Source organism: Roseomonas sp. 18066, from assembly GCF_902706185.1.
In the GTDB taxonomy this organism is placed as follows: Bacteria; Pseudomonadota; Alphaproteobacteria; order Acetobacterales; family Acetobacteraceae; genus Pseudoroseomonas.
On the sequence record NZ_CACSJM010000002.1, the window covers coordinates 55,085 to 100,936 of the forward strand.

General features: G+C 70.9%; 43 protein-coding genes (1 of these 43 running past the window's edge). 12 read left to right on the forward strand and 31 right to left on the reverse strand.

Going from position 1 to position 45,852, the window contains the following annotated elements; genetic code table 11:
* Together GVN67_RS00745 and GVN67_RS00750 are read left to right on the forward strand one after the other, a co-directional pair.
* Positions 1 to 112: the 3' portion of a hypothetical protein gene (locus GVN67_RS00745; protein ID WP_159992343.1), read on the forward strand. The gene continues 545 nt to the left of window position 1, outside the view; only the last 112 of its 657 coding nucleotides appear in the window; its start codon lies off the left edge, out of view; its stop codon occupies positions 110 to 112.
* Between the two features lie 10 nt (positions 113 to 122).
* A complete protein-coding gene (locus tag GVN67_RS00750) occupies positions 123 to 1,709 on the forward strand; it encodes a Na/Pi symporter (protein ID WP_159992344.1) in 1,587 nt (528 codons plus the stop codon).
* Between the two features lie 309 nt (positions 1,710 to 2,018).
* Here GVN67_RS00750 and phoB read toward each other — a convergent pair whose 3' ends face one another.
* The 6 genes from phoB to pstS form a co-directional block, all read right to left on the reverse strand.
* Positions 2,019 to 2,735, reverse strand: coding sequence for a phosphate regulon transcriptional regulator PhoB (gene phoB, locus GVN67_RS00755; protein ID WP_159992345.1), 717 nt, complete (start codon positions 2,733 to 2,735; stop codon positions 2,019 to 2,021).
* A 23-nt stretch (positions 2,736 to 2,758) separates the two neighbouring features.
* A complete protein-coding gene (gene phoU / locus GVN67_RS00760; RefSeq protein ID WP_159992346.1) occupies positions 2,759 to 3,481 on the reverse strand; it encodes a phosphate signaling complex protein PhoU in 723 nt (240 codons plus the stop codon).
* Positions 3,482 to 3,492: 11 nt separating this feature from the next.
* Positions 3,493 to 4,284, reverse strand: coding sequence for a phosphate ABC transporter ATP-binding protein PstB (pstB, locus tag GVN67_RS00765; RefSeq protein ID WP_200845066.1), 792 nt, complete (start codon positions 4,282 to 4,284; stop codon positions 3,493 to 3,495).
* Positions 4,285 to 4,325: 41 nt separating this feature from the next.
* Positions 4,326 to 5,231, reverse strand: a complete 906-nt coding sequence (gene pstA / locus GVN67_RS00770) for a phosphate ABC transporter permease PstA (protein WP_159992348.1) — start codon at positions 5,229 to 5,231, stop codon at positions 4,326 to 4,328.
* 4 nt (positions 5,232 to 5,235) lie between these two features.
* Positions 5,236 to 6,231 carry a phosphate ABC transporter permease subunit PstC gene (gene pstC, locus GVN67_RS00775; RefSeq protein ID WP_200845061.1) on the reverse strand — a complete coding sequence of 332 codons (996 nt, stop codon included), beginning with the start codon at positions 6,229 to 6,231 and terminating at the stop codon, positions 5,236 to 5,238.
* Positions 6,232 to 6,422: 191 nt separating this feature from the next.
* The gene (gene pstS / locus GVN67_RS00780; protein ID WP_159992349.1) at positions 6,423 to 7,469 is read right to left on the reverse strand and encodes a phosphate ABC transporter substrate-binding protein PstS; all 1,047 of its coding nucleotides are present in this window, start codon (positions 7,467 to 7,469) and stop codon (positions 6,423 to 6,425) included.
* 278 nt (positions 7,470 to 7,747) lie between these two features.
* On the opposite strand from pstS, the gene GVN67_RS00785 reads away from it, so the two are divergent.
* Positions 7,748 to 8,161, forward strand: coding sequence for a PRC-barrel domain-containing protein (locus tag GVN67_RS00785; protein ID WP_159992350.1), 414 nt, complete (start codon positions 7,748 to 7,750; stop codon positions 8,159 to 8,161).
* A 99-nt stretch (positions 8,162 to 8,260) separates the two neighbouring features.
* On the opposite strand, the gene GVN67_RS00790 is transcribed toward GVN67_RS00785, so the two are convergent.
* On the reverse strand, positions 8,261 to 8,476 hold the full coding sequence (locus GVN67_RS00790) for a hypothetical protein (protein ID WP_159992351.1): 216 nt from the start codon (positions 8,474 to 8,476) through the stop codon (positions 8,261 to 8,263).
* Positions 8,477 to 8,641: 165 nt separating this feature from the next.
* On the opposite strand from GVN67_RS00790, the gene GVN67_RS00795 reads away from it, so the two are divergent.
* From GVN67_RS00795 to GVN67_RS00805, 3 genes are all read left to right on the forward strand, one after another.
* Positions 8,642 to 8,842, forward strand: a complete 201-nt coding sequence (locus GVN67_RS00795) for a hypothetical protein (protein WP_159992352.1) — start codon at positions 8,642 to 8,644, stop codon at positions 8,840 to 8,842.
* 94 nt (positions 8,843 to 8,936) lie between these two features.
* On the forward strand, positions 8,937 to 9,533 hold the full coding sequence (locus GVN67_RS00800; protein ID WP_159992353.1) for a class I SAM-dependent methyltransferase: 597 nt from the start codon (positions 8,937 to 8,939) through the stop codon (positions 9,531 to 9,533).
* A 67-nt stretch (positions 9,534 to 9,600) separates the two neighbouring features.
* The gene (locus tag GVN67_RS00805; RefSeq protein ID WP_159992354.1) at positions 9,601 to 10,173 is read left to right on the forward strand and encodes a lysozyme; all 573 of its coding nucleotides are present in this window, start codon (positions 9,601 to 9,603) and stop codon (positions 10,171 to 10,173) included.
* 3 nt (positions 10,174 to 10,176) lie between these two features.
* Here GVN67_RS00805 and GVN67_RS00810 read toward each other — a convergent pair whose 3' ends face one another.
* The 9 genes from GVN67_RS00810 to GVN67_RS00850 all read right to left on the reverse strand — a co-directional run bounded on the left by GVN67_RS00810 (position 10,177) and on the right by GVN67_RS00850 (position 21,144).
* Positions 10,177 to 11,211, reverse strand: a complete 1,035-nt coding sequence (locus GVN67_RS00810; protein ID WP_159992355.1) for a glycosyltransferase family 1 protein — start codon at positions 11,209 to 11,211, stop codon at positions 10,177 to 10,179.
* A gap of 4 nt (positions 11,212 to 11,215) precedes the next feature.
* The gene (locus GVN67_RS00815) at positions 11,216 to 12,037 is read right to left on the reverse strand and encodes a UDP-2,3-diacylglucosamine diphosphatase (protein WP_159992356.1); all 822 of its coding nucleotides are present in this window, start codon (positions 12,035 to 12,037) and stop codon (positions 11,216 to 11,218) included.
* Positions 12,038 to 12,354: 317 nt separating this feature from the next.
* Positions 12,355 to 13,374, reverse strand: coding sequence for a succinylglutamate desuccinylase/aspartoacylase family protein (locus GVN67_RS00820; RefSeq protein ID WP_159992357.1), 1,020 nt, complete (start codon positions 13,372 to 13,374; stop codon positions 12,355 to 12,357).
* A 32-nt stretch (positions 13,375 to 13,406) separates the two neighbouring features.
* On the reverse strand, positions 13,407 to 14,411 hold the full coding sequence (locus GVN67_RS00825) for an ABC transporter ATP-binding protein (protein WP_159992358.1): 1,005 nt from the start codon (positions 14,409 to 14,411) through the stop codon (positions 13,407 to 13,409).
* On the reverse strand, positions 14,408 to 15,400 hold the full coding sequence (locus GVN67_RS00830) for an ABC transporter ATP-binding protein (protein ID WP_159992359.1): 993 nt from the start codon (positions 15,398 to 15,400) through the stop codon (positions 14,408 to 14,410). Before GVN67_RS00830 ends, GVN67_RS00825 begins: the two co-directional genes overlap by 4 nt.
* Positions 15,397 to 16,299, reverse strand: a complete 903-nt coding sequence (locus GVN67_RS00835; protein ID WP_159992360.1) for an ABC transporter permease — start codon at positions 16,297 to 16,299, stop codon at positions 15,397 to 15,399. Before GVN67_RS00835 ends, GVN67_RS00830 begins: the two co-directional genes overlap by 4 nt.
* The gene (locus GVN67_RS00840) at positions 16,292 to 17,236 is read right to left on the reverse strand and encodes an ABC transporter permease (protein WP_159992361.1); all 945 of its coding nucleotides are present in this window, start codon (positions 17,234 to 17,236) and stop codon (positions 16,292 to 16,294) included. The genes GVN67_RS00835 and GVN67_RS00840 overlap by 8 nt, the downstream gene beginning before the upstream one ends.
* Before the next feature lie 25 nt (positions 17,237 to 17,261).
* A complete protein-coding gene (locus tag GVN67_RS00845; RefSeq protein WP_159992362.1) occupies positions 17,262 to 18,806 on the reverse strand; it encodes an ABC transporter substrate-binding protein in 1,545 nt (514 codons plus the stop codon).
* 145 nt (positions 18,807 to 18,951) lie between these two features.
* Complete coding sequence (locus tag GVN67_RS00850) at positions 18,952 to 21,144, reverse strand: N,N-dimethylformamidase beta subunit family domain-containing protein (protein ID WP_159992363.1); 2,193 nt, start codon at positions 21,142 to 21,144, stop codon at positions 18,952 to 18,954.
* A 214-nt stretch (positions 21,145 to 21,358) separates the two neighbouring features.
* Here GVN67_RS00850 and GVN67_RS00855 point away from each other — a divergent pair, with 214 nt between their 5' ends.
* Entirely contained in the window at positions 21,359 to 22,123 is a 765-nt protein-coding gene (locus GVN67_RS00855; protein ID WP_159992364.1) for a class II aldolase/adducin family protein, read from the forward strand.
* A gap of 4 nt (positions 22,124 to 22,127) precedes the next feature.
* Here the strand turns inward: GVN67_RS00855 and GVN67_RS00860 are convergent, their stop codons facing one another.
* Positions 22,128 to 22,676, reverse strand: a complete 549-nt coding sequence (locus GVN67_RS00860) for a DUF2585 domain-containing protein (protein ID WP_159992365.1) — start codon at positions 22,674 to 22,676, stop codon at positions 22,128 to 22,130.
* Positions 22,677 to 22,837: 161 nt separating this feature from the next.
* Here GVN67_RS00860 and GVN67_RS00865 point away from each other — a divergent pair, with 161 nt between their 5' ends.
* From GVN67_RS00865 to GVN67_RS00880, 4 genes are all read left to right on the forward strand, one after another.
* Positions 22,838 to 24,139 carry an O-antigen ligase gene (locus GVN67_RS00865; RefSeq protein ID WP_159992366.1) on the forward strand — a complete coding sequence of 434 codons (1,302 nt, stop codon included), beginning with the start codon at positions 22,838 to 22,840 and terminating at the stop codon, positions 24,137 to 24,139.
* A gap of 157 nt (positions 24,140 to 24,296) precedes the next feature.
* Positions 24,297 to 25,361: a glycosyl hydrolase family 8 gene (locus GVN67_RS00870; protein ID WP_159992367.1), complete on the forward strand. Its 1,065-nt coding sequence runs from the start codon at positions 24,297 to 24,299 to the stop codon at positions 25,359 to 25,361.
* 38 nt (positions 25,362 to 25,399) lie between these two features.
* Positions 25,400 to 28,273, forward strand: coding sequence for a response regulator (locus GVN67_RS00875; protein ID WP_159992368.1), 2,874 nt, complete (start codon positions 25,400 to 25,402; stop codon positions 28,271 to 28,273).
* 82 nt (positions 28,274 to 28,355) lie between these two features.
* Complete coding sequence (locus GVN67_RS00880) at positions 28,356 to 29,126, forward strand: HD-GYP domain-containing protein (RefSeq protein ID WP_159992369.1); 771 nt, start codon at positions 28,356 to 28,358, stop codon at positions 29,124 to 29,126.
* Between the two features lie 7 nt (positions 29,127 to 29,133).
* Here GVN67_RS00880 and GVN67_RS00885 read toward each other — a convergent pair whose 3' ends face one another.
* Positions 29,134 to 29,784 (reverse strand): hypothetical protein, encoded by a 651-nt coding sequence (locus GVN67_RS00885; protein WP_159992370.1) that lies wholly within the window; start codon positions 29,782 to 29,784, stop codon positions 29,134 to 29,136.
* Between the two features lie 143 nt (positions 29,785 to 29,927).
* Here GVN67_RS00885 and GVN67_RS00890 point away from each other — a divergent pair, with 143 nt between their 5' ends.
* Positions 29,928 to 30,683 carry an SDR family oxidoreductase gene (locus GVN67_RS00890; RefSeq protein ID WP_159992371.1) on the forward strand — a complete coding sequence of 252 codons (756 nt, stop codon included), beginning with the start codon at positions 29,928 to 29,930 and terminating at the stop codon, positions 30,681 to 30,683.
* Between the two features lie 64 nt (positions 30,684 to 30,747).
* Here GVN67_RS00890 and GVN67_RS00895 read toward each other — a convergent pair whose 3' ends face one another.
* The 13 genes from GVN67_RS00895 to GVN67_RS00955 form a co-directional block, all read right to left on the reverse strand.
* Positions 30,748 to 31,743 carry a tripartite tricarboxylate transporter substrate binding protein gene (locus GVN67_RS00895; protein WP_235034887.1) on the reverse strand — a complete coding sequence of 332 codons (996 nt, stop codon included), beginning with the start codon at positions 31,741 to 31,743 and terminating at the stop codon, positions 30,748 to 30,750.
* 104 nt (positions 31,744 to 31,847) lie between these two features.
* Positions 31,848 to 32,579: a hypothetical protein gene (locus GVN67_RS00900; protein WP_159992373.1), complete on the reverse strand. Its 732-nt coding sequence runs from the start codon at positions 32,577 to 32,579 to the stop codon at positions 31,848 to 31,850.
* A gap of 153 nt (positions 32,580 to 32,732) precedes the next feature.
* Positions 32,733 to 33,668 carry a cold-shock protein gene (locus GVN67_RS30290; RefSeq protein ID WP_159992374.1) on the reverse strand — a complete coding sequence of 312 codons (936 nt, stop codon included), beginning with the start codon at positions 33,666 to 33,668 and terminating at the stop codon, positions 32,733 to 32,735.
* An 83-nt stretch (positions 33,669 to 33,751) separates the two neighbouring features.
* A complete protein-coding gene (locus tag GVN67_RS00910) occupies positions 33,752 to 35,017 on the reverse strand; it encodes an FAD-binding oxidoreductase (RefSeq protein WP_159992375.1) in 1,266 nt (421 codons plus the stop codon).
* 131 nt (positions 35,018 to 35,148) lie between these two features.
* Entirely contained in the window at positions 35,149 to 35,943 is a 795-nt protein-coding gene (locus GVN67_RS00915; RefSeq protein WP_159992376.1) for a xanthine dehydrogenase family protein subunit M, read from the reverse strand.
* 13 nt (positions 35,944 to 35,956) lie between these two features.
* Positions 35,957 to 36,460 carry a (2Fe-2S)-binding protein gene (locus tag GVN67_RS00920; RefSeq protein WP_159992377.1) on the reverse strand — a complete coding sequence of 168 codons (504 nt, stop codon included), beginning with the start codon at positions 36,458 to 36,460 and terminating at the stop codon, positions 35,957 to 35,959.
* Between the two features lie 216 nt (positions 36,461 to 36,676).
* A complete protein-coding gene (locus GVN67_RS00925; protein ID WP_159992378.1) occupies positions 36,677 to 37,732 on the reverse strand; it encodes an ABC transporter ATP-binding protein in 1,056 nt (351 codons plus the stop codon).
* A complete protein-coding gene (locus tag GVN67_RS00930) occupies positions 37,729 to 38,721 on the reverse strand; it encodes an ABC transporter ATP-binding protein (RefSeq protein WP_159992379.1) in 993 nt (330 codons plus the stop codon). The genes GVN67_RS00925 and GVN67_RS00930 overlap by 4 nt, the downstream gene beginning before the upstream one ends.
* 7 nt (positions 38,722 to 38,728) lie before the next feature.
* The gene (locus GVN67_RS00935) at positions 38,729 to 39,655 is read right to left on the reverse strand and encodes an ABC transporter permease (RefSeq protein WP_159992380.1); all 927 of its coding nucleotides are present in this window, start codon (positions 39,653 to 39,655) and stop codon (positions 38,729 to 38,731) included.
* Positions 39,652 to 40,593 carry an ABC transporter permease gene (locus GVN67_RS00940; RefSeq protein WP_159992381.1) on the reverse strand — a complete coding sequence of 314 codons (942 nt, stop codon included), beginning with the start codon at positions 40,591 to 40,593 and terminating at the stop codon, positions 39,652 to 39,654. Before GVN67_RS00940 ends, GVN67_RS00935 begins: the two co-directional genes overlap by 4 nt.
* A gap of 9 nt (positions 40,594 to 40,602) precedes the next feature.
* Positions 40,603 to 42,216 carry an ABC transporter substrate-binding protein gene (locus GVN67_RS00945; protein WP_200845063.1) on the reverse strand — a complete coding sequence of 538 codons (1,614 nt, stop codon included), beginning with the start codon at positions 42,214 to 42,216 and terminating at the stop codon, positions 40,603 to 40,605.
* Positions 42,217 to 42,430: 214 nt separating this feature from the next.
* A complete protein-coding gene (locus tag GVN67_RS00950; RefSeq protein ID WP_159992382.1) occupies positions 42,431 to 44,017 on the reverse strand; it encodes an ABC transporter substrate-binding protein in 1,587 nt (528 codons plus the stop codon).
* A 279-nt stretch (positions 44,018 to 44,296) separates the two neighbouring features.
* Positions 44,297 to 45,852: ABC transporter substrate-binding protein (locus GVN67_RS00955; protein WP_159992383.1), on the reverse strand; the 1,556-nt coding region annotated here is incomplete at its 5' end.

Here is a 45,852-nt window from a genome sequence, read left to right on the forward strand (position 1 = left end):
CGACGCGCGCTACGCCGAGACCCGGCGCCTGCTGCTGATCGGCTCCGCCGCCGGGCTGGTCCTGGTGCTGGCCCTGCTGCTGACCCTCGCCACCGCCCGCCGCCCTGTCTGAGACCGGATTGATGGAATTGTTCGCCAGCCTGTTCGGCGGCCTCGGCCTGTTCTTCCTCGGCATCAAGGGCGTCGGCGGCGGGCTGCAGGCCATGGCCGGCCCCCGCCTGCGCGGCGCCATGCGGCGCGCCACCCGCGGCCCGGTCTCGGCCGCCGGCACCGGGCTGCTGCTGGGCGCCCTGACCCAGAGCTCCAACGCCGTCACCTTCATCGCCACCAGCCTCTACACCGCGGGGCTGCTGCCGCTGGCCCGCGCCCTGCCGGCGCTGGCCTGGGCCAATGCCGGCACCGCGGGGCTGGTGCTGCTGGCCACCATCGACCTGCGGCTGGCCGTGCTGTGGCTCTTCGGCCTGGTCGGCTTCGCCAGCTATTTTGGAATTGACCACGGCGGACGCTTGCGGCCGCTGTTGGGCGCCCTGGCCGGCCTTGGCCTGCTGTTCCTCGGCCTGGCGACGATCAAGGCCGGCGCCGCGCCGCTGCGCGACATGGCCGTGGTGCGCGAACTGCTGGCCTTCTCCGGCAGCGCCCTCACCCCGCCCTTCCTGGTCGGCGTTGTGGTCACCATCGTCGCGCAATCCTCCTCCACCGTCTCGATCCTGGCGATCACGCTGGCCGGCCTCGGCCTGCTCGGCTTCGAGCAGACGGTGATGGTGGTCTATGGCGCCTCGCTCGGCTCCGGCCTGTCGGTGCTGCTGCTGTCGGGCAACCTGTCCGGCTCGGCCCGCCAGCTCGCCTGGTACCAGACGCTGTTCAAGGTGATCGGCACCCTCCTGTTCCTCGGCCTCTTCGTGCTGGAGCAGCGCGGCACCCCCCTGGTGCTCTGGCTGACCAGCCACCTGGCCGAGCGCCTGCCCGAGCGCATCGGCTGGCTGTTCCTGATCTTCCAGGTGATGACCGCCCTGGTCCTGGCCCCCTTCGGCCGCCCGATGCGCGCGCTGCTGGAGCGCCTGTCGCCGGCCACCCCCGCCGAGGCGCTCGGCCGCCCGCGCTTCCTCTACGACCAGGCCCTCGACCATCCGCCCAGCGCGCTGGACCTGGTGGAGCGCGAGCAGGCCGGCCTGGCCGCCCGCCTGCCCGGCCTGCTGGCCCCGGTGCTGGAGGGCACGCCCGCGGTGCCGCCCGTGGCCACCCAGCTGGCGGCCGCGGCCAGCGTCGAGCAGGCCACCAAGACCTTCCTGGCCGAGCTGCTGGCACGCGACCCGGACCGCGCGACCCTGGACCGCGCCGTGCTGCTGGAGAACCGCAACGAGCTGCTGGCCGCCCTGCGCGAGACCATCGGCGAATTCGCCACCGCCGCCGCCGGCCCGTCCCAGGCGCCCGTCGCCACCCGCATCCTGCAGCTGTCCGAGGCGCTGCACCTGCTGCTCCTCCAGCTGGAAGACGCCGGCAGCAGCGGCGACGCCGAAGACCTGGTGCTGCTGCGCGAGCTCTCGGCCGATCGCTCGGAGATGATGGACCAGATGCGCCGCCGCGTGGCCACGACCGAGGCGCTGACGCCGGAAGACCACAGCCTGCTGTTCCGCACGACCACCCTGTTCGAGCGGGCGGTGTGGCTCATTCGCCGGCAGACGTTGTTGTTGGGGGAGGCAGCGGTCTGACGAGGGAAGACAGGGAGAAGACAGAGGCAGGTCGGGGGAATGAATTCCCCCGAGCCCCCATCTTTTTTCTGATCACCGGCCGTGAAAAAGCCAGCACCTTCGCCGGCAGCGGTACCAGGGCATCACGGCGGGACGCCATTCATACAAAAACAGCGCGACCTGAGAGGTCGCGCTGCCGATTGGCCGTTTCACGTACTGTCTCCACGTGGACACGGCAGTCTGAAAGAAAAAAGAACGGGCGCGGCGCACTGCGCCGCGGGGGAATTCATTCCCCTCGCCTGCCCCTTCCTTCTCCTAAGGCACTTCGCTTCAGGCGTGCTCGAGATCCAGCGCGTAGCCGGCCGAGCGGACGGTGCGGATGATGTCCACTTCGCCGTCGGCGTTCACCGACTTGCGCAGGCGGCGGATATGCACGTCGACGGTGCGCGGCTCGACATGGATGTCGCGGCCCCAGACGGCGTCCAGCAGCTGCTCGCGCGAGAAGACGCGGCCCGGGTGCTGCATGAAGAATTCCAGCAGCCGGTATTCGGTCGGGCCCAGGTGCAGGGCGCGGCTGTTGCGCGTCACCCGGTGCGCGTCCTGGTCCATCGACACGTCCTGCCACGCCAGGACGCCCTTGGTGGCCACGCCGCCGGAGCGGCGCAGCAGCGCCCGGATCCGCGCCATCAGCGCGTCCATGACGAAGGGCTTGGCGATGTAGTCGTCCGCGCCGGTGTCCAGGGCGCGCACGGCGTCCTGGTCCTCGGTGCGGGCGGTGACCATGATGATCGGCAGGTCACGCGTGTCCGGGCGGCGGCGCAGCTGGCGGCAGACTTCCAGGCCCGACAGGGCCGGCAGCATCCAGTCCAGCAGCACCAGGTCGGGCGGCGCTTCCGCCACCCGCATCAGGGCTTCCTGGCCATCGGCGGCCTCGTCGACCCGGAAGCCCTGCTTTTCCAGGTTGTAGCGCAGCAGGGTCAGCAGCGGCGCCTCGTCCTCGACCACCAGGATGGTGGGACGCGACATGCCGGAATGCAGCTCGGCCATCGGGGGCATTTCTCCTCAGGCGGTCAGACGGGCGGGCGGACGACGGTATAGGCGGAGCTGTCGGATTTCGGCCGGTCCTCGGGCAGCATGTGGCCGAGCACGGCGTAGTGCACCGTCTCCGCGATATTCGTCGCGTGGTCGCCGATCCGCTCGAAGTTCTTGGCGATGAACAGCAGGTGGGTCGCCGCGGTGATGTTGCGCGGGTCTTCCATCATATGCGTCAGCATCTCGCGGAAGATGCCGTTGTAGATGTCGTCGACCGGGGCGTCGGCGCCCCAGACGCGCTCGGCGGAGACCGCGTCTTCCTTGACGAGCGCGTCGATCGCGTCCTTCAGGTTCTCCTGCACCAGCTTGGCCATCCACTGGAAGCCGTTCAGGCTGCCCAGCTGCGGCTGCTGCGAGACGACGATGGCGCGCTTCGCCGCATTGCGGGCGTAGTCGCCGATGCGCTCGATATCGGTCGAGACCTTCATGGCGGCCACGATCAGCCGCAGGTCGGCGGCCATCGGCTGGCGCAGCGCCAGCAGGCGGACGCAGAAATTCTCGATCTCGGTCTCCAGCGCGTCGATCTCGCCGTCGCGGCCGACGACGGCGCTGGCCAGCTCGGTGTCGCGGCGGATCAGGGCGGTGGCGGCGTCGGCCACCTGGCGCTCGGCCAGGCCGCCCATGCGGGCCACCATGTCGCGCAGGCGCTTCAGCTGTTCTTCATAGGACCGCACGATGTGCTCGCTTTGCAAGGTTTCCATGGGAGTCCCGATCAGCCGAACCGGCCGGTGATGTATTCCTGGGTCTTCTTCTGCTTCGGCGCGGTGAACATCTCCTCCGCCGGCGCCACCTCGATCAGCTCGCCCAGGTAGAAGAACGCCACCTGGTCGGCGCAGCGCGCCGCCTGCTGCATGTTGTGGGTGACGATGGCGATGGTGAAGTCGCGCTTGAGCTCGTCGATCAGCTCCTCGATCTTCAGGGTCGAGATCGGGTCGAGCGCCGAGGTCGGCTCGTCCAGCAGGATCACCTCCGGCCGCACCGCGATGGTCCGCGCGATGCACAGGCGCTGCTGCTGGCCGCCGGAGAGGCCCATGGCCGAGCTGTTCAGCCGGTCCTTGACCTCGCCCCAGATGGCGGCCCGCGTCAGCGCCCATTCGATGCGCTCGTCCATCTGCGCCTTGGACAGCTTCTCGTGCAGGCGGATGCCGAAGGCGATGTTCTCGTAGATGGTCATCGGGAACGGCGTCGGCTTCTGGAACACCATGCCGACGCGCGAGCGCAGCGCGTTGATGTCGACATCCTCGTCGAGGATGTTCTTGCCGTCGAGCAGCACCTGGCCGGTGGCGCGCTGGCCGGGATAGAGGCTGTACATGCGGTTCAGCACGCGCAGCAGGGTGGACTTGCCGCAGCCCGAGGGGCCGATCATGCCGGTCACCTGGCGGTCCGGCAGGTCGAAGTCGATCGACTTCAGCGCCTTGTGGTCGCCGTAGTAGAAATCGAGCTTGCGCACCGAGATGCGGGCCGGGTTCAGCGCCTCGCCGCTGCGGGCCTGCAGGCCGGGCATGGCGTCGGCGGTGTGGGTCATGGAAGCGCTCATGATCTGCCTCACTTATTGCGCAGCAGCGTGCGCGCCGCGATGTTGAGCCCGAGGACGCCGAGGGTGATGATCAGCGCGCCCGCCCAGGCCAGCGCGATCCAGTCCTGATAGGGCGAGCCGGCGTAGGAGTAGATGGTGATCGGCAGGCTGGACATCGGCCCGGTCAGGCTGAGCGACCAGTTCAGGTTGCCGAGCGAGGTGAACAGCAGCGGCGCGGTCTCGCCGGCGACGCGGGCCACCGCCAGCAGCACGCCGGTGACGATGCCCGAGGCGGCGGCGCGCCAGCAGACCAGCGTGATCATCTTCCACTTCGGCGCGCCCAGGCCGATCACGGCCTCGCGCAGCGTGTCGGGCAGCAGCCGCAGCATGTCTTCCGTGGTGCGGACCACGATGGGGATGACGATGATCGCCAGCGCCACCGACCCGGCCCAGCCGGAGAAGCCGCCGAAGGGCACCACCAGGATCTGGTAGACGAACAGGCCGATCAGGATCGACGGCGCCGAGAGCAGGATGTCGGAGACGAAGCGCACGGCATTGGCCAGCGGCGAGGCCTTGGCGTATTCGGCCAGGTAGGTGCCGACCAGCAGGCCGATCGGCGTGCCGATCAGGGTGCCGATGCCGGCCTGGATCAGGCTGCCGATGATCGGGTTGAGCAGCCCGCCATCGGAGCCCGGCGGCCGCGTCACCTCGGTGAAGACCCGCGGCGACAGGGCGGAGAAGCCGTTCCAGAACAGCGTGCCCAGGATCGACAGCAGCAGCACCAGGCCGATGCCGGTGGCGCCGTAGCAGGCGAGCTTCACGCCGAGCGCGGTGGCCCGGCGGCGGCGGCCGAGGGCGGCGGCGACGGCCAGGTTCTTGGCGGGGCCGCCCGGCTGGCTGGCCTTGGGCATGGCGGCGTGGGTGGTGGCGCTCATGGGATCAGGCCTTCTGACGCTGGCGCAGCAGGAAGCGCGAGGCGGCCAGCACGATGAAGGAGATGACGAAGAGCAGGAAGCCCAGCGCCAGCAGGGCCGAGAGCTTCAGGCTGCCCAGCTCGCTCTCGCCGAATTCGAGGGCGATCACCGAGGCGATGGTGTTGCCCGGCCCGAACAGGCTGGTCGAGATGCGGTTGGCGTTGCCGATGACGAAGGTGACCGCCATGGTCTCGCCCAGCGCGCGGCCGAGGCCCAGCATGATGCCGCCGACCACCGAGATGCGGGTATAGGGCAGCACGACGTTGCGGACCACTTCCCACTGGGTGCAGCCCAGGCCGTAGGCGCTTTCCTTGTAGACCGGCGGCACCGTCTCGAAGACGTCGCGCATGGTCGCCGCCACGAAGGGCAGCACCATGATCGCCAGGATCAGGGCGGCGGTGAAGATGCCGGTGCCGAAGGGGGGGCCGGCGAAGAGGAAGCCGACGCCCGGCAGCTCGCCCAGCGTGTCGATGACGAAGGGCTGCACCGTCTGCGCCATGAACGGCACGATCAGGAAGAAGCCCCACATGCCGTAGATGATCGAGGGGACGGCGGCCAGCAGCTCGACCGCGGTGCCGACCGGGCGGCGCAGCCAGGCGGGCGCCAGCTCGGTCAGGTAGAAGGCGACGCCGAAGGCCAGCGGCACGGCCAGCAGCAGCGCCAGCACGGCGGTGATGACGGTGCCGTAGATCGACACGCCGGCGCCGAAGACCTCCTGCACGGGGTCCCATTCGGTCGAGAAGACGAAGCCGGGGCCGAAGGCCATGAAGGCCGGCAGGCCGCCGATGAACAGGCCGATGATGATGGCGCCCAGCAGGGCCAGCACCAGGATTCCGGCAGCCCGGCAGGCGGCCGCGAAGATGGCGTCGCCCAGCGCGCCGGAGGCGGTGCCGCGCTTGAGGCCGGGCGGGGATCCGCTGACGGCGACGGCGTCGGGGGCAAGGGTGGCGGACGGCGGCAAATTCGCGCTCCGGGTCGCGGGTTCCGGGTAGCCCCCGGCGGCTGGTCAGGGCATGGGCGCGCGGTGCGGCCCTGCCCTGGGGGGAAGCCGGGCTTGACCGCCCCGGCCGATCCGCGGAAGCGGGCGGCGCCGATGTGGCACCGCCCGCCTGTCCTGTCGTCAGACCGGGGAGGAGCCCCCGGCCATCGGCCTCAGTTCGCCGGCCAGACCGGCTTGCCGTTGACCTGGATGGTGGCCCAGGCGGCGCGGATGGCGTTCTCGACCGCTTCCGGCACCGGGATGTAGTCCAGCTCGGTGGCGGTGGCATCGCCCGAGCGGAAGGCCCAGTCGAAGAACTTCATCACGTTCTGCGCGCGGGTGGCATCGGTCGGGTTGCGCGGCAGCAGGATGAAGGTCGGCGAGACGATCGGCCAGGAGGTGGCGCCCTGGGTGTCGATCAGGCTGGCGGCGAAGTTCGGCGCGGTCCAGTCGGCATTGGCGGCGGCAGCCTGGAAGGCGGCGGTCGTCGGCTCGACATAGTTGCCGGCGCGGTTGCGCAGCTGGGTGGTCACCAGCTTGTTCTGGGTGGCGTAGGCGTGCTCGACATAGCCGATGGCGCCGCGGACGTTGCGGACGGTGCCGGCGACGCCCTCGTTGCCACGGGCGCCCGTGCCCGACGGCCAGCGCACCGAGGTGCCCACGCCGACGCGGGTCTTGAAGTCGCCGGAGACGGCGGACAGGTAGGACACCCAGACAAAGGTCGTGCCCGAGCCGTCAGCGCGGTAGACCGGGGCGATCGCCAGGTTCGGCAGGTTCAGGCCCGGGTTCATCTCGACCAGGCGCGGGTCGTTCCACTTGGTGATCTTGCCCAGGTAGATGTCGGCCAGGACCTCGCCGGTCAGGCGCATCTTGTGGTCCTCGACGCCGGGCACGTTCACGATGGCGACCAGGCTGCCCATGGTGGCCGGGAACTGCAGCAGGTTGTGCTCCTGCAGCTGCTCGGCGGTCATCGGCGCGTCGGAGGCGCCGAAGTCGACGGTGCGGTTGCGGATCTGCGCCTGGCCGGCGCCCGAGCCGACGGACTGGTAGTTGAGCTGGATGTTCACCGCGCCGCGCGCCGCCTCGCCCCACTTCTGGTACAGCGGGTTCGGGAAGCTCGCACCGGCCCCGGTGATGGTGGCCTGCTGCGCGGAAGCCCCCATCGAGAGGCTGATCGACGCCACGAGGCCGGCCGCCAGGGCCAGAATCCGATTGCTCACTTGATATCTCTCCGTCCTTGGGGCCGCCCGGGGGTCGCTGCTGGCAGCGGATCCGGGCGGTTCGGTCGAGCGCCTTCTAGGACGGAGGAGCGACGGTTCTATTTCAGAAATATGAAGCTTCGATGACGGCCGGCTAGACATCTGCCTCGGGTTGTCCGGCCCGGGGCCCCGCCTGGTCGCCGGCGGCCCGGCGGAATGCCTGAAACCCAAGGCGGGGCCTGGGCTTTTCGCCGATGCCGGTGCCGCGCCCTTCGCGCCGCGCCGGGGAGGATCCTGCCATGCCCTGGCTGCCCGCCGCCACCGCCCTGGTCGTTTTCGCTGGATTGGCCACGCTGCCGCTGGCCGCGGCCCGGGCCGAATCGCCCCCGCAGCCGGTCGCCGCCGCGCTCGCGCTGGCGGAGCCGCAGCCCGGCTGGCGCGCCAGCCGGGTGATCGGCAGCCCGGTCTTCTCCGAGGCCGAGGAGCAGGTCGGCGCCGTGGTCGACCTGATCCTGCTGGAGGATGGCCGGGTCGCCGCCCTGGTGCTGGGCGTCGGCGGCTTCCTGGGCGTGGGGACGAAATACGTCGCCGTGCCGGCCCCGGCGGTGCGCTTCCTGCCCGGCCCGCGCGGCACGCCCCGCCTGGTCGTCGCCATGACCCGCGAGGCGCTGCGCGAGGCCCCCGCCTTCGACCTCGACGCCGAGAGCCGCTAGCGCAAGCCGTCTTCGAAGCGACGAAGACAACTTGCGCTAGCTCTTTGTTTGATCGCGTAATTCAGGCTTTTCGGCGATTCCGCCTCAAGCCATCACTACCTAGCGCTTCTTGGCCGTGCCGTCGTTCAGCGGCTTCTCCCAGCCCACGGTGTTGGTGCCGGGGCTGGATTGCGCCGGCGGGTCGCTGGCCGGGAAGCTGTCCTCCAGCGAGCGGTCCAGCTTGGCCTCGTCGCCCTTGGCCTTGCGGTGCTGCTCGACCGGCTCCGGCTTTTCACCGCCGGCGGGCGTCGGGGTCGCTGTGGGATGGGTCGCCATGGCTGCGTCTCCTCCGTCGCGCCCTGGCCGTCGCGGCCGGGCGTCTGTGCGGAAGCAACCCCGGCCGGACGCCACGGGTTGCCTGCTCGCGTTTCCGCGATTTTTCCGGTCGAGCAATTTCTCGCCAACGGCTAAGCTCGAGGCGGCCTCGTTGGAGCCGTGCCCATGGACCTGACCGGCAGCGACGACCCCCTGCTCGCCCCGCCCCCCGCCGATGCGGACCCTGCGCCGCCGCCCGAGGCCGCGGCCGACTGGCTGGACGCGCAGCTGCGCGCGACCTTCGAGGCCGACCGGGCGGAGCCGCTGCCGCCGCGGCTGCTCGCCCTGCTGCGGCCCGCACCATCCCCGGAGGATGCGCCGCGCTGACAGCGCGGCTTCCCGGGACTGTCACGGCACCGCCATGCGGCTGTCGCCGGCGCCGGTCCAGGAGGGGGTTTCTGCCCTCACGCGGAGTCGCCGCATGCCTGACGCCTTGCCCCGAATCACCCGCCAGCACACCGCCAACGCCGCGCTGTTCCTGAAGCGCTGGTCGGCCAATCCGCTGCAGATGGGCTCGGTGGTCCCCTCCTCGCCCAGCCTGTGCCGGCGCATCGCGCGCGAGGTGGCGCGCGGGCCGCAGGACTATGTGCTGGAGCTCGGCGCCGGCACCGGCGTCGTCTCCCGCGCGCTGCTGGAGAGCGGCGTGCCGGCCGAGCGGCTGATCGTGGTCGAGATCGTGCCCGAGATGGCGGCGCATCTGCGCCAGACCCTGCCCGGCGTGCGCGTGGTCTGCGGCGACGCCTTCGACCTGGCCGCCTGCATCCCGCCCGAGGCGCATAACCGCATCTCGACGGCGATCTGCGGCATCCCGCTGGTGCTGCTGCCGCTGGAGAAGCAGCGCCGCTTCCTCGACAGCGTCGAGGCGGTGGCGCCGGGCCGCGGCTTCCTGCTCTACAGCTATTGCATCACCTCGCCCCTGCCCTGGCGCAAGCTGGCGCTGAAGGCCGAGCGCCGCGCCTGGACGCCGCGCAACTTCCCCCCCGCCAGCGTCTGGCGCTACACGCCCAGCGCCGCTTGATTCGTTGACGTAACGTTAAGCGCCATGCTGTCCTGCCGCCTTCCTGAGGGTCTTTGGGGAGGCGGCGATGGGCGGCATTCTGCAGGCGGCACCCGAGGTGGAGGCGCAACCACTGTGGCAGGGCGGCGTGCCCGCCGAGGCGGTGCTGTTGTCCGAGGCCTTCGAAGGCTGCGTGCTGACACCCTATAATGACGGCTTCGGCTTCCCGACCATCGGCATCGGCAGCCGGCGCTACGCCGACGGCACGCCGGTCTGGCTGGGCGGCCCCGCCATCAGCCGCGCGACCGCCGAGGCCCTGGCGATGCGCGACCTGGAGAAAGCGGCCGCCCTGGTCGCCCAGGCGGTGCGCGTGCCGCTAACCCCGCGCCAGGCGGCGGCGCTGATCCTGCTGGCCAACAACCTGGGCGCGCTGACGGTCGCCGCCCCCAGCCTGCTGAAGCTGGTCCATGCCGGCGACTGGAAGGCGGCGGCCGACCTGTTCAAGATCTACCGCACCAGCGCCGGCAAGCCCGCCACCGGCCTGCGCCGCCGCCGCTGGACCGAGGCCGCCTTCAGCCTGGGCATGGCGCCGATGCTGGCGAAGCAGAAGGCCTGGGACGCCATCCAGTCGCCGGAAGACTGGCCGCCCTTGCCCGGCTGAGCCTCAGCCGACGGCGCCCAGCCCGGCCGGCAGCTCGCCGCGCAGCGAGACCAGCTGGGCGCGGAACTGCGCGGCGCAGGCCTGCCAGCTGAAGCCCTCGGCCCGCGCCCGGCAGGCGGCGCGGTCGGCGCCCAGCGCGGCCAGGCAGGCGCGCCGCAGGTCGTCGTCGACGGCGCCCACGGGTTCGTCGCCCAGCACCGTCAACGGCCCGGGCTGCGGATAGGCGGCGACCGGGGTGCCGCAGGCCAGCGCCTCCAGCAGCACCAGGCCGAAGGTGTCGGTGCGCGAGGGGAAGACCATGACATCGGCCGCGGCATAGGCCGCCGCCAGCGCCGCGCCATGGCGGAAGCCGGCGAAATGCGCGGCCGGGAAGCGCTGCTGCAGCCCCGCCCGCGCCGGCCCGTCGCCGACGACGACCTTCGACCCCGGCAGGTCCAGCGCCAGGAAGGCCTCGATATTTTTTTCTGTTGCCACCCGGCCGACGTGAAGGAAAATCGGGCGCGGCAGGTCCGGGAAAGCGTCGCGCGGGCCGGGGCGGAACAGCTCGGTGTCGACGCCCCTCGACCAGTGGCGCAGGCGCGAGAAGCCCTGCGCATCGAGCTCGCGATGCAGGCTCTCGGTGGCGACGAAGGTGCCCGAGGCCGCGGCGTGGAAGCGCCGCAGCACCGGCCAGGACCAGGCCAGCGGCACCCGGAAGCGCGCCGCCAGATAGTCGGGGAAACGGGTGTGGAAGGCGGTGGTGAAGCGCCAGCCGCGCCTGCGGCACAACGCCCGCATCGCCCAGCCCAGCGGGCCTTCGGTGGCGATGTGCACGGCATCCGGCTCGGCGGCCTCGACCATGGCGGTCAGGCGGCGGCGGGGGAACAGCGCCAGGCGCAGCCCCGGCTCGCCGGGGACCCCCATGCTGCCGAAGCGGTCCGGGCTGATCACCGTGACGCTGTCGCCGCCGCGCGTCAGCGTCTCGGCCACCATGCCAAGGGTGCGGACGACGCCATTGACCTGCGGCGTCCAGGCATCGGTCACCAGCAGCAGCCGCATTGTTTTATTCCGCCGCGACGGCGACCGGCGCCGGCAGGGCGCGCGGGGTGGCGTTGTGGCGGCGGCGGTGCTCGGCGGCCCAGTCGATCAGCTCGAAGCGGCCATCGGCATGCTCGACCAGCGCCGAGCAGCTTTCCACCCAGTCGCCGTCATTCATGTAGGTGATGCCGTTCACCTGGCGCATCTCGGCATGGTGGATATGGCCGCAGATGACGCCGTCCAGCCCGCGGCGCCGGGCTTCCTCGGCCAGCGCCACCTCGAAGCGGTCGATCGCCTTCACCGCCTCCTTCACCTGGCGCTTCAGCCACTGGCTGAGCGACCAGTAGGGATAGCCCAGCCGGCGCCGCACCGCGTTGAACCAGCGGTTCACCGCCAGCGCCACGTCATAGGCCCAGTCGCCCAGATGCGCGATGACGCTGGCATAGCGCACCACGCTGTCGAACTCGTCGCCATGGATCAGCAGGAAGCGGCGGCCATCGGCGGCGACATGCACCGCCTCCTTCACCAGGGCGATGCCGGCCACCTGGAATTCCGGCCCGGCCCAGTCGCGGAAGACCTCGTCATGGTTGCCGGGGATATAGGTGACCTTGGTCCCGCGCTTGGCCATGGACAGGACCTTGCGGATGACCTGGTCGTGCTTGGCGTCCCAGTACCAGGAGCGCTTCAGCCGCCAGCCATCGATGATGTCGCCCACGAGGTAGAGATGCTCGCACTCCACCTCCTCCAGGAATTCGAGCAGCAGGTCGGCGCGGCAGCCACGCTGCCCCAGATGGGTGTCGGAAATGAACAGCGTCCGATAACGGCGCTTGTCGGGGCTCGGCAGCATTCCGGCTTCCCTCGGCTGGGCCCAACGACCGAGTCCGCGACCGGTGGCCTTGGGCGTTGCATCCGAGGGAGGCCTTATCGGAGCTTCGCGACGGGCCGGTGACGAGGGTGTGACAGATCGAAGAGAAGATGTCGGGGAAGACAGAATAAGGTCGGGGGAATGAATTCCCCCGAGCCCCCTTCTTCTTTCTGGGGTGACTGCCGTGTCCACGTGGAGACAGTACGTGAAACGGCCCATCGACAGCGCGACCTTTGGGCGGGCGCTGATGCTATAAAATCAGAAAAAAGAAGGGGTCCAGGGGAATTCATTCCCCTGGCCTATTCCTTGAATTCACCCCCCAGAACGAACAGGCAGTCGCCACGCAGCGTCCGCCCTGGCTGCCGCTTGCAGAGGACGAAGCCGTCATTGAGGAAGGTGCATTCCACGAAGGGCGCCCAGGGCGTCTCGGGGAAATGGATCCGCGCCGCGGGCTGGCCGGCCTTCACGCGGTCGCCGAGCTCGACCAGCGGCTCGAAGACGCCGGCCTCGGGCGTGTAGACGAAGTGGTCCTGGCCGGCGAGGCCGAAGATCTCGGTGGCCTCCCCCTCGATGCGGGCGCTCTCGGGCAGGATGCCCAGATGGACCAGCAGGTTGTTCACGCCCCGCTCGGCGATGCGCAGCCCGGCCGGGGTGACGCAGCCGGCGCCGCCGAGCTCGCTGCCCAGCGTCGGGATGCCATGGGTCTCGGCATAGCCGCCGAGCGTCTGGTTGCCGCCCTGTCCCTGCGCCCGGCCCTGCACATAGGCCAGCGGCGCGCCGAAGGCCCGCAGCGCCGCCATGTGCTTCGCGTAGAGCGCGGGATCGGGCACCTGGCTGGTCAGCACGCAGGGCACGTAGAGCAGCGAGGACCCGCCGGAATGCAGGTCGCAGATCAGGTCGGCGCGCGGGATCAGCTCGCTGGCGATGAAATAGGCGATCTGCTGGGTGACCGAGCCGTCGGGATCGCCGGGGAAGATGCGGTTCAGGTTCAGGTTGTCGATCGGCGAGACGCGGTTGCCGGCCATGGCGGCGGGGAAGTTGGCCGTCGGCAGGATGATGACGCGGCCGCGGATGGCGTCCGGCGTCAGCCGCTTGACCAGGTTGGCCAGCGCCACCTGGCCTTCGTATTCGTCGCCATGGTTGCCGGAGACGAAGAGCGCGGTCGGCCCCTCGCCGTTGCGGATGACGACGATGGGGATCGGCAGGAAGCCATAGGCCGAGGCGTGGCTGGAATGGAACAGGCGCAGGAAGCCGTGCTGGGCCCCATCCTTGTCGAAATCGACATCGCAGAGGATGCGGCTCTTGCGGGGTTCAGGCATGGCGCGGTTGGCTCCGTCGGTGCTTTGGACGCTCAATGCGTCTTGGTCAGCAGGTGGCAGGCGGCGAGATGGCCCGGCGCGGTCTCGGCCAGCGGCGGCGCCACCTCGCGGCAGACCGCCATGGCGTGCGGGCAGCGGGTGTGGAAGCGGCAGCCCGACGGCGGGTTGATGGCGCTGGGCATGTCGCCCACCACGCGCAGCCGGGCGGCGCGGCGGGCGGCGCGCCCGGCCGGATGCGGCGCCGGCACCGCGGCCAGCAGCGCCTGGGTATAGGGATGCATCGGCGCCGCGTAGAGCTGCTCCTTCGGCGCCAGCTCGACGACGCGGCCGAGATACATCACCGCGACGCGGTCGGAGATGTGGCGCACCACCGACAGGTCATGGGCGATGAACAGGTAGGTCAGGCCCATCTCCTGCTGCAGGTCCTGCAGCAGGTTGACGATCTGCGCCTGGACCGAGACGTCGAGCGCCGAGACCGCCTCGTCGCAGACGATGAAGCGCGGCCGCAGGATCAGCGCGCGGGCGATGCCGACGCGCTGGCGCTGGCCGCCGGAGAATTCATGCGGGAAGCGCGAGGCGGCGCGGGCCGGCAGGCCGACGCGCTCCAGCATGGCGGCGACGGCGGCGCGGGCGGCGGCATCGGGCTTGGCGCCATGGATCAGCATGGGCTCCATGACGATGTCCTCCACCGTCATGCGCGGGTTCAGCGCGCCGTAGGGGTCCTGGAAGACGATCTGCATGCCGCGCCGGGTCTCGCGCAGCTGCTTCGGCGCCAGCGCCATGATGTCGGCGCCGTCGAACAGGACATTGCCGTCGCTGGCCTCCAGCAGGCGGATCAGCAGCCGGCCGAGGGTCGACTTGCCGCAGCCGGACTCCCCCACCAGCCCCAGGGTTTCCCCGGGCATGATGCGGAGCGAGACATCGTCCACCGCGCGCAGCACCGGCCCGCCGATGCGGCGGCCGAACCAGCCGGCGGGGCCGACATGGAAATGCTTGGACAGACCCGTGGCCTCGACGAGCGGGCGTGGCGGGATCATGCGGGCTCAGCCATGGGGGCGGCGATCTCCGGCAGGCGGATGCAGGCGGCGGCATGGGCGGGGGCGAGCTCGGCCAGCACCGGCAGGGTGTCGGCGCAGGCCGGCACGGCATGGCCGCAGCGCGGGCGGAAGCGGCAGCCGGAGGGCCGGCGCGCCGGCTCCGGCAGGCTGCCCGGGATGGCGACCAGCCGCGGCCGGTCGTGGTCGAGCGAGGGCACGCAGTCGAGCAGGCCGCGCGTGTAGGGATGCAGCGGCGCGTCGAACAGGCGCTCGACCGGCGACTGCTCGACGATGCGGCCGGCATACATGACCAGCACGCGGTCGGCGGTTTCCGCCACCACGCCCATGTTGTGGGTGATGATCATGATGGCCATGCCGAACTCGTCGCGCAGGTCCATCAGCAGGTCGAGGATCTGCGCCTGGATGGTGACGTCGAGCGCGGTGGTGGGCTCGTCGGCGATCAGCAGGCGCGGGTTGCAGGCCAAGGCGATGGCGATCATCACGCGCTGCCGCTGGCCGCCGGAGAGCTGGTGCGGATAGTCGTCCATCCGGCGTTCCGGCGACGGGATGCCGACCTTGGCCAGCAGCTGCACGGCGCGCTCGCGCAGCGCCCGCGGCGACAGGCGCTCATGCGCGCGGATGGTCTCCATGATCTGCTCGCCGATGCGGAAGACCGGGTTGAGCGAGGTCATCGGCTCCTGGAAGATCATGGCGATCCCCGGGCCACGGATCTTCTGCAGCTGCCGCTCGGACAGCTTTGTCAGGTCCTGCCCTTCGAACATCACCGAGCCTGACAGGATCTTTGCCGGTGGCCGTGGCAGCAGCCCCATCACGGTGAGCGCCGTGACGCTCTTGCCGCTGCCGGATTCGCCGACGATGCCGAGGATTTCGCCCGGCTCGATGCTGAAAGAAATATCCTCGATGGCGGTGACCTGGCCGCTTTCGGTGCCGAAGGCGGTGGTGAGGTTGCGGATCTCGAGCAGGCTCATTGCTGGATCCTCAGCCGGGGGTCGAGCACGTCGCGCAGGCCGTCGCCCAGCATGTTGAGGCCGAGCACGGTCAGCATCAGGGCGACGCCGGGGATGGCGATGATCCAGGGGGCGTCGCGCATGAAGTCGCGGCCCTCGGCCATGATATTGCCCCAGGTCGGCGTCGGCGGCACCGCGCCGAGGCCGAGGAAGGACAGCGTGGCTTCCGACAGCACCGCATAGGCGAACAGGAAAGAGAGCTGGACGATCATCGGCGCCATGGCATTGGGCAGGATATGGTGCCGCAGGATGCGCCAATGGCCGGCGCCGGCGGCGACCGCGGCCTGGACGTATTCCATCTCCCGCAGCACGATGACCGAGGCGCGGACGATGCGCGCCGTGCGCGGGATATAGACGATGCCCAGCGCCAGGATGACGTTCATCGTCGACGGGCCGAGCATCGCGGTGACGCCGATCGCCAGCAGGATCGCCGGGAAGGCCATCAGCGCGTCGTTGATGCGCATCAGGACGTTGTCGACGCGGCGGAAATAGCCGGCGAGCGCGCCGATCAGCGTGCCAAATACGGCGTTCAGCGCCACCACCGAGATGCCGATGATCACGGAGAGCTGCGCGCCCCAGACCACGCGCGACCACAGGCTGCGGCCGAAATTGTCGGTGCCCAGCACATAGTCGCCGCCGGGGGGCAGGAACTTGTTGCGCATCGACAGGCGGTTGGGGTCGGCCGTGGTGATCCAGGGCGCGGCGGCGGCCAGGAAGGCGATGATGCCGAACAGCACCAGCCCGGTCAGGAACAGCCGGTGCCGGAACAGCCGGCGCAGCGCGGCCAGCGCCGGGTGGCGGCGCTTCGGCGCGCGCTCGGCCAGTTCGGGGGTGGCGGCGATGGGAAGGGCCTCACTCATAGCGCACCCGCGGATCCAGCACGGCATAGAGCAGGTCGATGCCGATATTGACGAGGACGAGGAAGGCGGTGACCAGCAGCAGCCCGCCCTGCACCATCGGATAGTCGCGGTTCAGCACCGCCTGGGTCAGCAGCTGGCCGATGCCGGGGATGGAGAACAGCGCCTCGGTCACCACCGCGCCCGACAGCAGCAGGCTGATGATGATGCCGACCACCGTGGTGATCGGGATCAGCGCATTGGCCAGCGCATGGCGGAAGACCACCTGGTGATAGGGCAGGCCCTTGGCGCGGGCGGTGCGGATATAGTCCTGCCGCATCACCTCCAGCATGGTCGAGCGGGTGATGCGCGCCAGCAGCCCGGCCTGCAGCAGCGCCAGCGAGATCGCCGGCATGGTGACGCTGCGGAACCACCCCCAGGGGTCCTGGGCGAAGGGCACGTAGCCGCCGGTCGGCAACCAGCCCAGATGGACGGCGAAGACGATGATCATCACCAGGCCGAGGAAGAAGCTCGGCACCGAGATGCCGATCATGGCGAAGATCATGGCGATCTGGTCGACCAGCGTGTTCTGCTGCAGCGCGGCGGCGATGCCGCAGAGCAGGCCGATGATCAGCGTCAGCACCAGCGCGTAGGCCGACAGCCCCAGCGTCACCGGCAGCCGCTCCATCGTCACCGCGAAGACGCCGCGGCCCATCAGGATGGAGCGCCCCAGGTCGCCCTGCAGCAGCCCGCCATACCAATGGAACAGCTGCGCCAGGAAGGGCTGGTCCAGGCCGAGATCGGCGCGGATCTGCGCCACCTGCTGCGGCGTCGCCGACAGGCCGGCGATGGCGGCCGCCGGGTCGCCCGGGATCAGCCGCATCATGCCGAAGGTGATCAGGCTGACCAGCAGCAGCACCGGCAAGGCGCTGGCCAGCCGCCGCAGCGCGACGCCCATCATGGCGCCACGCCCTCAGCCGCCTCCTTCACCGCTCCATCCAGACGTTAGAGAAGCGCGGGATGCGAAATGGACGAAAACCCTTCACCGTGGCCCGCGTCGCCTGCACCTTGGTCAGCGAGCCGAAGGGATAGGCCAGCGCCCGCTCCATCACCAGCTGCTGCATGCGGGCGAAGGCGGCGTTGCGCTCGGCTTCCGTCGGCTTGGTGTTCATGTCGTTCCAGGCGGCCTCGACATCCGGGTCGCCGCGGTCGTCGCGCGGGCGGTAGTTGGCGCCGGGGGAGGCCAGGAACTGCATGGTCGCCAGCGCGCCCAGCGCCGGCTGCGTGCCCCAGCCGGAGTGGAAGAAATGCCACTCGTTGCTGTTGACCTTCTGCGACATCTGCACCGAGGTCGGCCAGTCGACGACGCGCAGCTGCGCATTGATGCCGGCCGCCTGCATCTGCTGCTGCATCACCAGGGCGGCGTTGTACATCGCCGGATAGTCGCGGTTGGTCAGGATGGTGATCGGCTCGCCCTTGTAGGGCGACTGCGCCAGGAAGCGCTTGGCCGCGGCGACGTCGTTGACGTTGTAGAACTGCTTGCCGGCATCCGTGTAGCTCGGCTGGTTCGGGAACTGGAAGCCGACATTGAGGCGGAAATTGCCGTCGGTCGCGGCATCCATGATGTCCTCGGCGCCGAGCGCCGCCTGCACCGCGCGGCGGAAGTTCAGGTTGTCGGTGGGCGGCGTCGCGGTGTTGGGCAGGGCGATCTGGATCCACCAGTTCTCCAGCGGCAGCACGGTGACGTTGCGGTTGGCGCGCAGCGCGGCGACCGCCTTGGTGGGCACGTCCTCGACGCCCTGCAGCTCGCCGGTCTCGAGGCCGGCGACGCGGGCCGAGGCCTCGGTCACGATGCGGAAGGTCACCGTGTCGAGGCAGGCCTGCTTGTAGCCGCCGAAGCCGGTCGCCTGCTCATAGGCGGTATTGGGCTTGTAGCCGTCATAGCGGCCGAGCCGGGCCTGGGCGCCGGGGGTGAATTCCAGCAGCCGGAAAGGCCCGGTGCCAATGGGGCGCAGCTGCTGCGGCGCGTCATCCTTGTGCTCGGCGGGGATGATGACGATGGGGACACTGAAAGAAGAAAGCGCCTCGATGAAGGTCGGCTGCACCACCTTCATGCGGATGACGAAGGTCGCCGCATCCGGCGCCTCCCAGCGGTCGACATTGTCCAGCGTGCTGCGCTGCAACCCGATCCGCTTGTAGCGGTCGAAGGAGGCGACGACATCGGCCGAGGTCATCGGCTTGCCGTTGTGGAAGGTGACGCCGCTGCGCAGCGTGAAGGTATAGGTCAGGTGGTCGTCGGATTCGACCATCTTCTCGGCCAGCTCGAGGATCGGCCGGTTGTTCTCGTCGCGCGTCACCAGCGATTCGTAGATGTTCATCGCGATGTTGCGGGTGGAGATGGTGCTGGACGTCATCTGGTCCAGGCTGTTGACATTGGCCTCCTGGCCGAAGACCAGGTCGCCGCCGCGCTGCGGGCATTGGAAGGGGGCGGCGGCGGCCGGCGTCGCGGCGAGCCCCGCCGCCAAGACCAAGCCCGCGATCCCGAAGGACGCAGGGCCGCAGGACGCCAGCAAGGATCGCTGCATCGCGAGAATCCCCAGTTGTTTCGTCGTTTCTTTTGAAGCCTCGGGGCAAGCTTCGAAGCAGGGCGTTGCGCCGTCAATCCTATTTCATGTTTCAACCGATGAAGCGGCGCAGCACGTTCAGCAGCAGCCGGCTGACCGGGCCGTCGAAGCCGTCGTCGCGCCACAGGCTGCCGCAGAAGGTGATGGAGCCGACGGCGAAGACCGCGCCGCCGCCGGGGGTCTCGAAATAGGCGAGCTCGCCGCGCTTCAGCGCCTCGGGCGGCTCGCCGGAGACGGTGGCCAGATGCGACAGCAGCTCTTCCGGAACGGTGACGAAGGAGGATGGCGGCTCGACCGAGCGGGCCAGCACCACCGTCCCCGGCGGCGAGCCCAGCGCCGCATCGGCGCGGTCGAGCTCGAAGCCTGCCGCACCGCCGCCCGACAGCCCGTAATCGCCGATCTTCTCCTCGTCGACACCATCGAAGACCCAGGCGAATTCCGGCGTCAGCCCGGCCTCGATGCGGCGGTAATAGGTGCCCTCGAACAGCCCCTGCGCGGAGAAGCCGACGCCGGCCAGCGCCTGGGGCGGCCGCCGGTTGCGCCGCCACAGCCCGCCATAGGCGCCGTCCAGCTGGTGGTAGTATTCGCCCGGATCGGCGGCCCAGGCGCGGATGCCGCCCTCGGCGCGGCGCAGCTCGATCATGCCGGGCAGCTCCGGCACGCAGGCGATGCGCCAGTAGAAGCCGTTGCCGCCCAGATACACCATCTTTCCGCCCGACGCGGTGAAGGCGCCCAGCGCGTCCAGCGTCTGCGAGGTATGATATTCGGGATGCGATCCGGTCAGCACGACGTTGTACGGCGCAACCAACCCGACGCCTTCCTCGTGCAGGTCCTCGTCGGTGACGACGTCGAAGTCGATGCCCTGCGCCTCCAGCCAGGCCAGCAGATGGGTGTCGGCCGGGTAGTGCCGCAGCCCGGAGCCCCGCGCGTCGTTGAACGTCAGGAAACCTGGCCGCATGGTCAGCATCGGCCGCAGCCGCGAGGAGAAGGCGATGCCGGTATTGTCCGGATGCCGGTTGTAGGTCGAGCGGCCATAGAGCGGAAAATCATCCGGGTTGTGCGGATAGGCGCCCCAGGCGGCGACGCGGGCGCGGTAGGCGGCGTCGGCATTGCCGCGCGAATGATTGGCATAGGCCTGGTAGGTGAAGGTCGAGGCCAGGAAGGCGACCTTCGCCCGCGGCTTCTCCCCCCGCGCCGGCAGCACGTAGAACGGCAAGAAATCCTCGCCGCCGGCGCAGGTCAGCCGCAGGGCATAGGCGCCGCTCTGCAGCCCGTCGGGGATGCGGAACAGGAAGTCGGATTGCCAGCCGCAATCGCCCAGGTCGTCGGCGTGGAAATGGATGGCGGCATAGTCGCGCGGCGCATGGCGCCAGCACATTTCTTCCCCCGACCAGCGGGCGCCGACCACGGCCCGCGTCGGCACGTTCAGCAGCCGCCCGTGGCAGGCCTGGGGGCCGGTATCCAGCACCGTCTGGCTGGCGATGCCCGCGGAGAAGTCCCACAGCGCCAGGGGCGATGGCGGGTTGTCCAGCGGGCGCGGCCAGGTCTCGCGATGGCCGGGGAACACCGCGGGGTCCTCCAGCTTGCCGGTGAAGTGGCGGACGAGCGTCCCCCCTTCCCGCTCGGCGGCCACCAGGAACTCGCCGCCGCCGGCGACCGGGAGAAAGCCGTGCAGGGATTCGCGCAGCACCACGGTGCCGCCGCTGGCCGGGTTCACCGGCACCTGGCCGAGCCAGAGGCAGCCGGCCTCGGCATCCAGCGACAGCCACAGCCGGTACCAGCCGCGCGCCGCGACCGGCACGCCCGTGGCGATCTCCCGCACCGCGCCATCCTGCGCCAGCCGCGCCACCGCCCCCTGCGGCCCGAGCGCCAGGGTGACGCGGCGGCCGCCCTGCGCCTCGCTGAGCAGCGCCGCCGGCGCCTTGGGCACCGCGCCGGCCCAGGCCAGCACCGTCCAGGTCACCGCCCCCGGGCCGCGCCGCGGGCCGGAGGGGATGACGGCGCAGGAGCCCAGCGCGATCGGCTGGTGCCTTCCCTGGAACTCGGCGTCGAATGTTGCAGAAAGATCGTCGAAGCGAATCCCCGGCCCCGCCGGGTTGGGATCGCCGCTGATCACCCGCAGCAGCCGCGCGCGGTAGCGGGCGCCGGAGGGCACGCTGACCTGCACGGCGAGGGACTCGCCCGGCCGGCGGGAGAAGCGGTCGAGATAGCCGGTGATGGGCAGCTCGCGCGGCGCGGCGGTCATGCGGCGCGGCAACCCATGCTGCGGTGCGGGGGAAGGCGCATGCGCGGTCTCCATCGTCGGCAGGGCTGCAGTCTTGCCCAGCGCTTCCGGTTCTGAAAGCCCCCCTCCGGAAAACACCTGTCTTCGCCTCGCGCTTTCGGGTCGCTGCGGGAACGCACTGGTCAGCGGCGCGCCAGGGGTGCAGTCTGGCCAGCGCACAGAGCGAGGCGCGGACATGAGCGTGGCCATCCAGAACCTCACCAGCAGCGCGGCCGAAGAGCAGGAATGGGCGCTGCGCTGCGACATGGCGGCGGTGTTCCGCGTCGCGGCAAGGCTCGGCTGGAACGAGCAGATCGGCAACCACAACAGCCTGATGCTGCCGGGCGAAGGGCCGCCGCGCTTCCTGATCAATCCGCGCGGCTACCTGTTCCAGGAGCTGCGGGCCAGCGACCTGATCGTCTGCGACCTCGACGGCCGCGTGCTGCAGGGCAGCGGCGAGCTGCGCAAGGTCGCCTTCCACATCCATGCGCGGATCCATGTGCAGAATCCGGGGGCGGCCTGCGTCATCCATGTGCATCCGCGCTGGCTGACCGCGCTGTCGCTGCTGCGCGACACCGAGCTCGCGCTGTCGCACCACAACAACCTGCTGCTGAACGACCGCATCGTCTATGACCATGAGGGCGACGAGCCGGTGCACCAGAACACCGAGGGCGACCGCATCGCGGCGCTGATGGCCGACAAGACGGTGATGGTGATGCGCGGCCATGGCGTCACCGTGGTGGGCCCCCGGGTCGAGGACGCCTTCGACGAATGCTATTTCGCCGAGCGCACGGCGATGGTGCAGCTGACCGCGCTGCAGACCGGCCAGCCGCTGCACCGCCTGCCGGACGGGCTGCGGCGCAAGCACCACGGCCCCTGGGGCGACAAGGTCGATGCCCGGCTGCACCTGGACGCCTGGCGCCGCATCCTCGACCGCGAGGAGCCGGCCTACAAGGAATAGCGCCTCAGCCGGCCTGCCATTCGCGGATGCCCTGGATCGGCCAGAGCAGCATCAGCACGTTCAGCGTCAGGTTGTCGCGGATGGCATAGAGGGCCAGCAGCTCGAAGAAGACACCCAGGGCCAGGGTGACCTTCCAGGGCAGCCGGGCCGCGAGCGCGAAGCCCAGCAGCATCCAGCCCAGGTCGGCTAGCGAGTTCAGCACGCTGTCCCCCTGGTAGCCGGCGGCCAGCGTCGCCTCGCGGTAGCGGTCGATCACCATCGGCGTGTTCTCGGCCACCTCCCAGGCGGCCTCGACCAGGCTGGCGACCACCATTCGGGCACCGACCGTCCAGCCGGGCCGCAGCCAGGCCAGCGCGGCATAAAACAGCAGCCCGTGGATGATGTGGCTCGGGGTGTACCAGTCGGCGATATGCTGGGAATTGCCCGGCCCGTCGGCGCGGCCATACCAGAGCAGCACCTCGCCGCAGGTGCAGATCGGCACCCTTCCCATGGCCAGCAGCACCGCGGCCATGACGACAGCGATGCCCAGCACCGCCAGCATGGGGCGCCTCATGCGCGCCGCCTTGGGGCAGAGAGCGCGGGCGCGTAAGTTGCCCCCCCTTCGCATCGCTTCAGGACCGGCTGCATGTCTTTCCCTCCTGCCTCGACCCCGTGCCTGGCTCCCTCCGGTTACAGCCCGCGCGCCGCTGGCCTGCAAGCCGCGGCGTCCTGAACATGCCGATACCCCGCATCATCTGGACGGCGCCGACCGCGCCGATCCTGCTGGCGGCCCTGCTGGCCCCCGCCATCGCCGTGCTGCAATCCAAGGCCATGGCGCCGATCGGGCTGGTCGCCCTGGTCGCCGCCGTGCTGCTGGCCCGGCGCGAGAGCGGCCGCTGGCCCTGGCCGCTGCGCGCCGGCGCCGGGCTGACCCCCGGCCAGGCGGCGCTCGGCCTTGGGCTGCTGCTCGGGCTCTGGGGCGCCGCCTCGGCCGCCTGGGCGCCGGAGCCGGCCCGCGCCCTGAAGGACGGTCTCTCCTTTGCAGGACTTGTTTTCCTGGCCGCCGCCGCTGCCCGGGCGGTCGCGCAGAGCGGCCCCGAGGCGCGCGCGCCCCTGCCCTATGCGCTCGCGGCCGGGCTGTTCCTCGGCCTCGGGCTGGCGCTGGCCGACCACCTGTCGGGCTCGATGATCCGGGCGGCGGTGCGCGGCATCGCCGAGCCGACGCCGCAGCTGGCCTTCGGGCTGAAGCCGGCGGCCTCGGTCATGGCGCTGCTGCTGCCGCTGCTGGCCGCCACCCCCTGGCGCCCGGCCCTGCGCCTCGGCCTGCCGCTGCTGGGCGGCCTGCTTCTGCTGGCCATCCCCGGCGACACCGCGCGGATCGCCGTGGTGGCGGGCCTGGCCGCCGCCGGGCTGGCGGCGCTGCTGCAGCGCTGGGCGCCGGGGCGGCTGGCGGCGGTGGTCGGGCTGGCGCTGGCCGCCATCATCCTGGCGACGCCGCCGCTGCTGCCGACGCTGCTGGACAAGGTGGCCCCGGTCGCCGAGCGGCTGCCGCCCTCGGCCATCCACCGCCTGGTCATCTGGCATTTCGGCGCCGAGCGGGCGGCGGAGAAGCCGCTGCTCGGCTGGGGCATGGAGGCCTCCCGCGCGCTGCCCGGCGGCGACGACCGGCCGGAGGCCGGGCGCCTGGCCGCCATCGGCGTCACCAGCCAGGGCCTGCGCGACTGGTTCGCCGCCCCGCATGTGAAGCTGATGCCGCTGCACCCGCATAACGGCCCGCTGCAGCTGAAGCTGGAGCTCGGCGCGGTGGGCAGCCTGCTGGCCGCCGGGGCGGTGATGCTGCTGGCGATGCAGGCCGGACTGCTGCGCCTCGGCGCCGGTCCGCTGGGCATGCTGGTCTCGGGATTCGTCACCTTTCTCGCCAGCTTCGGCGCCTGGCAGGGCTGGTGGCTGTGCAGCCTGGCCCTGGCCGTGGTGCTGGCCCAGGCCCTGCAGGACGCGCCGCAGGAGAACCATCAGAAACCCGCGAGACAACCATAGGTTGCTGCCCGATTTCCGAAAAACCCCTGCAACTGGGGCGAAAACGGCATTTTTCGCGGGGTGCGCACAAAGGCTTGTGCTCGCATAGGATGCAACGGTAAACGAGTTGCTATCAGAGCGCCGCGGAATCGATCCGGGGCACACGCGAGGACAAACCATGTCTGGCTCGGTCAAGCGGCGCAGCCTGCTTGCTTTCAGCGCCCTGGTGCTGAGCGTGACGCCGCGCCTGTCCGGCCATGCCGAGCTGGTGCTGGAGCCGACCATGTCCGGCCCGGCCGAATGGGCCGATTTCAAGCGCATCTACATGACCGATGCCGGCCGCGTGGTGGATACCGGCAACAAGGACCAGTCGCATTCCGAGGGCCAGGGCTGGGCCATGCTGCTGGCCACCGCCTTCGACGACGAGGCCACCTTCGACCGGGTCTACAACTGGACCCGGATGACCATGCGCCGGCCCTACGATTCGCTGACCGCCTGGAGCTGGAAGCCGAACCGGACCCGCCCGGTCGAGGACATGAACAACGCCACCGACGGCGACCTGTGCATGGCCTGGGCGCTGTACCGCGCCGCCAAGCGCTGGAAGCGGCCGGAGCTGCTGGAGGATGCCCGCACCATCGCCCGCGACCTGCACCGGCTCTGCGTGCGCGAGGTCGATGGCCGCGCCGTGCTGCTGCCCGCCGCCTATGGCTTCGAGCATGCCGGCTATGTCGTGGTGAACCCCTCCTACTATGTCTTCCCCGCCTTCCCGGCGATGGCCGCGCTGATGCCGGAAGGCCGCTGGATGGAGCTGCACCAGCACGGCGTCGCCCTGCTGCGCGAGGCCCGCTTCGGCCGCTGGGGCCTGCCGGCCGACTGGGTGCGCGTGGCCAATGGCGAGCGGCCGAAGCCTGCCTGGGGCTGGCCGCCGCGCTTCTCCTACGACGCCGTCCGCGTGCCGCTCTACCTGGCCTGGGCCGGCCTCGGCGACGAGCCGGCGGCGCAGGCGGCGCTCAGCTTCTGGCATTCCTCCCCGGTCAGCATGCCGGCCTGGACCGAGTTCGGCACCAATGGCGTCTCGCCCTATCCGGCCGACCATGGCATGCGCGCCATCGCCCAGCTGGTCGGCCAGCCCAGCGCCCGCGCCGAGGAGCTGCCGCAGGTCCGCCACGCGCCGCACTACTACGCCGCCGCCCTGACCCTGCTGTCGCGCATGGCCGCCTTCGAGCGCCCGCCGATGGCCTGAGGCGCGCCGCGCCTCCCGCCGCCGGTGATGTCGTCCCCGTGACCGGCTCCGCCGCCTATCCCTGGCGCCGCCGCGGCCTGGCGGCGGTCGGCGCCATCGCCCTGCTGCTGGCCGGCGGGCTGGGCGCCAACCTCTGGCTCGACCACCGCAATTCGGCCCGCGCCGCGGAACAGGCCGCCGGCGCCTGGGCCGCCGCCATGGCCGACCAGGCGGCGACGCTGCTCGACAGCCTCGACCGGCTGATGCAGGGGCTGCAGCTGCTGCCCGCCGAGCCCGGCGCCGCCAGCGCCGAGATGGAGCGGCGCGAGCGCGCCGGCCCGGCCGGCGCCGTCCTGGCCCTGGCCACCGCCGACGGCCAGCTGCGCCTGCTGACGCCGCAGGCCGCGCGCTACCTCGCCGCCCCCGACCTGGCCCCGCTGGCCGCGACCATCGCCGGATTGTCGCCCGTGCCGGAGCTGGTGCTGGCGCCGCTGCTGCGCAGCACCGTCGGGCCGCTGCTGCCGCTGCTGCGCCGGCTGCCGGGCGGCCAGGTGGCCATGGCGCTGCTGCCGCTGCGGCTGGTCGAGGCCACCTATGCCCGGATCGGCCTGCCGCCCGGCAGCGGGCTGGCGCTGCTCGACCGCCAGGGCAGGCTGCTGGCCAGCCTGCCGCCACGGCCCGAGGCGCTGGGCCTGCCGCTGCCCGGCCTGCCGGAGGCCGCCCGCGTCGCCGGCCCGCTGGCCTGGCGCGGCGCGCTGCTGCTGCCGGCCGGCCCCGCCTATGCGGTCGCCGCCGCCCTGCCCGGCCTGCCGGCGATCCAGCTCGCCACCCAGCAGGAGGCCGCGGCGCTGGCCCCCTGGATCCGGCGGGCGCGCTGGGCGGTGCTGCTGACCGGGCTGTCGCTGCTGGCGATCGGCGCCGGCGCCTGGCTGCTGCTGCGCGAGGCCGGCCGCCGCCTGGCCAGCCAGGCCGCCGCCAGCCGCCGGCTGGAGGAGCTGGCCCAGGCCTCGGCCGAGATCGGCCTGCAGGGCGAGCTGCCGGACATGCTGCAGCGCATCGCCCGCCTGGCCCGCCGCGCCGGCGGCGCCGGCTTCGCCACCCTGGCCCTGCAGGACGGGCTGCCGCGCCGCCCGGTGCTCGACCTCGCCCCCGGCGCCGCGCTGCCCGAAGCCGAGCGCGCCCGGCTGCAGGTGCTGGCCGCGACCCCCGCCCTGGCCGCCGGCCCGGCGCCGCTGCTGCTGCCCGGCGATGCCGCCGCCGGCCGGCTGCCGGCGCTCGCCCTGCCGCTGCAGGATGCCGAGGGCGCGCCGCTCGGCCTGCTGCTGCTGGCCGGCCCGGACGGTGGCGCCGATGGGGGTGGGGCGGCGTTCAGCGCCGACGACATCGCCACCCTGCAGCCGCTGGCCCGCCTGGCCGAGATCGCGCTGCGCAACCGCGGGCTGATCGGCGCCCTGCGCGCCGCGGTGGAGGAGGCCGAGAGCGGCCGCGCCCGGGTCGAGGCGGTGCTGGAATCGCTCGATGACGGCTTCCTGGCGCTCGATCTCGACTGGCGCATCACCTATGCCAATGGCGCCGCGCGGCGGCTGCTGGGCGATGCCGCCCGGCCGCTGCAGGCCGAGGTGCTGTGGCAGCGCCTGCCCGACCTGGCCGCCGGCTGCGCCCTGACCCGGCTGCACCGCGTCGCCGCCCGCGCCGAGCGCGCCGATTTCGAGGCCGGCCTGCCGGCGCTGGACCGCCGCTTCCGGCTGATCGCGCATCCGGCCGGCGACGGCGTCGCGCTGTATCTGCGGCCGCTGGCCGAGGCGCCGACGCCCCCCTCCCGCCGGCTGCAGCAGCGGCGGCTGGCGCTGGCGGGCCGGATGGCCGGGCGGCTCGGCGCCGATGTGCGCGGGCTGCTGGCCCAGGTCGCCACCCAGGCCGAGACGCTGGAGGCGGCGCTGCGCGACCGCGCCCCGGGCCTGGCCGGCCTCGCCCGGCAGATCCTGGCCGCCAGCCAGCGCGGCACGGCGCAGTGGAACCGGCTGCAGGACATGGCGCGGCCCTATCCGCGGCCGCCGCAGCCGACCGACCTGGCCGCCCGGCTGCGCGACTTCCTGCCGGTGCTGCGCCGCGCCCTCGGCCCCGAGCTGACGCTGACCCTGGCGGCGCCGGAAGGCCTGCCGCGGCCGATGCTGGCGCCGGCGGCGCTGGAGGATGCGCTGCTCGGCATGCTGGGGCACCTCGCCGAGCTGCTGCCGCCGGGCGGCCGGCTGGCGCTCAGCCTGGATGAGGGCCGCCTGCCGCTGCCGGTCGGCGGCGACCCCGGCCATGCCCGCCCGGTGCAGGCCCTGGCGCTGCGCCTCGAGGGCCGCGGCCCGCCGGGCTGGCGGGCGCCTGCCGGCCCGGTCGAGCCGCTGTCGGAAGACAGCCTGGCCGCCATCGCCGGCTTCGCACGCCGCCAGGGCGGGCTGCTGCGGGCGGAACCCGTGCCACCCCAGGGGCCGGTCGGCGGCTGGCGCCTGGCGCTGCTGCTGCCGGTGGCGCCGCCCGCGCCGCCGCGCGCGCCGCTGGCCGCGCATGTGCTGCTGGTCGAGGACGAGGCGCCGCTGCGCGCCCGCATGGCCGGGCAGCTGCATGAGCTCGGCTATGCCGTCACCGCCGTCGCCGACGGGCCGGCCGCGCTCGGCGCCGTGGCGGAGGGCACCCGCCCCGATTTGCTGCTGACCGATGTGGTGCTGCCCGGCGGGCTCAGCGGCGTGCGGCTGGCGGCGGAGCTGCGCGCCCGCCAGCCCGGCCTGCCGGTGCTGCTGGTCTCCGCCTTCACCCCGCAGCCCGAGGCCCTGGCCGCTGAGGCCCTGGCCGCCGAGGCGCTGCCGCTGCTGGCCAAGCCGGTCGGCACCGCCGAGCTCGGCCTGCGCCTGGCCGCCCTGCTGGCCCCGCCCGCCGCAGCCTGAGCGTTACAACTTTCGCGCGAGGTGATTTTCTCGACACTTACTGACAAGACAGCGCGGCCAAGTTCCTGCTATTTTAACGTGCATGCAAACCTGCCACACCGTGCTGGAGGCCCGCGCGCCGCTGCCGCAGCCGGGCGTGCCAGGGGATTTCCCCGACGACCTGCCGCGACAGAGCCTGCGCCTGCTGGCGGCGATCCGGCGTCACCATCCCGCGACCGCCGACCATTCCGTGCGCGTCGCCACGGTGCTGCTGGCCATGTGGTCGCGCCAGCCGGCGCTGCTGGGCGATGCCGCCCTCGTGGTTTCCGCCGGGCTGCTGCATGACCTGGGAAAGCTCTTCGTGCCGCTGCCGCTGCTGGAGGCGCCGCGCGGCCTGACCGAGCCCGAGATGCGCGCCATCCGCGCCCATCCGGTCACCGGGGCCGAGACCCTGGCGGCGCTGCGCTTCCCCGAGGCGGTGGTCGCCGCCGCCCGCGACCATCACGAGCGCTGGCAGGGTGGCGGCTATCCCAGCGGCCTGCCCGGCGACCGGCTGCTGCCGCTGGCGCGCGCCGTCTGCGTCGCCGATTCCTTCGTCGCCATGATCGAGCCCGGCCGCGCCTATCGCCCGACCCTGACCGTCGCCGCCGCCCTGGCCGAGGTCGAGGCCTGTTCCGGCACCCAGTTCGACCCGGATTTCGCGCAGCTGCTGGTCGAGGGGCTGGGCCCCTCCTTCCAGGCCGAGCTGCGCCTGGACCTGCCGGCCGGCCAGCCCGCTTTGCCGCAGCACGGCCACCAGCATGGCGCCGTCGCCGGGCTGCTGCCCTCGCATCTGCTGGAGCGCGCGCTGCGCCTGCCGCCCTGCCCCTGGTGACGACGCCTCAGCGCGTGCCGGGGATCAGCCCGGGCGGCAGCCCCTGCGGCAGGCTGACCGCCTGGTAGCCCGGCGGCACCTGGAAACGTGCCGGATCCTGCGCGACATAGGCGACGCTGGTCGCCTCCAGGCTGCCCTGCTGCCCGTCATGCGACCCGCTGGCCCTGAGCATCACCCCGTCCTGGGTCAGGCAGACCTGCCCCGTGCCCTCGCGGCTGGTGACCTGCCAGTTGTCGCAACGCAGCCCGGCCACCGTGGCGCTGCCGGCCGGCGTCATCCGCGTGCCCGGCGGCAGGTTGTCCAGCATCGGCCAGGGCCCCTTGCCCGGCAGCCGCACCACCATCCGCGTGCTGTCCATCACCATCTGCGCCTGGCTGGACGGCAGGTCGAGCAGCAGCCAGCCCGGCAGCCCCGGCGGCTCCACCCGCAGCCGCTGCGCCGCGGCCAGCCAGCTGGCGGCCACCGTCTGCGGCGGCCGGTTGCCGCTGGTCATCCGGTAGGTCACCGTCACGTCGCGCTGCGGCCGCAGCTGCGTCGGCGCCGGCTGCGGCGATGGCGGCGATTGCGGCTGGGCCAGCGCGGGGGTCGCCATCAGCGCCAGCGCGGCCAGGACGCTCAGGCCCCAGGGGCGGCCCTGGGGAAGGCGGGAGTTGTTCATTCGGCTGGCTCCTTCGCCGCCCGCCTCGCGCCAGGCGCCAGGGGGCCGCGGATCATCGCCGGAAGCTGGGCCTGGGGGGTGGCTTGCGCTCCCGGGCCGCCGGCCGCACCCTGCTTCCGACCCAGCCCTGCATGAAGGAAGAAATGTCCATGAGCAAGATTGCCGTCGTCACCGGCGCGGGAAGCGGCATCGGCCGTGCCGCCGCGCTCGCGCTGCTGGAAGCGGGCTGGAGCGTCGCCCTGGCCGGCCGCCGCGCCGACGCGCTGCAGGCGACCGTCGCCGCCGCAGGTGCCGCCGGCGAGCGCTGCCTGCCGGTCGCGACCGATGTCGGCGACGCGGCCTCGGTGGCGGCGCTCTTCGCGGCGGTGCAGCAGAAATGGGGCCGGCTCGACCTGCTGTTCAACAATGCCGGACGCGGCAGCCCCTCGGTCGATTTCGACGAGCTCACCCACGAGGACTGGTTCGGCGTGGTCGCGGCCAACCTGAACGGCGCCTTCCTCTGCGCCCAGGAAGCCTATCGCATGATGAAGCACCAGGACCCGGTGGGCGGCCGCATCATCAACAACGGCTCGATCAGCGCCCATGCGCCGCGGCCGGGCTCGGCGCCCTATACCGCCACCAAGCACGCCATCACCGGCCTGACCAAGTCGATCAGCCTCGATGGCCGCAAATGGGACATCGCCTGCAGCCAGATCGACATCGGCAACGCGGCGACGGAAATGACCGACCGGATGACCAAGGGCGTGCCCCAGGCCAATGGCACCAGCCTGGTCGAGCCGCGCATGGACGCCCGCCATGTCGGCAATGCGGTGCTGCAGATCGCCTCGCTGCCGCTGGATACCAACGTGCAGTTCATGACCATCATGGCAACCAAGATGCCCTTCGTCGGGCGCGGGTAGGACAAGAAAAGGCTGGGGGAAGAAAGTATTCTTCCCCCAGGCCCCCTTCATCTATTTTTGTCTTTTAGTCGACCTGGGCGCCGGAGCGGCGCACCACTTCGGCCCAGCGGGCAATGTCGCGCTCCTGCAGCGCGCGGAACTCGGCCGAGGTCGTCAGCGTGCTCGGCGTGATGCCCTGGCTCTCCACCAGCCACTTCTTGAAGTCCGCGCTGCTGATGATCTTCTGGATCTCGGCATTCATCCGCTCGGCGATCGCCGTCGGCAGGCCCGGCGGCGCGAAGATGCCGTACCAGGTGCTGCTGTCGAAGCCCGGCAGGTTGCAGGCCTCGGCCACCGTCGGCACATCCGGCAGCGCCGGCAGCCGCTGCGACGTGGTCACCGCCAGGCCACGCACCTGGCCCTGGCTGATATAGCCGATCGCCGGGCCGGACTGGTTGAAGAACAGGTCGACATCGCCAGCCAGCAGCGCGGTCTGCGCGCCGGGCTGGCCGCGGAACGGCACATGCACGATGTCGATATTGGTGACCTGGGCGAACTGCGCCCCGGCCAGATGCGTCGAGGCGCCATTGCCGGTCGAGGCATAGTTCAACGCCCCCGGCCGCGCCCGCGCCGCCGCCAGCACCGCCTGGCAGCTGTTGAGCTGCGGTCGCTTCTCTGCGCTGACCGTCAGCACGTTCGGCACATCGCCCAGATGGGTGATCGCCGTGCTGTCCTTCACCACGTCGAAGGGCAGGCTGCGATACAGCGTGGCATTGATGGCATGCGTGCCTGCCGTGCCGAACAGGAACAGATAGCCATCCGGCCGCGCCTTGGCGGTGAAGTCGCTGGCGATATTGCCGCCGGCGCCGGAGCGGCTGTCCACCACCACCGGCACGCCCAGCGCGCGGGACAGCGGCTCGGCCAGCTTGCGGGCGTAGATGTCGGTGCCCGCCCCGTTCGGGAAGCCCCCCATCAGCGTGATCGGACGGTTCGGCCAGGGCGCTTCCTGCGCCTGCACGGGGGAGAGGGAGATCAGCGGCAGCAGCCCGGCAACGGCCAGACCAAGAAGGCGACGACGCATCGTAAGCCACATCCTGCGGTGAAGTTACGTGCAGGTTATCCTTACGATCCCCTCGCCGAGAACCCGTTCATTCGTGAAAACCCCGGCCGCCAGCCGCGCTCTGCTCAAAGATGTCGCAGATCCTGCAGGCATCGGGGCACCAGCGCGCCCAGCCCGATGGCATGCCCGGCCAGCTGCTGGCGGATCTGCAGCGCCTGCAGCCGCGCGGCTTCCTTCAGCACGTCGGTATCCTCCATCGCGCCCAGCGCCGCGCTTTCGTCATCCATCCGCTCCAGCGCCATGGCCAGCTGCGCCTCGACCGAGCGATGCGCCTCCTCCAGCCGGCTGCGCGCCTCCTCCAGGCTGCGCATCACCGGGCCGAAGCCCTCCGCCGCCTGATGCGCCGCATGGTGGTCGGCCGGCACCCGCGGCAGCAGGCTGGCAATGCGCTCCATCCGCTGCAGCCCGATGGCGACCAGCCCCTGCCCGTCCTCCCCCTGCAGCAGCATATGGCCGACATTGCGCGAGGCCGCCAGCAGCCCCACCACCTCATGCACCGCATGCTGGTAGCGCAGCGTCGCCGCGTCCCAGGAGGCCGGCGGCAGGCCCGGCTCGCTCAGCACGCCGAGGATGCGGCTGGCCTCGTCCGCCATCACCGCCACATCCTCCAGCACCTGGCGGACCACATCCAGCAGGGCCTTGGCGCTGCTCAGCTGCCGGCCGAAGGACAGGATGCCGTCCAGCCGCGCCGTCGACGCCAGCCCGCCCTCGGCGCCCAGGCCGGGCCGCCCCCCGCCGGGCGCGGCCACGGACGGGGACAGCCCGGAGGCCTGGGGAAATCCGGGTTCGACGATCATGGGGCTGTTCCCTCCGGCCGGATCGGCCGGCTGCCCCCGGAGTGTGCCGCGCAATGCTGAATGCGGGCTGAACAATGCGAAAACCCCCGGCGCCAGGGGCACCGGGGGTCAACACGCTTCCGTGTACCCCGCCCGAGGGCGGGGCGGGCCGGATTACTCGCCCTTGAGGATCACAGCCTGGCGGCCGCGCTGGCCCTGACGGACCTCCAGCGCCAGCTTCTCGCCCTGCTGCACATCCTGCTTGCCGGCGCGCTGCAGCACCGAGCTGTGCAGGAAGACATCCGCGCCGCCGTCATCGGGCGTCACGAAGCCGAAGCCACGGACCTGGTCGAACCACTTGACGGTGCCGTTGACGGACTCGGTCGGGCCACCCTCGTCGCGGCTGCCACCGAAGTCGCGACGCGGCGGACGGTCGCCGAACGAGCGCGGGGCGCCGAAGCCGCCGCGGTCGCCGCCACCGAAACCACCACCGCCGCCGCCGAAGCCGCCACGATCGCCGCCGCCGAAGCCACCGCGGTCACCACCGCCGAAGCCGCCACGGTCGCCACCGCCAAAGCCACCACGGTCACCACCGCCGAAGCCACCCGGGGCGCCGAAGTCACGGCGCGGCGGACGATCGCCGAAGCCACCCGGGGCGCCGAAGTCGCGGCGCGGCGGACGATCGCCGAAGCCACCACCACCGCCACCACCACCGAAGCCGCCGCCGAACCCACCACGGTCGCCGAAGTCACGGCGCGGGGGACGGTCGCCAAAGTCGCGGCGCGGCGGACGATCGCCGAAGCCGCCGGGAGCGCCGCCAAAGTCGCGACGCGGGGGACGGTCGCCACCGGCCGGAGCGCCCGGGCCAAGCTTCCGCTCAAAAATCTTGGTGACCAGCCGGCGGCCCTGACGGTCCGTGCCGATCTCGCAGACCAGCTTATCGCCGGTCTCGGGCGGTTCGATCCCAGCATCGGTGAGCGCCGACGCATGGAAGAACACATCCTGGCCATCCGGGCCCAGCACGAAGCCGAAACCCTTGCGACCGTTGTACCACTTGACCTCGGCCTCGATGGCCCCGGCGCTGCCCTGCGAATCGTTATCCGGAAGCACTGCGTCTATAATCCGTAAAAGTGCGCGGCCCCACGGGATGCAGAACCGACTGGCTACACTGTCGCACCCCTGCGCCACGATTGCTAGTCGAATCGGCGCGGATCGAAGGGTTCCAACACAATATCGGAGGCAGTTCGTTGCAAAATCGTTAACACTGCCGCCGCCGTCGCCGGCCCCGACACCAGCCCGACATGGCCATGCCCGAAAGCCAGCACCACATCCGCCGAGTCCCGCGCCAGCCCGATGCAGGGCAGCCCGTCCGGCATGCTCGGCCGGTGCCCCATCCAGACCTTGATCCGCTCGGCCGGCAGCGCGCGCGGCAGCCCGGGAAACGCCTTCAGCAGGTAGTCGCGCAGGATCTCGGCGCGCCGCCAGTCCGGCGCCGCCTCCAGGCCCGCGATCTCCACCTGCCCGGCGACGCGCAGCCCGGCCTCGGTCATCGTCACCGCCATCTTCCCGTCCGACGGCATCAGCGGAATCCGCGGCCCCACCTCCGGCGCGCTCAGCACCGCGTGGTAGCCGCGCTCGGTCTCCAGCGGCACCCTGGTGCCGGCCGCCGCCGCCAGCGCCTTCGACCGCGCGCCGGCGGCGATCACCGCCTTGTCCGCCAGGATCTCGCCCGCCGTCGTGGTCACCGCCTGCAGCCGCCCGCCCTCGATGCGGAAGCCGGTCGCCGCCTGCCGCTGCAGCACCGCGCCCTGCCGCACCGCCAGCTGCACCAGCGCCGCCACATAGGCGCCCGGGTCGCGGCAATGCCCGCCCTGCTCGAACAGCGCGCCGAAGCCATAGCGCGGGTCCAGCGCCGGCTCGCGCTGCCGCAGCTCGTCGCGATCCACCTCGCGCCAGACGAAGCCCAGCTGGCGGCGGATGCGCCAGCCCAGCGCCTCGGCCTCATAGGCCGCGCGATCGGGGTAGATGTACATCAGCCCGGTGCGCGCGATCAGATGCCCGACCCCCGCCTCCTCGGCCAGCGCCTGGTGCCGCGCCGGCGCATCGGCCAGCAACGGCTGCAAGGCGCGGGCGATGGTCAGCACCTTCGCCTCGGTCCAGCCCGACCACAGATACCGCGCCAGCCAGGGCAGCACCTTCGGCAGATAGCGCCAGCGGATCGCCAGCGGGCCCAGCGGATCGCGCAGATAGCCCGGCACCTTCTTCCAGGTGCCAGGCCCCGCCGGCGGGATCACCGATTGCGGCGACAGCCAGGCGCCATTGCCATAGCTCGCCGCCTGCTCGCCACCCGGCTCGCCCGGATCCAGGATCGTCACGCGATAACCGGCCTTCACCGCCTGCAAGGCCGTCGCGGCACCCACGATGCCCGCGCCGATCACGACCAGATGCTCTTGCTGCATGTCACCCGAAACCCGACAGACCTTCATCCTGTCTTGCGCCAAGCTTTGGAAAAAGAAAGAGCCCGGGGGAATGAATTCCCCCGGACCCCCTTCTCTTTCTGTCAGTTTTCGGGCGCGCCTGCGGCGACGCCCTATCCTGCGTCTGCGACGGCGCGCTTGGCCATCACGGTCACCAGGTTCGCGCGATACTCGGCGCTGCCGTGGATGTCGGCATTCAGCTCGTCGGGGGACTGCTTGACGGCGGCCACCGATTCCACCGACCAGGCGGCGGTCAGCGCGGCTTCCATCTCGACCTGGCGGAAGGAGCAGGCGGCAGCGCCATTGACGCCGACACCGACACCGCCCGGGCCCTTCGCCACGAAGACGCCGGCCATGGCATAGCGGCTGGCCGGGTTGCGCAGCTTGGCGTAGCCGGCCTTCTGCGGGATCGGGAAGGACACGCCCACCACCAGCTCATCCGCCTCCAGCGCGGTGGTGAACATGCCGAGGAAGAAATCATCGGCGCTGATCCGGCGGCGGTCGGTGATCAGCGTGGCGCGCAGCGCCAGCGCCGCGGCCGGATAGTCGGCGGCGGGGTCGTTGTTGGCCAGGCTGCCGCCGATCGTGCCGCGGTTGCGCACCTGGGTGTCGCCGATCGTCGCCGCCATCCGCGCCAGCGCCGGGATCGAGGCCATCACCAGCGGGTTGGTCGCCACCTCGTAGTGCTTCGTCATGCCGCCGATCACCAGGGCGTCGCCTTCCTGGCGGACGCCGCGCAGCTCGGCGATGCCGGACAGGTCGACCAGCGCGGTCGGCCGGTTCAGCCGGTGCTTCAGCGCCGGCAGCAGCGTCATGCCGCCGCTGATCGGCTTGGCATCGGGGTCGGCGGCCAGGAGCGCGACCGCATCCGCGACCGAGCCGGGCTTGTGATAGGTGAAGTCGTACATGGCGTCCCTCCCCTCACTCGGCCGCGCTGGCGAGCGTGCCGGCGCGGCCCTGCATCACCTCGGCCGCCGCGGCGATCGCCTTGACGATGTTATGATAGCCGGTGCAGCGGCAGATATTGCCCTCCAGACCCTCGCGGATCTCCTGCTCCGACAACCCTTGCGGATGCTTCTCCACCAGGTCGATGGCGCTCATCACCATGCCCGGGGTGCAGAAGCCGCATTGCAGCGCGTGATACTCGCGGAAGGCCTCCTGCATCGGATGCAGCGTGCCGTCGGCGGCGGCGATGCCTTCGATGGTGGTGATCGTGGCACCCTGCGCCTGCACCGCCAGCAGCGTGCAGGACTTCACGCTGTCACCATCCAGATGCACGACGCAGGCGCCGCACTGGCTGGTGTCGCAGCCCACATGCGTCCCCGTCAGGCGGAGCGTCTCGCGCAGCACCTCGACCAGCAGGGTCCGCGCCTCGACCTCCACCGTGTGGCTGGTGCCATTCACGGCCAGCGTGACTTGCGGCATGCCGCCTCTCCCCATGCAAAAGGCGCCGCGCCCCGCAGCGTCCCTGATGGTAAGGCTCCCCCAACCGACCACAGCCCGTCAAGCGGCCGCTTGGCAGGTTCTTGTGTCAGTTATCGCAATTGCGAGGCGTTTGCAACAAAAAGGCCGCATCCGGGGCCAAAAAAAGCCCCGGGGGATCGCTCCCCCGGGGCTGTCTGTGGGCGTGGCGCGCGGCGGCTACGACGCCAGGCGGGGCGCGCCGCGGGCCAGCGGGTTCTTCACCGCCGGCAGGTCGTGCAGGTGGCAGGCCGACCACTGGCCCGGCTCCGTCTGCTGCAGCTGCGGCTCGTCGCTGCGGCAGCGGTCGAAGGCATAGGGGCAGCGGGTGTGGAAGCGGCAGCCCTTCGGCGGGTTGATCGGGCTGGGCACGTCGCCCTTCAGCACGATGCGCTTGCGCGCCGCCCCCGGCTCCGGCACCGGCACGGCCGAGAGCAGCGCCTCGGTGTAGGGGTGCTTCGGCGCCGAGAACAGCTCGCGACGCGGCGCGATCTCGACGATCTTGCCGAGATACATGACCGCGACGCGATGCGTCATGTGCTCGACGATCGCGAGATCATGGCTGATGAACAGCAGCGCGAGGCCGAGCTCCCGCTGCAGGTCCTGCAGCAGGTTGACGATCTGCGCCTTGACCGAGACGTCGAGCGCCGAGACCGCCTCGTCGCAGATGATCAGGTCGGGCTCGCCGGCCAGCGCGCGGGCGATGCAGATGCGCTGGCGCTGGCCGCCGGAGAATTCATGCGGCCAGCGGTTCACCGCGTCGCGCGGCAGGCGGACGGTGTCCATCAGCTTGGCGACGCGCTCGTCGAGATCGGCCGAATCCTTGGCCAGCCCGTAGTTGCGGATCGGCTCGGCCAGCAGGTCCTTCACCCGCATGCGCGGGTTCAGGCTGGAGAACGGGTCCTGGAACACCACGCCGACCCGCCTGCGGATCGGCCGCAGCTTGCCCTGGGACAGGTCGTCGATGCGCTGGCCATCCAGCACCACCTGGCCGGCCGTCGGCGGGAACAGCCGCAGCAGCGCCTTGCCGACGGTCGACTTGCCGCAGCCGCTCTCGCCCACCAGCGACAGCGTCTCGCCCTTCTCGATATGGAAGGTGACGCCGTCGACGGCATAGACATGGCCCGTGGTGCCACCGAAGAAGCCCGCCCTGATCGGGAAGTGCTTCTTCAGGTCGTTCACCTCGAGCAGCGGGCGGCTGCCGCGCGGGGTCGGGGTCGGGATCGAGGTGCTCATGCCGGGACGGCCTCCTTCACCGCGTAGTGGCAGGCGGCGATATGGGCCGGCGCCTTCTCCTCGAGGCCGGGCGAGACGGTCCGGCACAGCTCGGTGACCTGCGGGCAGCGGCTGGCGAAGACGCAGCCGGGGATCTTCTGCTTCAGGCTCGGCACCAAGCCGGGGATCTCGGCCAGGCGCTCGGTCGTGCCGTCGAGCGAGGAGCCGAGCTTGGGCACCGCGCCCAGCAGCCCCTGGGTGTAGGGGTGCTTCGGCGAGCGGAACAGGTCCTCGACGCGGGCTTCCTCGACCTTGCGGCCGGCATACATGACGATCACCCGCTCGGCGACTTCGGCGACGACGCCAAGGTCATGGGTGATCAGCACGATGGCGGCACCGACGCGGTGCTTCAGGTCGCGCATCAGGTCGAGGATCTGCGCCTGGATGGTCACGTCGAGCGCGGTGGTCGGCTCGTCGGCGATCAGCAGCTTCGGGTTGCAGGCCAGCGCGATGGCGATCATCACGCGCTGCCGCATGCCGCCCGAGAGCTGGTGCGGATACTCTTTCACGCGCTTGTCCGGCGCCGGGATGCCGACCAGCGTCAGCATCTCGACGGCCTTCGCCTCGGCCTGGCTGCGCGACAGGCCCTGGTGCAGGCGAAGCGCCTCGCCGATCTGCTTGCCGATGCTCAGCACCGGGTTCAGCGAGGTCATCGGCTCCTGGAAGATCATGCTGATCTCGTTGCCGCGGATGGCGCGCATCTCGCGGTCGGAGAGCTTCAGCAGGTCCTTGCCCTGGAACCGGATGGAGCCGGCGATCTTGCCCGGCGGCTCGGGGATCAGCCGCAGGATCGACATGGAGGTCACGGACTTGCCGCAGCCGGATTCGCCCACGATGGCGACCGTCTGCCCGGCCTCGACATTGAAGCTCAGCCCGTCGACGGCGCGGTTGACGCCGCCATCGGGGGTGCGGAAATGGGTTTGCAGGTTCTCGACTTCGAGAAGGGCCATGGTTTTTTTACACCCGCTTCGCGAGCCGCGGGTCGAGCGAATCCCGCAGGCCGTCGCCCAGCAGGTTCACCGCCAGCACGGTGATGGACAGGAACAGGGCGGGGAAGAAGACGATATACGGCTTCACCTGCCAGAGCGCGCGGCCCTCGGCCATGATGTTGCCCCAGGACGGGATGATCGGCGGCGTGCCGGCCCCGATGAAGGACAGGATCGCCTCGGTGATCATCGCGCTGGCGCAGATATAGGTGGCCTGCACGGTCATCGGCGCCAGGGTGTTGGGCAGGATGTGGCGCCAGATGATCACCGGGGTGCGGGTGCCGCAGGCGATCGCCGCGTCGACGTAGGGCTGCTCGCGCAGAGACAGCACGACGCCGCGCACCAGGCGCGAGACGCGCGGGATCTCGGCGATGGTGATGGCCAGGATGACGTTGCCGACCGAGCCGCGGGTCAGCGCCATCAGCGCGATGGCCAGCAGGATCGACGGGATCGACATCAGCCCGTCCATGACGCGCATGATGATGCTGTCGGCCCAGCGCACCATGCCGGAGACCAGGCCGATGGTCAGCCCGATGGTCGAGGCGCAGATGGCGACGCCGAAGCCCACCATCAGCGAGACGCGGGTGCCGTAGAGCACGCGGCTGTAGACGTCGCGGCCCAGCATGTCGGTGCCGAACCAATGCGCCGCCGACGGGTCGCGCGTGCGCATCACCGGGGCGAGCGCCGTCGGATCCTTGGTGAACAGGAAGGGCGCGAAGGCGGCGACGCAGAACATGATCAGCAGCAGCGTGCCGCCGAAGGCGATGGTCGGATGGCGCATGAGGTAGCCGAGGAAGCCCTTGCGGGCCACCTTGGGCTGCATGATGTCCGGCAGGGGCGCCGCGACCGCGACGCCCTCTGGTGCTGCGGCCCGGGAGGGCTGGAGGGAGGTGCTCAATACCGGATCCTCGGGTCGAACAGGGTGTAGCTCAGGTCGATCAGCAGATTGACCAGCACATAGACGAAGGAGAACATCAGAATCACGCCCTGGATGACCGGATAGTCACGGCGCAGGATGGCATCGACCGTCAGCCGGCCGAGGCCGGGGATGGCGAAGACGCTCTCGGTCACCACGGCGCCGCCGATCAGCAGCGCGACGCCGATGCCGATGACGGTGACGATCGGCACGGCCGCGTTCTTCAGCGCGTGCACGAACAGCATGGTGGCCTGGTTGGCGCCCTTGGCGCGCGCCGTGCGGATGTAATCCTGCTGCAGCACCTCGAGCATGGTGGCCCGCGTGATGCGGGCGATCAGCGCGATATAGACGCCGCCGAGCGCGACGGCGGGCAGCACCAGGTTGGAGAGCCACGGGCCGAAGCCGCGCTCGAAGGGCGTGTAGCCCTGCACCGGGAACCAGTCGAGCTCGAGTGCGAACCAGTAGGCCAGCAGGTAGCCGACCACGAAGACCGGCACCGAGAAGCCCAGCACCGCGAAGCCCATCACCGCGCGGTCGATCCAGGAGCCGGACTTCCAGGCGGCGATGACGCCCATCGGCACGGCGATGCTGACCGCCAGGATCAGGGTGACGATCATCAGCGACAGCGTCGGCTCGACGCGCTGCGCGATCATGCGGGTGACCGGCAGGTTGGTGAAGATCGACACCCCGAGGTCGCCCTGCAGGATGCGGAACACCCATTCGCCGAACCGCACCAGGAAGGGGCGGTCGAGGCCGAGGCTGGCGCGGATCCGCTCCACATCAGCCGGCGTGGCTTGGTCGCCCGCGATGACCGCCGCCGGATCGCCGGGGGCGATGTAGAGCAGGCTGAAGACAAACAGGGCGACGATCGCCATCACGGGGATGGTCGCCAGGACACGTCGGATGATGTAGGCGAACATGCTCTTCGATCAGCTCTTGGTGACGCCCCAGAAGAACGGGATGGGTGCCTTGACGACACCGCTCACGTTCTTCCGCCAGGCCTGGTAGGACAGGAAGAAGCCGGTCGGCGCATACAGGCCGAAATCCATGGCTTCCTTGTTCATCTTGGCTACAGCCGCCTTCTCGGCCTCCAGGTTGGGAGCGGCGAACCACTCGTTGCGCGCCGCCTCGACGGCATCGCTCTTCGGCCAGCCGAACCAGGCTGCGTCACCATTGGTGCGCATGCCGGTATAGGCGGCCGGGTTGATGCAGTCAGCCCCGGCATGCCAGGTGTGGAAGATGTGCCAGCCGCCCTGGCTGGGCGGCGTCTTCAGCGCACGCCTGCTGCCGACCGTGCCCCAGTCGGTGGCGACGAAGTCGACCGTCATGCCGATCCGCTTCAGCAGGTCGGCGCTGACATCGCCGAAGGCCTTGGTGATCGACTGGTCCTGCGCCACCACCAGGGTGATCGGCTCGCCCTTGTAGCCGCTCTCGGCCAGCAGCTTCTTGGCGGCGTCGTAGTTGCGCGGCCCCTTCAGGATGTCGCCGCCCGCCTCGGTGTAGAGCGGGGTGTCCGGCGTGAAGAAGGAGGGCATCGGCTTCCACAGGTCGGCATTGTCGCCGACGAGGGCGCGCATGTAGTCCTCCTGGCTCAGCGCCATCATGACGGCGCGGCGGGCGCGGACGTCATTGAAGGGCGCGTGCAGGTGGTTCATGCGGAAGCTGCCGACATTGCCCAGCGGATCGGCGATGTCGATGTTGATGTTGCGGTTGCGCTTCAGCAGCGGCACCAGGTCGGAGATCGGGTTCTCCCACCAGTCGACCTCGCCGTTCTGGATCGCCGCCGCCGCCGTCGCGGGGTCGGGCATCACCACCCATTCGACGCGGTCGACCATGACGCGCTTGGCGCCCGCCATCCAGCTGGCGGGCTCGGCGCGGGGCACATAGCCGTCGAACCTGGCGAAGACGGCGCGGGCGCCGGGGACCCATTCGTCGCGCACGAAGCGGAACGGGCCGGAGCCGACATATTCGGTGATCTGGGTGAAGGGATCGGTCTTGGCGATCCGCTCCGGCATGATGAAGCTGCAGGGCGAGTTGTTCTTGCCCAGCGCCAGCAGCATCTTCGGATAGGGCTGCTTCAGCACCCAGCGGAAGGTGCGGTCGTCGACCGCGACCAGCTCCTGCTGGATGGCGCGGATCATCTGCCCCATCGGGTCGCGCACCGCCCAGCGGGTCAGGCTGGCGACCACGTCCTTCGAGGTGACGGGGGTGTTGTCGTGGAACTTCAGCCCCTCGCGCAGCTTGAAGGTCCAGGTCAGCCCGTCGGCCGACATCTCCTCCGTCTCGACCATCTGGCGCTGCGGCACCAGCTTCTCGTCGACGCCGTAGAGCGTGTCCCAGACCAGCATGGCGGCGTTGCGCACGACATACTGGGTGCCCCAGATCGGGTCGAAATTGGCCAGGTTCGCCTGCGGCACGAAGCGCAGCGTGCGCGCATTGGCGCCCTGCGCCAGGGCCGGCGCCGCCAGCGACCCGCCCAGGCCACCGGCCAGCAGCGCCGAGGCCCCCGCAACCTTGAAGAGGGAACGTCGTTCGATCGTCATACCCTGATCTCCCAGCCTGCGGCCCTTGTTTGGCCGCCTTTTGATGCCCGGCGGGGAGAAGATCCCCACCGACCCTGTACCGGCGCGGCCATTCGGCCGTCTTCTTATCGCTGCCCCGGGCACCAGCCCCGGCGGGCGACCGCCATGGCGCAGCTTCCGCTCCGCCGCTGGCGATCGCCCCCGCACATACCGTGCCACTTGCCGAGGGGGACGGCTACGTCTTCTCGATGTTCCAGAAGGTCGTCGACGAGGAAGGCTGCACGCCGGCCACGTTGCGGCGCCAGACGGAGGGCTGCCAGTAGTAGCCGAGCGGGATGTAGGGGATGGTCTGCATGGCGCGGGCATTGAGCGCGTCGGCGATCCGCTTGCCCTCGGCCAGGTCGGCCGCCTGCAGCCAGGCCGCGCGCAGCCGCTCGATCTCGGGGTCGTCGGGCCAGCCGAACCATGCATCCTTGCCATTGGCCCGCAGCATCAGATGGATCGGCGGCAGGTTCAAGGAGGTGCCCGGCGAGGTGGTGTGGAAGACGCTCCAACCGCCCTTCTCGACCGGCTCGCGGCTCGTGCGCCGCTGCACCAGCGTCCCCCAATCCGTTGAAATCAATTCGACATTCATGCCGATGCGCTGCAGCAGATCGGCCGTGACCAGGGACAGCGCATTGATCTGGGGGTAATCGCCAGGCGCTACCACCACCACCTTCTCGCCGGCATAGCCGGCGGCCTTCAGCGCGGCGCGCGCCTGCTCGACATTGCGCGTCTTCAGGATCTCGCTGCCGCTCTCATTGGCCAGCGGCGTGCCGCAGGTGAAGACGCCGGGGCATTCGCCCCAGGCCTCGGCCCCCTCGCCCGCCACCGCGCGCAGATAGTCGCGCTGGTCGACCGCCATGGCGACGGCGCGGCGGACGCCCACATTGTCGAAGGGCTTCTGCAGGTGGTTCAGGCGGATGCAGCCATAGGTGCCCTCGGTCAGCCGCTGCGACACCACCAGCTCGCGCGAGCGCTTCAACATCGGCAGCAGGTCGTGCAGCGGATATTCCCAGTAATCCTGCTCGCCGGTGGTCATGGCCGCCGCCGCCGTCGCCGGATCGCTGATCACCGTCCATTCGACGCGCGGCACCAATGCCCGCTTGCCGCCGGCGAGGCCATCGGCTGCCTCTTCCCGCGGCACATACTGCGCGAATTTTTCCCAGACCGCCTTCTGCCCGGGATTCCACTCGTTGGCGATGAAGCGGAAGGGGCCGCTGCCGATCGCCTCGCGCACCTGGGTGAAGGCGTCGGTCTCGGCCAGGCGCTGCGGCATGATGAAGGCGGGCGAGGAGCTCTTGCCCAGCGCCAGCGCCAGGTAGGGGAACGGCGTCTTCAGGCGGAAGCGCAGCCGGCGGTCGTCCAGCGCCTCGACCGCGTCGACCGCCATCCACAGCACCTGGCCGAAGGAATCGCGCTTGGCCCAGCGGGTGACGGAGGCCACGCAGTCGCGCGCCAGCACCGGCTCGCCGTCGTGGAAGCGCAAGCCCGGGCGCAGGGTGAAGGTCCAGCTGCGGCCCTCGTCGCCGATCTCCCAGCCCTCGGCCATCTGCGGTTTCGGCTCGCCCTTGGCATCGACCGCGGTCAGCGTGTCATAGACCAGGTAGCCATGGTTCAGCGTGACCACCGCCGTGGTCCAGATCGGGTCGAGGCTGGTGAGGTTGGCCTGCGGGATCACCCGCAGCACCTTGGCCGCCGCGCCCTGGGCCACGGCCGGGCGGGCCAGGGCCGGCGCCAGGCCGAGCGAGGCGCCCGCCGCCAGGAAACCGCGTCTCTTCATCGCCAGCTCTCCCCCTGCTGCAACGGCGGCCCGGGGTCTTCCCCGTCGCCGCCGCCCGTCGCCCGATCGGGCCTGCCCTGCAGGCCCCGGATGGAACAGCCCGGATGGAACAGGCAGAGCGGCCGGGCCGCAAGGGCAATAAGGCGTCAAAAGGGCGGCCGGGGACCGCCCCGACCGCCTTGCTGCACCTGCGAAGTGCAGATGCCCATCCGGATTGCAGTTTGGTTAGGTCAGTTGCGCTACCTCTGTTTCGGTCAGCTCCGCTGCCTCTGTTTTCGGTCAGCTCCGCTGGACATTCCAGAACATGGGAAGACCCTTCAGCACGCCGCTGAGATTGCGGCGATAGGCCCAGGCCTGGAAGTACTGGCCGCAGGGCAGATAGGGCACGTCCTGCAGCGCCTGCAGCTGGATCTGCTTGGCGATCTCCTGCTGCGCGGCCAGGTCCGGCGCCTCGAACCAGGCGTTGCGGAGCTCTTCCAGCTTCGGCGCGGTGGGCCAGCCGAACCAGGCGGACTGCCCGTGCCCGCGCAGCGCCTGCTGCACGCCCGGGTTGAACATGTCGACCCCGGCCCAGAAGGTGAAGAACATGCTCCAGCCGCCCTTCTCGACGGGCTCCTTGCTGGCGCGGCGCTGCACGACGCTGCCCCAGTCGGTCGAGACGAACTCGACGTTCATGCCGCATTTCTTCAGCATGTCGTGGCCGACCTGGGCCAGGGCGTTCAGCGAGGGGAAGTCGGAGGCCGCGATCAGCACCACCTTCTCGCCCTTGTAGCCGGCCGCCGCCAGCTCGCGCTTGACCTTTTCGTAGTCGCGCGGGCTGGTCAGCGCCTCCATCCCGGCATCGCTGGCCAGCGGCGTGTCGGGGGTGAAGATGCCGACATTCTCGCGCCACAGGCTCTTGTCGGTGCCGATCACCGCGGTCATGAAATCGGCCTGGTTGACGGCGCCCAGCAGCGCGCGGCGGATGCCAGGGTTGTTGAAGGGCGGGTGCAGGTGGTTGAACCGCGCCATGGCCATCAGCCCCGTCGGGTCCTGGATCTCCAGGTTGACGTTGCGGTTGCGGCGCAGCAGGGCCTGCAGGTCGCCCGGCGGCTGCTCCCACCAATCGGCCTCGCCATTCTGCAGCGCGTTCGACGCCGTCGCCGCATCCGGCATGACGGTCCATTCGATGCGGTCGAAATTGGCCTTCTTCGGCCCCGCGGTCCAGCTGATGTCGCCATCGGCGCGGGGGACGTAGTCGGCGAAGCGCTCATAGACGATCTTGGCGCCCGGCACCCGCTCATCCGCCTTGAAGCGGAACGGGCCGGAGCCGATCATCTCCTTCACCGGCACCGCCGGATCGGTCTTGGCCAGCCGCTCGGGCATGATGAAGCAGACCGGCGTCGCCGGCTTGCCCAGCGCCTCGAACAGCAGCGGGAAAGGCTTCTTGAAGCTGAAGGTGATGGTCTTGTCGTCGGTCGCCGCGATGCCGGTCGGCTTGCCGGCTTCCTCGGCCAGCGTCGCCACCATCACCTGGCCCAGCGCGTCGCGCGCCGCCCAGCGGCGGATCGAGGCGACGCAGTCCTTCGCCGTCACCGCCGCGCCGTCATGGAACTTCAGCCCGTCGCGCAGCACCAGCGTGACCTGCAGCCCGTCCGGCGAGACGGTGTGCGACTGCACCATCTGCGGCTGCGGCTTGTAGTCCTGGTCGAAGCCGTAGAGCGTGTCCCAGATCAGGTAGCCGTGGTTGCGCGAGACATAGGCGGTGGTGATGATCGGATCGGCCACCGCCAGGTCGGCCTGGGGGATGAACTTCAGCACGCGCGGCGCGGTGGGGGCCGCGCGTGCTGAAGTTC

Coding starts and splice junctions, on each gene's coding strand:
- GVN67_RS00750 (WP_159992344.1), top strand. CDS start 123: ATGGAATTGTTCGCCAGCCTGTTCGGCGGCCTCGGCCTGTTCTTCCTC.
- phoB (WP_159992345.1), bottom strand. CDS start 2,735: ATGGCCGAGCTGCATTCCGGCATGTCGCGTCCCACCATCCTGGTGGTC.
- phoU (WP_159992346.1), bottom strand. CDS start 3,481: ATGGAAACCTTGCAAAGCGAGCACATCGTGCGGTCCTATGAAGAACAG.
- pstB (WP_200845066.1), bottom strand. CDS start 4,284: ATGCCCGGCCTGCAGGCCCGCAGCGGCGAGGCGCTGAACCCGGCCCGC.
- pstA (WP_159992348.1), bottom strand. CDS start 5,231: ATGAGCGCCACCACCCACGCCGCCATGCCCAAGGCCAGCCAGCCGGGC.
- GVN67_RS00785 (WP_159992350.1), top strand. CDS start 7,748: ATGCCCTGGCTGCCCGCCGCCACCGCCCTGGTCGTTTTCGCTGGATTG.
- GVN67_RS00790 (WP_159992351.1), bottom strand. CDS start 8,476: ATGGCGACCCATCCCACAGCGACCCCGACGCCCGCCGGCGGTGAAAAG.
- GVN67_RS00795 (WP_159992352.1), top strand. CDS start 8,642: ATGGACCTGACCGGCAGCGACGACCCCCTGCTCGCCCCGCCCCCCGCC.
- GVN67_RS00800 (WP_159992353.1), top strand. CDS start 8,937: ATGCCTGACGCCTTGCCCCGAATCACCCGCCAGCACACCGCCAACGCC.
- GVN67_RS00805 (WP_159992354.1), top strand. CDS start 9,601: ATGGGCGGCATTCTGCAGGCGGCACCCGAGGTGGAGGCGCAACCACTG.
- GVN67_RS00810 (WP_159992355.1), bottom strand. CDS start 11,211: ATGCGGCTGCTGCTGGTGACCGATGCCTGGACGCCGCAGGTCAATGGC.
- GVN67_RS00815 (WP_159992356.1), bottom strand. CDS start 12,037: ATGCTGCCGAGCCCCGACAAGCGCCGTTATCGGACGCTGTTCATTTCC.
- GVN67_RS00820 (WP_159992357.1), bottom strand. CDS start 13,374: ATGCCTGAACCCCGCAAGAGCCGCATCCTCTGCGATGTCGATTTCGAC.
- GVN67_RS00825 (WP_159992358.1), bottom strand. CDS start 14,411: ATGATCCCGCCACGCCCGCTCGTCGAGGCCACGGGTCTGTCCAAGCAT.
- GVN67_RS00830 (WP_159992359.1), bottom strand. CDS start 15,400: ATGAGCCTGCTCGAGATCCGCAACCTCACCACCGCCTTCGGCACCGAA.
- GVN67_RS00835 (WP_159992360.1), bottom strand. CDS start 16,299: ATGAGTGAGGCCCTTCCCATCGCCGCCACCCCCGAACTGGCCGAGCGC.
- GVN67_RS00840 (WP_159992361.1), bottom strand. CDS start 17,236: ATGATGGGCGTCGCGCTGCGGCGGCTGGCCAGCGCCTTGCCGGTGCTG.
- GVN67_RS00850 (WP_159992363.1), bottom strand. CDS start 21,144: ATGACCGCCGCGCCGCGCGAGCTGCCCATCACCGGCTATCTCGACCGC.
- GVN67_RS00855 (WP_159992364.1), top strand. CDS start 21,359: ATGAGCGTGGCCATCCAGAACCTCACCAGCAGCGCGGCCGAAGAGCAG.
- GVN67_RS00860 (WP_159992365.1), bottom strand. CDS start 22,676: ATGAGGCGCCCCATGCTGGCGGTGCTGGGCATCGCTGTCGTCATGGCC.
- GVN67_RS00865 (WP_159992366.1), top strand. CDS start 22,838: ATGCCGATACCCCGCATCATCTGGACGGCGCCGACCGCGCCGATCCTG.
- GVN67_RS00870 (WP_159992367.1), top strand. CDS start 24,297: ATGTCTGGCTCGGTCAAGCGGCGCAGCCTGCTTGCTTTCAGCGCCCTG.
- GVN67_RS00880 (WP_159992369.1), top strand. CDS start 28,356: ATGCAAACCTGCCACACCGTGCTGGAGGCCCGCGCGCCGCTGCCGCAG.
- GVN67_RS00885 (WP_159992370.1), bottom strand. CDS start 29,784: ATGAACAACTCCCGCCTTCCCCAGGGCCGCCCCTGGGGCCTGAGCGTC.
- GVN67_RS00890 (WP_159992371.1), top strand. CDS start 29,928: ATGTCCATGAGCAAGATTGCCGTCGTCACCGGCGCGGGAAGCGGCATC.
- GVN67_RS00895 (WP_235034887.1), bottom strand. CDS start 31,743: ATGCGTCGTCGCCTTCTTGGTCTGGCCGTTGCCGGGCTGCTGCCGCTG.
- GVN67_RS00900 (WP_159992373.1), bottom strand. CDS start 32,579: ATGATCGTCGAACCCGGATTTCCCCAGGCCTCCGGGCTGTCCCCGTCC.
- GVN67_RS00910 (WP_159992375.1), bottom strand. CDS start 35,017: ATGCAGCAAGAGCATCTGGTCGTGATCGGCGCGGGCATCGTGGGTGCC.
- GVN67_RS00915 (WP_159992376.1), bottom strand. CDS start 35,943: ATGTACGACTTCACCTATCACAAGCCCGGCTCGGTCGCGGATGCGGTC.
- GVN67_RS00920 (WP_159992377.1), bottom strand. CDS start 36,460: ATGCCGCAAGTCACGCTGGCCGTGAATGGCACCAGCCACACGGTGGAG.
- GVN67_RS00925 (WP_159992378.1), bottom strand. CDS start 37,732: ATGAGCACCTCGATCCCGACCCCGACCCCGCGCGGCAGCCGCCCGCTG.
- GVN67_RS00930 (WP_159992379.1), bottom strand. CDS start 38,721: ATGGCCCTTCTCGAAGTCGAGAACCTGCAAACCCATTTCCGCACCCCC.
- GVN67_RS00940 (WP_159992381.1), bottom strand. CDS start 40,593: ATGTTCGCCTACATCATCCGACGTGTCCTGGCGACCATCCCCGTGATG.
- GVN67_RS00945 (WP_200845063.1), bottom strand. CDS start 42,216: ATGACGATCGAACGACGTTCCCTCTTCAAGGTTGCGGGGGCCTCGGCG.
- GVN67_RS00950 (WP_159992382.1), bottom strand. CDS start 44,017: ATGAAGAGACGCGGTTTCCTGGCGGCGGGCGCCTCGCTCGGCCTGGCG.